This is a genomic window from Flavobacterium sp. NRK F7 (assembly GCF_024054195.1).
In the GTDB taxonomy this organism is placed as follows: Bacteria; Bacteroidota; Bacteroidia; order Flavobacteriales; family Flavobacteriaceae; genus Flavobacterium.
Genome location: NZ_JAMXLB010000001.1, coordinates 560,422 through 618,092, shown reverse-complemented (window position 1 = coordinate 618,092; position 57,671 = coordinate 560,422). Strand labels below are relative to the sequence as shown.

The following is a 57,671-nucleotide window of genomic DNA, read 5'->3' as shown; positions in this document are numbered from 1 at the left end:
TGTTTTAAAAGAATAAAAATCAGAATTAATAAAATCTCCAGTTTCTTTATTTATATCACACAGCATCAATACTTCATCTGGCTGTGTTGAAGCAAATAAAAATTGTAACTTACCTTCATTGTTGAATAATCTTACATAAGTATTGTTTAAATAAGCAACACCTATTTTTTCTAATTTATCTCCTGTTTCAAATTTTTTTTCCCAAATCAAACTTCCTTCTTTATTATATTTATAAATATAATATCCCACGATTCTATTATATAATAAATTTTTCTTTTCTTTTTTCCCTAGCATACCATAAACATATACATTGCCAGAATTATCAAAAAATAAATTATTAATTGATCCATCATCTCCAAAATCTGAATAGGTATTAGAACCTAAACTAACTGTAGTGGTAAAACCAGCATTGTTTGTAAACCTATTGGTAAAACCACCCACTGATTTTGTAACCATGTAACCACCACCAGTAACAGATAATATAAAACTGTAATCTTTTAAGGTTAAATTATATTGAATATCAGCTATTCTATCACCTAAAGGAGTATATTCTGTTCTATAAATTATAGATTCTTTACAATCTTTTGTCAAAGACTTATAAATTGCTTCTAAATTGCCTTTTTCATTTATAAAAACTTTACTTCCAGGAACCCTTTGGGATTCATAAAAATTTTCCCCCACAATTCTTTCAGTTCCTTCAAATTTTAAATTAGCTTTAGAAGATGTATTACCTTTATAAGGTATAACAACATTATATTTGTCTTTTTCTTTTCTTCTCATTATTGCTTGGTCATCAAATATATAAAATGGTTGGTATTTTTTTGGGTCTAATATTTTATCACCAAATTTACCTAAAATATGTATGTTGTCTCCTGAGACTTTCATTTTAGAAAAGTCTTCTGCAATTATCACATTCCCACTATAATTAAAATAAACATCCATAAGAGATTTATTGTCAAAACAAATGCTGTCCTTACCTTCAGAATTATAGGTGGTTACTTTATTGACTTCTCTATTGGTTGAAAAACCAAATACTTTCCCTTTTTTAATAGCTAACTTATTTTGTAAAGGAAGAAGCTCATAATTTAACGGTACATTATCTTTTTCAAATTTTTCTTCAACAATGACATTCTGAGATCTTGCAAAAATGGAAAGGCCTAAAAATAAGATGGTTAAAACTCGCATGGTTTTTTATTATTAATTATAAATATTTAAAACCATAAATAGCAAATATTTTTGATTTATGGTTTTCTTTCTTGAAACAAAGATAAACTTAAAATTAAAACCCCAGTAACTAATTACTGGGGTTTTGTCATTGTAATTTATTTGTTGAATTATAAATCGAATTTAATTCCTTGAGCTAATGGTAATTGATCGGAATAATTTACAGTGTTCGTTTGTCTTCTCATGTATACTTTCCATGCATCTGAACCTGACTCTCTTCCGCCACCAGTTTCTTTTTCTCCTCCAAAAGCACCACCAATCTCAGCTCCTGAAGTACCTATGTTCACATTTGCAATTCCACAATCTGAACCTGCAAATGACAAGAATTTTTCTGCTTCTTTCATACTATTCGTCATGATGGAAGAAGACAATCCTTGTGCCACACCATTTTGTAAATCGATGGCATTTTCTACGTCGCCACTGTATTTCATTAAGTATAAAACCGGTGCAAAGGTTTCGTGTTGAACAATTTCAAAATGATTTTCTGCTTCAATGATAGCCGGTTTTACATAACAACCACTTTCATAACCCTCACCAGAAAGCACACCGCCTTCAACTAAAACTTTACCACCTTCTGATTTTGCTTTTTCAATCGCAGCTAAATATGTGTTTACCGCATCTTTATCAATTAATGGACCCACATGATTTTTTTCATCTAATGGGTTACCAATTTTAATTTGTTTGTAAGCTCCTACAATGGCATCGCGAACCGTATCGTAAACCGATTCATGAATAATTAAACGTCTGGTTGAGGTACAACGTTGTCCACAAGTACCAACAGCTCCAAAAACAGCTCCAGGCACCACTACTTTTAAATCGGCAGTTGGAGTAATAATAATAGCATTGTTTCCGCCTAATTCTAATAAGGATTTACCAAAACGTTCCGCTACTTTTGCTCCTACAATTCTTCCCATTCTAGTAGAACCCGTTGCAGAAACTAAAGGAATACGAGTATCGGCAGTCATCATTTCACCCACTGTATAATCTCCGTTGATAATACATGAAATACCTTCCGGTAAATTATTTTCTTTTAAGATTCCTGCAATAATATTTTGACAAGCGATAGAACATAAAGGTGCCTTTTCAGAAGCTTTCCAAACACATACATCTCCACAAATCCAAGCTAAGGCCGTGTTCCAAGACCAAACGGCTACTGGAAAATTGAAAGCTGAAATAATACCCACAATTCCAATGGGATGCCATTGTTCACGCATCACGTGACCTGGTCTTTCCGATGGAATTACTTGTCCGTTTAACTGACGTGATAAACCTACTGCAAAGTCACAAATATCAATCATTTCTTGAACTTCTCCATAACCTTCTTGTAACGATTTACCCATTTCATAAGAAACCAATTTTCCAAGAGGTTCTTTTAATTCTCTTAATTTATTTCCAAATTGACGAACAATTTCCCCTCGTTGTGGAGCTGGCATGGCTCTGAAAGTTTTGAATGCTTCAGATGCTTTTTGCATGACACGTTCGTAATCTTCTTTTGTAGTAGTTTGTACTTTTCCAATTAATTGTCCGTCTACAGGTGAGTAACTTTCAATGATAGTTCCATTCGAAAACCATTCACTTCCTGTAGAAGTTCCTAAATTAGTCGCTTTAACGCCTAATATTTCCAATGCTTCTTGCATTCCAAACTGTTGTGCTATTGTTGACATTGTAACTTTTTTACGTGTTTTTGTTAAATTTTTACAAATGTATGAAATTGATTTGAATTTTTAGCCCTGATAGGAAGGATAGCTTTTTGAAGGCTATCTTTTCGGTTTTTTTACCATAAAAAAGCGACCATAGAAGCTCTTTTTAAGGTTTTAAAAACCAAAGCTAGCGAAGAAAGCTATACTGGATAGCAGGAATTAGCTTTTACTCTTCAGTAACAAATCGAGAATCGGTTTCCATAATGGTACCGCATTTAGAACAGGTGCGTAATGCTTCAGAATTGTAAAAATGATTGAAATGTTTTAAAAAATCAACTTCAATATTATTTAATTCAAAATAGACTTCATATAGTTTGTGGTTGCAAGTATCACAAAACCAAAGTAATCCATCTTTTACAGGTAAATGGTTGCGTTTTCTTTCGATAACTAAGCCAATAGATTCAGCTGATCGATTTGGAGAATGTGGCACTTTTGCAGGATGCAAATACATATCACCTGCTTTTAAGGTCATTGCTTTTTTTTGACCTTCGTCTTGTACATAGACCGTTATTTCTCCTTCTAATTGATAAAATAACTCTTCGGTTTCATTATAATGATAGTCTTTTCTTGCATTAGGCCCTGCTACAATCATTACAATATAATCTCCCGAATCCACATATAAATTTTTGTTCCCTACAGGAGGTTTTAGTAACGCTCTATTTTCTTTAATCCACTGATTTAAATTGAATGGTTTTTGTATGCTCATTTGGAATGTTTTATTAACGTAAAGTTACAAAAAAAGAAAAAGGTTAGTCTTTTTTGGACTAACCTTTTCTCAAATATTATAAGTTTTTTAATTCACTTGTTTAATTAAATATACATAAACAGGTAAGTGATCACTAAATCCAGGAACACCATTCGAGTTTCGTTTAGGATAGCCTTTCCATCTTCCTTCATTTTGAATAAGGTACGGTTTTTTAAACACATTGGCTTTCCAATAGGTCCATGTAGAATAATCTCCTTTTACTAAAGGTTCAGAAAGCATAATTTGATCAAAAATATTCCAAGAATCACGATACCCTAAAGTTCCTATACCTTGTTTGTGCATTTTTTCCATGGGGTTATAGATTCCAAAAGGTTTTAATTCTTCTTTAGTTCCTACTGCACCTACTCCTTTTTTAACACTTTTATTGGTTGGGTCATCATTCAAATCACCCATAGTAATTACCTTTGCTTTTGGATTAATTTTATAAAGAGAATCAATGATTTTTCTGTTTAATGCACCTGCGGCTTCTCTATTTGGACTACTTTTTTTCTCTCCCCCAGAACGAGATGGCCAGTGATTCACAATAAAACTAATTTCTTCACCTTCTAAATAGCCCGTAACTAATAATTGGTCACGCGTGTAAATTCGTTGGGTTGACTCATCTATTTGAACCGCATCATCCGTTTCCTCTTCTTTTTCTTTTTCTTCTTTTTTACCGTTACTTTTACCATCTTTATAGATGTATAATGGAATATTGGTATAACTTACAGGTGTAAAATATTTATCTTGATATAAAAGTGCTACATCAATACCTCTTCTATCAGGAGAGTCAAAGTGAATAATTTTATATCCTTTGTTAACCAATGTTGGATGCTTCACTAAATCTTCTAAAACACGTCGGTTTTCAATTTCACACGCACCAATTACTACTGGAGAGTTAGAAGGATTTTCATCTGTACCAAGTTCTATGATTACACGACTTAAATTATCTAACTTTTTTCTATAGTTTTTGTATGTCCAACCTTTGTTCGGCAAATATTCTTCATCTATAGTATTTGGGTCATTAATAGTATCGAAAAGATTTTCAAAATTATAGAATGCTACGGTATGAATTTTAAATTTCTTATCTTGTGAAAAAGCCTTGCTTATTGTGAATAACACAAAAAAAGCGATTAAAAATTGTTTAATTTTCATGAAATGTATGTTATATAATTATCAATTTTATTACAAAATCGGTGCCAAAGGTAAATAATATTATTAAAAGTTATACATTTGCAGGCTGTTAAGTTTAAACCGCTTAAAGTTTAAATTATTATTAATTTTTATTCTTTCTATGAAAAAACTTGTATTAAGCACATTATTAGTGCTACAAGCCGTTTTTGTTTTTGCACAACAAACGAGTACCTTAAAGGGTAAAGTTGTTGATTCAAAATCACAAAAGCCATTACAAAATGTAGTTGCAACAATTCAAAGTACAAATCAATCTGTTGTAACTGATGCTGAAGGTATTTTCACTTTTAAATCTATTCCAGATGGAGAACCTGTTCTTGTGGTTAGTTCAACTGGATATAGAACACAAACGTTTGTTTTAGAAGTTGCTCCTGGGCAAACAGTAGATTTAGGAACTATTGTTTTAGAAGAAGATATTACGACTGAATTACAATTAAGTTTGGTAACCATTACAGAAAATGATTTAGGAGATGACAATACAGGTTCTGAAAGCACCTCAGGATTGTTACAAGCTTCTAGAGATACGTATCAACAAGCAGCTGCTTTTAATTGGGGTCAAGCTCGTTTTAGAATTCGAGGTTTGGATAACCAATATGGAACGACAATGATTAATGGAATTACAATGAATAAGATTTATGATGGAAGACCACAATGGAGCAATTGGGGAGGTTTGAATGATGCTACTCGTAATCAAGAATTTACTATGGGATCATCGCCTTCTGAATATACTTTTGGAGGTATTCTTGGGACGCAAGAAATAGATACTAGAGCTTCTCATTATAGACCAGGAAGTAGAATTACAATGTCTGGAACAAATACCAATTACAGTTGGAGAGCAATGGGAACACATGCTTCAGGTTTAAATGATAAAGGATGGGCATTTGTAGTTTCTGGTTCAAGAAGATGGGCGGAAGAAGGTTACTTCGAAGGAACAGATTACAGTGCAAATTCATTATTTGCAAGTGTTGAGAAAAAATTTAATGACAATCACAGTATCAATTTTACTTCAATTTATGCTGAAAATAGCAGAGGTAAATCGTCTCCAAACACTCAAGAAGTTACCGATTTAATGGGCGTGAAATACAATTCGTATTGGGGATGGCAAGGTGACCAAAAAAGAAACTCAAGAGATAAAGATATTGCAGAGCCAATTAATATGTTATCTCATTATTGGAAAATAAACGAAAATACCACATTGAATACGAATGTGGCTTATCAAACAGGTTCAATAGGAAATACAAGATTAGACTATCAAAATGGAAATAATCCTGATCCTACTTACTATAAAAAATTACCTAGTTATTTCAATAACTTAGGAACGTATTCACAGGCTGAGATTGATGGAATAAGAAATGATTTTGTAAATAATTCGCAAATCAATTGGAATGCAATGTATTTAGCAAACCAAAACTCTGGTTTCCCTGGAAGAAGTATTTATGTGTTGTATGAAGATAGAACAGATGATACTCAATGGAGTGCCAACTCTATTTTAAATGCGAGTTTATCAGATCATATTTCATTGAATGCAGGCGTTAATTTTAAAAGATTAAAATCACATAATTTCCAAAATTTATTAGATTTAATGGGCGGAACGTATTTTGCTGATATTGATCCTTTCTATTCGGGAGATAGAAGTCAGTCAGACTTAAATAATCCAAATAGATACGTTGGCGAAAACGAAACCTATGGGTATAATTACAATCTTTTTGCTACTGTTTTTGACGGGTTTACCCAATTTAAATTCAATTATAATAAATTTGATTTTTATTTAGCGCAATCTTTTTCAAGAACAGAATACCAAAGAGAAGGATTGTACAGAAACGGAATCTATGCTAACAATTCTTATGGAAAGAGCCAAAAGACTACTTATGAAAACTTTGGTTTCAAAGGAGGTTTAACGTATAAAATCAATGGTCGTCATTTATTAGATTTCAATGGAGTATATATGACTAAAGCGCCAATTATGAGAAATGTGTTTTCAAATGCACGTTTAAATAATAACATTACGCCAAACTTAACAGATGAAAATATTGTTGCAGCTGATGCAAGTTATATTATTCGTTCTCCTAAATTAAAAGCTCGTTTAACAGGTTTCTATAATAAAATTTCTAACAGTTCTGAGATTTCTTTTTATTATGCAGAAAGTATCGGAGATGCTGATGGAGATGCAGATTCATTTGTAAGCGAAATCGTTACAGGTCTTGATAAACAAGCTATGGGTGCTGAATTAGGATTGGAATATAAAATTACTTCCACTATAACAGCTAATGCATCTGCTTCATTTGGTCAATATATCTATTCTGATAATGCTAAATTGATTACCAATGATGATGGTAGAGCTGCAGAAGGATTAAACCCAATTCGTAACTTTGGAACGGTATATTTAAAAGATTATCGCCAACCAGGTTTACCAGAACAAGCGTATTCTTTTGGATTAGAATATAGAGATCCCCATTATTGGTGGATTGGAGCAAATATTAACTACTTAACAGGTAGTTATGTTGATGTGTCTAGTATTTTGAGAACAGATAACTTTACAGTTGATCCTAGCACAGGAGATAACTATGATGGTGTTACTGAAACTTCAGTTAGAAATATCTTACAACAAGAAAAATTTGATAATTTCATGTTGTTGAATGTAATTGGTGGTAAATCTTGGAGAATCAGTTCTAAAAACAGAAATACATTTGGATTCTTTGCTTCCATCAATAACGTATTAGATGAGGTTTATAAAACAGGAGGATTTGAACAATCTAGAAAAGCAACATACCCAGATTTAGCTGCAGATAGAGCAAATGGAACTCCTTCTTTTGGTTCAAAATATTTCTACGGTTATGGAAGAACATATTTTGTTAACTTCTACATTAACTTCTAAAAAATTGTATGATGAAAAAAAATATTAAATCTTTGTTATTATGCACAGTTGCCTGTATATCTCTTGTAAGTTGTGTAAAAGATGACGATTATGCTATCCCAACGATATATGAATATTTATATAAAGATGGTTTTGAAACAAGTTGGACAGATTGGACCAAGGTAAGCCTAACAGGAGCTCAAGAATGGCAATTAGATACCCAATATGGAAATCCAGGAAATTGTGCAAAAATGTCTGGTTTTGCTTCTGGAAACAATGTGAATGAAGATTGGTTAATTTCTCCAGTTATTGATTTAAGTTCAGTGAATGCTGCAGTATTAACTTTTCAAACGGCTTCTAAATTTTCAGGAAACCCTTTGGAAGTTAAAATCTCAACTGATTATACTTCTGGAGATCCAACTAGTGCAACTTGGACAGATTTATCAGGTAATTTAGATTTAGATACTTCTAATTATGTTTGGACTAATTCTGGAAATATCGATATTTCTTCATTTACCGGAACAAATGTTCGTTTAGCTTTTAAATATACTTCAACAAGTTCAGCTTCTACAACTTGGGAAATTGACAATATTAAAATTCTTAAAAATTAATGGCTATGAAAAAGACAATATTAATTTTAACAACTGCTCTTTTCGCAACATTAACAAGTTGTGTTACAGGTGACGACTATAATGCACCTGATTTGTCGGGAGAATGCGTTACAAAAACAGCCGATATAGATATAGTACCAGTAGTAAACAATGCTACCACAACACCAACATTATGGGATTTAGCAAACGGAACAATTTTAGAAGCCTATGTTACTTCATCCGATGAAGGAGGAAACTTCTATAAAACAATTTCCATGGTTGCTTATGATGACAATGATAATGAATATGGTTTTACTGTACCTGTAGATGAGTATAATTTATTTAATGTTTATGAACCAGGACGTAAAGTTTATATCGATTTAACTGGTTTATATGTAATGGAAGATGATTACACGGATGATTTACAAATAGGGCAGTTATTCGGAAATGATATAGGCCGTATTGCTTTAGATAAATACAAAACAAAAATTTTTCGCTCTTGTGACAAAATGGACGAGGAGGATTTAGTTAATCATATAGAATTAAGCGAAGCTCGTAATTTAGAAAACCTTCATACTTTAGTTGAATTTGATAATGTTCAATTTGATGATGCCTCGTTAGGAACTACTTTCTTTAATCCTAATAATACTGCTGGATCAGGAACCAATCATACGATTAAAGATAAATTTGGCAACAACATTCTTTTGAGAGTAAGTGAGTTTGCTACTTTCGCAGGCGAAGCAATTCCTAGCGGAAATGGAAAAATTAGAGGTGTTTTGACTAAATTTGGTAGTGATTATCAATTAATGATTAGAACAATTAATGATGTAAAACTTACAAATGAAAGATATGTACCAAATCTATTATTTGAAGAGACATTTGTAAATAATTTCCCAACTTGGACCGCTTACAGCGTAGTAGGTGCTCAAGTTTGGACCAGTACTAACTTTGGAAATCCTACGCCTTCTGCTTATATGAATGGTTTTAGTAGTGGAAGTCAAGCAAATGAAGATTGGTTAATTTCTCCTGCTATTGATTTAACAAGTAATGTTTTTGCTGCGTTAACATTTGAAACCAGTACAAGATTTGCAGGACCAGCTTTACAAGTTTATATTTCAACGAACTATAGTGGTTCTGGTGCTCCTAGTGCTGCCACTTGGACGGAATTAACAGGCTTTAATTTACCGGTATGGACCTCTGGTTCCTACACTTCTTGGAGTGCTGGTGCTTCTGGTGGAATTGACATTTCTAATTATGTTGGAAATTCAAATGTTAGAGTTGCTTTTAAATATACTTCTACCACTGCAGCTGCAGCTGGTTGGGAAGTAGATAATGTTAGAGTAATCGGACAATAAATACAAATAGAATCACAAAAAACGCTCAGAAATTCTGAGCGTTTTTTGTTTTATTCTGAAGTTGGAGTAATCAAGAAGTTTTATATTTAATCCATGTTTCGGTTAATAATCGATTTAAGATAGATGGGTATAGATGAGATACCTATAAAAAAAAGCAAGACATTTATTATTAGGATACATTATACTAAATTATCTTTACCTTTGTTACGTTAATGAAAGACTATGTTAGAAAAAGAAAATCACGTTTTTGAAAAAACAATTGTTGTAGGTATTGTTACCCAAAATCAAGATGAAGAAAAGTTAAGAGAATACCTAGATGAATTAGAGTTTTTAACTTTTACAGCAGGTGGAGAAGTAGTCAAGCGTTTTTGGCAAAAAATGGACAAACCCAATCCTAAAACATTCGTCGGAACAGGTAAATTAGAGGAAATCAAATATTACGTAAAAGATAATGCAATTAGCACAGTCATTTTTGATGATGAATTAACTCCTTCACAGCAAAAGAATATCAATAGAGAGTTAGGTGATGAATGTAAAGTTTTGGATAGGACCAATCTAATCTTAGATATTTTTGCTCAACGTGCACAAACATCCTATGCGAGAACACAAGTGGAATTAGCGCAATATCAATATTTATTACCTAGATTAACAGGAATGTGGACGCACTTAGAACGACAACGAGGCGGTATTGGTATGCGTGGACCTGGTGAAACCGAAATCGAAACGGATAGACGTATTGTTCGCGATAGAATTTCGTTGCTGAAAGAAAAAATAAAAACCATTGATAAACAAATGGCTGTTCAAAGAAGTAATAGGGGAGCAATGGTAAGAGTAGCACTTGTGGGTTATACCAATGTTGGTAAATCCACTTTAATGAATGCTATTGGAAAAAGTGATGTGTTTGTAGAAAACAAACTTTTCGCTACTTTAGACACCACCGTTCGAAAAACAGTGATACGTAATTTGCCTTTTCTTTTAAGCGATACAGTTGGTTTTATTAGAAAATTGCCAACACAACTAGTAGAGTCTTTTAAAAGCACCTTAGATGAGGTGAGAGAGGCCGATTTATTGTTGCATGTGGTAGATATTTCACATCCTGATTTTGAAGATCATATTGCTTCTGTAAATGAAATCTTAAAAGATATTAAAAGCAATGATAAGCCCACCATTATGGTTTTTAATAAAATTGATGCTTTTCAACCGGTTTATTTTGACGAAAATGATTTAAGTGTTGAAAAAACTACAAAACATTTTACACTTGAGGATTGGAAACAAACCTGGATGAACAAAATGGGAGAGAGCAATACGTTATTCATTTCTGCTACCGACAAACTCAATTTTGAAGAATTCAGAGAAAAAGTGTATGAAGCGGTTCGTGAAATACATGTCACTCGCTTCCCTTACAATAAATTCCTTTATCCTGAGTATAAAGAAGCTATTGATAACGAATCGGATTCTTAAACGAAAAACAAAAAACTGGATTTTCCAGTTTTTTGTTTTTATAAACAGTATTAATTTAACTCAAAACTTCTCGAGCATAATAGTTTACCTTTTGCACTAAAAATATTTAAGAAATAAACTCCTTTATCTAAGTTTAAGCCTTCTGTAGAAAACTCTTGTGCTACTTGATTGACTTGTTCGGTATATTCCACTGAAGATTCAAAACTATAAATAAGCTCTTTATCATCGATAAGCAGTTTTTTTGTTTTTCCAACATTTTTATTATTGGTGTCAAAAAGCTGAATGTAAAAATTAGCTGTCTTTTTTTTGTTGCTTTTATCTACATACAAAGTAAAATGGAGTACTAAATGATTTACTTTAGAAGCTGTTGAGGTTTCCTTTTTAGTACCAGAATCTCTTTTGTGATAGGTTTGTATGCTAGAATTTAATAAACGTATATTTTCTTCATTATTTCGAATAATGTCTTTAACTGGTGAATCAGAATTTACAACTGTTGTTAATTTGGAGGGAGTTGAGGAAGTTACTTGTGGATTTTCATCATTTACAACAGTAGCTTTTTCTGAAACAGTTTCTTTAGTTTCACTTGATAGGGTTGTAGCCATTTGATACTGTTTTTTAGCATAGGCCAATTCACTTCTTAATGTCATTAATTTGGAAACATCTTCTTCTAGCGAATCGATTTTTTGAATCAAGGCTTCTATTTGTTGGTATTTCACATCCAATTCAAGCTGAAGGGAATCATTTTCAGCTTTTAGCAATTGTACTTTTTCTAATTGTAGTTTTAGTTCGTGCATTAAAAACTCCTTTTCATTAATCAGTTTATCAATTTCTAAATAGGATTTTTCTAAATCAGATTGTAATTCGGAAGCTTTAGGGAAAAATAATTTTTTACCAAAATCAGTATTAGGGATTAAAAAACTTACTGCAAGAACAATCAGGGTTAGAGACGACAATACTAATGACGACAAAGCCATTTTATATTTTTTTCGAATCATAATGGTTAATAGTTTTGGGTTAGCGGTAATTTAAATTTTAATCAAATACATTTCAGGTTACGATTATTAGCGATTGAATTTCATAGAAAGGTATTTGAGAATGGTCATCATATAAACAAAGGACGATTATTTTTGTAAGCCAATTGTTTACAGTAGTTGTTCAATTCTTACTCATAGTAAATCCATGATTATTAAACGGAGTACTTCATACTTTAAATTAGAAAAGAAGATGAAGTATCTAAATTTCAAATTCAAAGTGAAACCGAAAGAATGGTTGCTAAGGCAAATTAAAATTTTGAGAGCTGGAACAAATTCATTTTAAATTAGTACTTTTTTCTATATCAACCTAAACCAGCAGTATAATGGATGATAATGAAAAACATTAATCTTCGTTTAGATAGTTTTGAAGTTGTCCTGTTTTGAAATTTACTTTCTAATAAGAAAGATAAATACAAAGTTAGTTTTAGTTGTAAAGAGATTTTTTAAAGTATTAAATGATTTAGAAAACAGTTAACTTTTGCTTATTGAAGCATTTAATACACGAACTAAAGTACATAAAATTTTTAAATAACAATAAAAAAAACACAAAAAATTACAGTTTTTTGTGTTTTTTTGTCAAAAACAATGCTTTTGTTTAATTAAAAAAGTACTTTTTTAAACAAAAAACCGAATAATATTTATTTTTTTAACTAAACAAAATATAATTTTGTATTAATCCAATTTAAAGCTTCTAGAAGAAAGTAACTTTCCTGCTTCGCTAAAAATATTAAGAAAATAGACTCCTTTATCTAATTCTAGTCCTTCTGTAGAAAATTCTTCGTGAATTCGATTAACTTCCTCTTCATAGGTTACTGTTGAAATAAAACTATAAACCAATTCATTAGAGCCAACAAAAACACTTTTAGTCTTTCCCACATTTTTATTATTGGTGTCAAATATTTGAATATAGAAAGTATTGGATCTGCTAAGCTTATTTTTGTCTAAATAAATCGTATATTCTAAGACTAAACGATTTACTTTATCAACTTGAGTGGCTAATTTTTTTTCTCCAGAATTCTTTATATGATACGTTTGAACGGAAGAATTTAATAAACGCAATTCATCATAATCGTCTCTAATGATAGTACTAACAGGAGAGTTGTTTTTTTGATTTTCAGAAGGTAAAAAGCTAGCTTCTGCTACACTTGTTTTAGTTTCGTTATTTGAAACATTATCCAATGAGATTTTGTTGGGAGCTTTTTCATTTTTGACCCTTGTTACTTGGGTTTCATATTGGGTTTTCGCTTTAGCTAATTCGTCTTTTAAAGACATTAATTTTGAAACATCTTTTTCTAAGGAATCTATTTTCTGAATTAAGTCATTCATTTGTTGGTCTCTCAATTCCAATTCCGATTGAAGGTTTTCATTTTCTATTTCTAATGCTTTGTATTTTTCCAATTGGTCTTCCAATTGTAACATTAAAAGTTTTTTTTCACCTATTAATTTTTCTATTTCAAGATACGATTTTTCTAAATCGGATTGAAGCGTTTTATTAGTGAAAAAATTTACGTTTTTGCCTAAACTTGTATTGGCCAATAAAACGGTAGATGCCAAAATTAAAAGTGTTAGTATAGATAAGGCAAATGACCAAGAGGCCATTTTAAAGTTTTTCTTTACCATTTGATTGCTCTTTTAGCGCTTAAAAGCCATAATTAAAACCTAAACCAAACACTTCTCTAATTTGAAATGCACCAATAGCATTGTCATCATAAATGGCTTGAAAAGCGACATTAGTAGAAATGTATTTATTAATCTTCATAACCAAATTCATTTGGTAATCCATGTCTACGTTTTGAGGTTTTTCCAAATAGTTAGAGTATAAATTCAAAATATTTTCCATGGAAACATTTTCCATTATGTTGAATTTATAATACCCGTTTAAAGCTGCTCCAAATTCGAATCGAGAAGATTTTCCTTGTTCTACACCAAATGCAGAACCAAATTCTGTAAAATGCTTGTGTACAAAAATAACACGAGAAGTAGCTGGTGCAATATTCACTTTAAGATTATCACTTTTTTTCCACAACATACCAGGTCCAGCTTGTAAATAAGCAGGAGAGAAGAAATGCGAATTTTTAACTAATATTTCATCACTAGTAACAGGGTCTGTAACTTTAACGAAACCAGCATCCATTTGGGTTTTAAAATTTAAAAATCCAGAATAAAACCAATACCCCTTTGCCTTTTTTCCTAACAACGAAGTAAATTCTAAACGATCATCTGATTTTGTCATTTCTTGCCCTTTCTGTTTGGTAAGACCATAAGCAGCAATAAACTTATTGTCCCAAATCATATCTGGAGTTTTGTAATTAAAATCATAGTTCAATCCTGCATTTCCAGCAATATTAGAAGTTCCTCCACCTAACCATTCATTGTTAAAGGCAGATTGATTTAAAAGCAGCACGAAGTTTCCAGCTCTTTTCCATCCCATATTGGTCGTGTCTTTAGCTTTGGTCTCAGCCGCTGAAGTGGTGTTGATTAATTCTCCCTCTGTTTTTTGGGAAAAAACACTCAACGTAGTTAATGTTAGTACTAAAAAAAATTTTCTCATTTTGATGTTTGTTTGTTTTGATTTGTATGGCAAATTTAACCCAATTAAGCAAGTAAGGTATAAAAACTTACAAATAATAGCTGAAAATTTCGTTTAAGTGAAAATTTTTTAGACGTATTACTTTATTTTGACTTGTACAAAGGCACAGCGGAACAGGCTTCACCAAATAGGACACTTTTAGCTACGGGCATTAGTTTTTGTATGGCTAACGTATAAACAGATTGAGGAACCGCTTTTTTAGAACACCCTTTTAAAATAACAGGCTTATCTTTATAAATAGAATAATCTACTGTTTCTAAAACGCGTTGATAGTGAAGTAAAATATATTCCTGACTGTTTCCATGTACCACTTGTTTCGCAAAAGGCTGTAAATAGGTTGTAATTAAAATATAGGCCCAAGCCGGTAAAATAGCATCTGTGCTACAAAATAAAATAACTCCTTTATCTTTGTAGGTGGACCAATCTTCTTTATTCAAGTTATCACGGAATTCTTTTTCTTTTAAAATAAACCCTTCAAATAACCATTTGGAAATATCAAGGATTACGATTTCTTCTTTTGGAAAATAATCCTCAAGATCAAACACTTCCAATTTACTGTTGGCAACTTTATTTACGATTTCTTTTTCCATAATTTCTTTTTATTGATATCCTTCTGCCTGTAATAAGAACAATTCAGCGTATAATTGTTGGTTTTGCATTAATTCTTCATGTGTTCCCGCTTCTAAAATACTTCCTTCGTCTAGCACAATAATTCGATCGGCTTGTCTTACGGTGCTAAATCGATGCGAGATAATAATACTCGTTTTATTTTTAATCAGATGAATCAAACGTTCAAATACTTCGCTTTCTGCTTTAGCATCTAAAGCCGAAGTAGGTTCGTCTAAAATGATAACTTCTGCATTTTTCATATAGGCTCTTGCTAAGGCAATTTTCTGCCATTGACCACCCGATAATTCCTGACCTTTCACAAAACGTTTCCCCAATTGTTGTTCGTAACCATTTTCTAATTCCGAAACAACCTCTTCTGCTAAACTTAGTTTAGCTGCTTTTTCAATTTGAGTAAAGTTTTCAATTTCATCGATTTTACCAATGGCTATATTTTCTTTAACAGTAAATTCATATCGGAAAAAATCTTGAAAAAGTACCCCAAAAAAAGCTTGATATTCTTTTTTATTGTAACGATTAATGTTTACTCCATCTAGCAGTATTTCTCCTTGCGTAGGTTCGTAAAAACGTAAAATTAATTTAGTCAAGGTCGTTTTCCCAGCACCATTCTGACCTACAAAAGCTACTTTTTCACCCGCTTTAATAGTAAAATTTACATTTTTTAAAATCTGATGTTCCGATTCGGGATAGGCAAAATAAACGTTTTTAAATTCAAAACCTTGCTTTATTTCTTTTGGCAAAGGAATGTCTTCTTTGGTTTTAGGCTCCGAAGAAATATCGATAAAATCAAAGTAATCTTTTAGATATAAAGCGCTTTCAGAAATTCTTGTAAAACGAGAAAAGAAATCTTGTAAACTTTTCATCAACCGATTAAAACTTCCCGATAAAAAGGTAAGTTCTCCTAAAGTAATTACACCCGATAAAACTCTGTAAATGATAAATACATATGCTGCATAATAACTAATAGAACCTAATACATTGAACAAAAACCCATAACTCGAGCGTTTAATGACTAATTTTTTATTGAGGTGAAAATATTTTACCGCTAAGTTCTTAAATCGGTTTACCACAAATTGGGTTAACCCAAAAAGTTTAATTTCTTTGGCTGTCTTATCATTGGCTCCAATATATCTTAAATAATCCAATTCTCTTCGTTCTGAAGTCCAACTTCTAGCCAACGAATATTGTTGTTGACTAAAGCGTATTTCGTTTAAAAACGAAGGAATAATGCTTAAAACTAATAAGATAATCAGATAGGGTTCAAAATAGATTAAACCGGCGATTAAAGTAGCAATAGAAATGGTGGTTTGTGCCTGTCCTAAAACATTCGACATTAAATCAACGCGACCCATGGTTTGGGTTCGGGCCCTTTCTAATTTGTCATAAAACTCCGAATCTTCAAGTAAACTAATGTCTATTTCATTAGTCTTCTGGATAATTTGTACTGAGGTTTGAATATTATATTGGTCACCCAAAATACCATCGGTTAAGGCAATGGCTCTACTTACCAAGTCGGATAGTATCACGAGTGCAAACTCAATAACCACATATTTCCAAAGGGTAGTATAATCGGTTATTTTATGGGAAGTGATGTTGATAATTTCGTCAATGATAATTTTACCAATCCACAAAATAATTACGGGAAGTAAAGCAGCTACGATGCGGCAAAATGCAGATACTAGAAAGAGTTTTTTATTGGTTTTCCAAATTTCCTTGAAAAAACGCGGTATATAAGAAAGGGAATGAAAAGAAGCTTTCAAACCCATCTTTTTCTTGTCATTTAAGGATTTTGGTTGGAAACGTGCCATTTTTTTCTAGTTCACAAGTTCATGTTGCGTTATTTTTTGTAAGCGAATAACGGAACACTATGTGTTGAATTAAAGCATTCCTAATTCTAGTTTTGCTTCTTCACTCATTAGATCTTTACTCCATGGTGGGTCAAACGTAATTTCAACCTCAGCAGATTGAACTGCATCAATTGATTTTATTTTTTCTTCCACTTCCATGGGCAATGTTTCCGCTACAGGACAGTTGGGTGAGGTTAATGTCATTAAGATTTTTACATCATTCGCTTCATTAATCATCACATCATAAATTAATCCTAACTCGTAAATATCAACTGGAATTTCTGGGTCATAAATGGTTTTTAAAACCTTTACCACACTTTCACCTAAGTTGATTTCATCTTTATATTCTTCCATTTTTAATAATAGTTTTATTCGTTTACCAATTAACTTTTTGCATTAAAAGCCAAGGCATACATTTTTATTTGTTTTATCATCGAAACCAATCCATTGGCTCTAGTAGGAGACAAGTGCTCTTTTAAACCAATTTCATCAATAAAATTGGTATTAGCATCCAGAATAGCTTCTGGTGTTTGATTCGAAAAAGCACGGATTAAAATAGCGATGATTCCTTTTGTTAAAATAGCATCACTATCGGCAGTAAATACAATGGTTCCATTTTGTTCTTCTGCATGAACCCAAACTTTAGATTGGCAGCCTTTAATAATATTATCTTCCGTTTTGTATTTTTCATCAATTAATGGTAAGGTCTTTCCTAGTTCAATGATATATTCATATCGCTGCATCCAATCATCAAACATTGAAAATTCGTCTACAATTTCTTCCTGTATGGCTTGTATGGTCATTTTTTAATTTGTTTTATCCGCTATTTCTAAAATAGTGTTTATTAAATCTTCGATTTCTTTTGGAGGTGTACCACCATCAAAATCTGTAGAACGGTAAATATGGTCATCCATTCTAACTTCTAAATTGGTTATTGGAGCACCGTCATAAAAACGTTTTTCAGTAGGCGCTTTAATATTTGGTAACTCTTTTACATCGATACCTTTATACGCTTTTTCAATAGTAGCTAGTTCCTCTTCCGTTAATACCTTTGTTTTAGCCAGTTCCTCTCTTGCGTTTTGAACTATAACATTGTTATTTTCAATAGTTATTTTTTTATAATAACCCCTTGAAGTCGATTCATAAACCAAAACAGGGAAGTTCTGTGCTGTTTTACCTTCTTTAGTTTCTGAAATCATAGTTTCTGTTTTTTCAGTAGAAGTGGCCATTGCCGTTTCCGTTGCTTTTTTTTGACAATTACAACTACTCATAGTTATAATTAGGGTAGATAAAATAGTAAGTGCTTTCATAAATGTAATTTTTCGTTTGTTTTAGGATAACATTGTTTTAGCTTTTTTAACGGCTTCCACAAAGATATCAATTTCTTCTTTGGTATTGTAAAATGCAAAACTTGCTCTTATAGTACCTGGAATTTTAAAGAAATCCATGATGGGTTGTGCGCAGTGGTGTCCTGTACGCACCGCTATACCTAATTTATCTATAATCGTGCCAATATCATAAGGATGAATGTCTTCAATATTAAATGAAATAACTGATGCTTTTTTGGTTAAATCAGAAGGGCCATAAATGGTAACACCTTCAATCTCTTGTAGCTTTTGTGTTCCATACTCTAATAATTCTTGTTCTTGTTTTGCTATGGCATCAAACCCAATATGATTCATATAATCTACTGCCGCTCCAAAAGCAATGCCACCACAAATATTAGGCGTTCCTGCTTCAAATTTATGCGGTAAATCTGCATAGGTTGTTTTTTCAAAACTAACGGTTGCAATCATTTCTCCTCCACCTTTATACGGAGGTAATTTACGCAACCATTCTTCTTTACCATACAGCATACCTACTCCAGTTGGTCCGCACATCTTATGCGCAGATGCAACATAAAAATCAACATCCAAAGCTTGAACATCAGGCTTCAAATGTGGGCAAGCTTGTGCACCGTCAATTAAAACCGCAGCACCTACTTCGTGGGCTTTTTTTATTATAGATTCAATTGGATTAATAGTTCCTAAAGCATTCGAAATATGGTTACAGAAAACCAACTTTGTTTTATTGGAAAGTAAAGCATCGTAAGCTTCCATAAGTAACTCGCCTTCCATACTCATGGGAATAACTTTTAAGACAGCACCTGTGTGTTCGCAAAGCATCTGCCAAGGCACAATATTACTGTGGTGTTCTAAAGCAGAAACAATGATTTCATCACCTTTTTGTAAAATTGACGCAAAACCATTGGCCACTAAATTGATACTTTCCGTGGTTCCTGAAGTAAGGATAATTTCATAGCTGTGTTTGGCATTAAAATGATATTGAATTTTTGTTCTTGCTATTTCATAAGCATCTGTAGCCAACTGACTCAAAGTATGTACCCCACGATGAATGTTAGCATTATATCTAGAATAATAATCTACAATCGTATCAATTACTTGTTGAGGCGTTTGTGAGGTTGCTCCATTATCGAAATATACTAAAGGTTTTCCGTTTACTTCTTGTTTTAGAATGGGAAAATCGGCTCTTACTTTTTGAACATCAAACATCTTATATCTATTTGGTTACAAATTTACAACTTGATTATTTAAAATCGGAATAAATAAAGGTTAAAAATTTGCAATTGGTCATAATGAAATAAAAAAAGTGCTTCTAAAATTAGAAACACTTTATATGCATTTAAAAAATGAATTCTACAAATCAAATCCCATTTTTACGCCTAATTTGGTGGCTATAATTTTTGTAATACGCTGCTTTAATTCAGGTATTTTAATACTTTCAATTACTTCATTTGAGAAAGCATACATTAATAATGCACGTGCTTCTTTTTTCGGAATACCACGTTGTTGCATGTAAAACATGGCACTTTCATCTAACTGACCAATCGTACATCCGTGAGAACATTTTACATCATCAGCAAAAATTTCTAATTGCGGTTTCGCATTGATGGTTGCTTTTTCACTAATTAGGATGTTATTGTTTTGCTGAAAAGCATCGGTTTTTTGAGCTTCTTTTTCTACATATATTTTTCCATTGAAAACACCAGTTGCACTGTCTCCAAAGATACCTTTGTAATTTTGATGACTTTCACAATTGGGTTGGGCGTGGTGAACCAAAGTAAAATGATCCACATGTTGTTTGTCGCCAATAATCGTAATTCCTTTTAAAGTAGAATCAATACGTTCACCTTGATGATAGAAATTCAAGTTATTACGTGTCATATTACCTCCAAAAGAGAACGTATGAACTGCCACTCTGCTTTCTTGTTTTTGAGCAATATACGTGTTATCTATTAAATTCGCCGTTTGTACATCATTTTGAATTTTGTAATAATCTACATTGGCTCTTTTTTGTGCAAAAATTTCGGTTACACTATTGGTTAGTACTGGATTGCTATTCAAACTTTGATGACGCTCAATAATTTGTACGTGTGCATTTTCACCTACAATTATTAAGTTTCTTGGTTGTACCATTAAAGCAGCCTCAGTTCCTGTAGAAAAGTTAATAATTTCAATTGGTTTATCAGCTACTTTACTTTTGGGAATATTGATAAAAGCACCTTCTTGAGCAAAAGCAGTATTTAGTGAAGTTAAACTTTCGTCTTTTTGAGCCACTTGATTGAAATAGGTTTCTAAAACAGGCTTGTATTTTGGCTTTGTTAATACCGATGACAACAAACATACATCAATTCCTTCATGTGTAGTTGACGATAAAAAAGAACTGAATTTCCCGTCGATAAAAACTAATTTATAAGTATCTACTTCATGCAGGAAATATTTTTTAACTGCAGGAAATTCAATTGCATTATCATGTTTTGGGAAAACCGAAAAATCATGTTTTAATAGTGCATTCAATGAGGTATATTTCCAAGCTTCTTCTTTTTTAGTTGGAAAACCTTTGGTTTCAAAATTTTTTATAGCTTGATTTCGTACATCATGCAAATGAGAGTCCATATCAAACTTTTCTTCAAAAGCGATGTATGACGAAAGTAATTTATCTTTTAAATCCATTTTTGTTAGTCTTAAAGTCGAAAGTCTTAAAGTTGAAAGTGATTTTTACTTTAAGGCTTAGGACTTAAATATTTTATAAATCCACTTAATAATTTCGAAATTTCAGTAACTAATTCTATTAATTCTTGAAATTCACTTATTGTAATATATTCTAAATCTAAAGCTAAGTATAATTGAGATCTTACTTCTGCTGCCGATGCTTTGGCAACATACAAGAAATATATAAATTCTTTATCTGTATTTCTTTCAAAACCTTCAGCAATATTTGATGAAATTGAAATAGATGCTCTTTTAATTTGTCTATTTAGTTCAACGTCTTTGTTGAATTTTGGGCTTTCTGTAATTTCATAAATTCTTTTGTTAAATATTCTTGCTTTTTGCCAAGAATTGATTTCTTCAAAGGACTTGAATCTTCCCATCTTTTAACTTTAAGACATTAAGACTTTCGACTATACTAACTCTGCTTTAATCCAATCGTATCCTTTTTCTTCTAATTCTAGAGCCAAGGATGCATCTCCAGACTTTACAATTTTGCCGTCCATTAGTACGTGGACAAAATCGGGAACGATATAATCTAATAAACGTTGGTAATGTGTAATCACAACAACGGCATTGTCTTGACTTTTTAATTTATTGACACCATTCGCTACAATTCGTAAGGCATCAATATCCAAGCCTGAATCAGTTTCATCTAGAATGGCTAATTTTGGCTCTAACATTGCCATTTGAAAAATTTCATTACGTTTTTTTTCACCTCCTGAGAAACCTTCGTTAAGCGAGCGAGAAAGGAATTTTTTATCCATTTCTAATAATTCCGATTTTTCACGAATTTTTTTCAGCATTTCATTCGCTGGCATGTCTTCTAATCCTTTTGCTTTACGGCTTTCGTTGATGGCAGTTTTAATGAAATTGGTTACTGAAACACCAGGAATTTCTACAGGATATTGAAAAGAAAGAAAAACTCCTTTGTGCGCTCTTTCTTCTGGAGCTAATTCAGAAATTTCTTCTCCATCTAAAAAGATTTCTCCTTCATTCACTTCATAATTTTCGTTTCCTGCGATTATAGAAGATAGTGTCGATTTTCCGGCACCATTTGGTCCCATAATGGCATGAACTTCTCCTGCTTTAACCTCTAAGTTAATTCCTTTTAGTATTTCTTTGTCTTCAACGGAAGCGTGTAAATTTTTAATACTTAACATGGTCTCTATTTTATATAAATGCTAATTCTAAATTTTGTCTTTCTTCAGGCTTATCAGCATTAAAATGCTTGTGTCCTAAATAATTCATTCCTAAATAAGCGGCCGATTTTTGAAAGGGAAGGTAAAAATCATCTTCAATACTACTGTCGTGCGAATTGGAGATTACAGCCATGTTTTTACCTCTTAATTTTCTTCCTGTTTCTTTTTCTATACGAATCAAATCAGAAAAACGATCGAAAAACACTTTCATAATGCCACTCATGGTATACCAATATACAGGTGTAGCAAAAATTAAAGTATCGTATTTTTCGATAATTCCTTTTATCAATTCAAAAAAATCATCTGTTCTATTTTTACTCTCATAATCATAGTATGAGAAATCATAGTCACTTAAGTTGATTACATCTATCAAAAGTTGATTGTGTATTTCAGACACAATATTGGTTGTGTTTCCGTTTTTTCTAGATGAACCTACTATAATTACTGCTTTGCTCATAAAGTTGCATTCGTTTTGTGCTCCTCCAACTCTTCTTTTTTATTGGGTAAAATTTCTAGAAAATAATAAATGATTTCAGAAATAATTCCTGTAAAAACAAAAAGTAAAATCCAAATTAAAACTTTATTATTGGTGTCATTTCTATTGCTTTTTGTTAAGTGAAGGATATCAAAAATTTTAATTCCAATAGCTATTAGAGCTGTGAAAATGAGAACAATAAATAGCCCAATAAAACCTTTAAAAAACGCAATTGGTGGATGACTCTCTAAACTTTCAGGTTCTAATTCTGCTACATTTAAGAATAAAGAAAAAAATAAGATAAAATAGGTAACCATTCCAATAATGGGTAGGAAATGGAGAATGCCAACGAGTATTTTTTGATTTTTTGTTAAATGCATTGCTTGTGATTTATCCGACAGAACCTTCTAAAGAAATTTCTAATAATTTTTGAGCTTCAACAGCAAATTCCATGGGTAATTTATTTAAAACTTCTTTACTAAAACCGTTAACAATAAGTGCAATTGCTTTTTCGGTTGGAATCCCTCTTTGATTACAATAAAACACTTGATCTTCCCCAATTTTTGAGGTTGTTGCTTCGTGTTCAATTTTAGCGGTAGTATTTTTACTTTCAATGTATGGGAAGGTATGTGCGCCACATTCATTGCCCATTAATAAACTATCACATTGTGAAAAATTTCTAGCATTTGCCGCTCTTGAACTAATTTGAACCAAACCTCGGTAACTGTTTTGTGATTTTCCAGCAGAAATACCTTTTGAAATAATAGTTGATTTAGTATTTTTTCCTAGATGTATCATTTTAGTACCTGTATCTGCTTGTTGGAAATTATTGGTAACGGCTATGGAATAAAACTCACCAATTGAATTGTCTCCTTTTAAAATACAAGAAGGATATTTCCATGTAACTGCAGAGCCTGTTTCTACTTGAGTCCAAGATATTTTTGCTTTTTTCTCACACAAACCTCTCTTAGTAACAAAATTATAAACACCACCTTTACCTTCTTTGTTTCCAGGAAACCAGTTTTGAACGGTTGAATACTTAATTTCAGCATCATCTAAAGCAATTAATTCTACCACAGCAGCATGCAATTGATTTTCATCACGACTAGGTGCAGTACAGCCTTCTAAGTAAGATACATAACTACCTTCATCTGCTATAACTAAAGTTCTTTCAAATTGTCCCGTTCCTCCTTGATTAATTCTAAAATAGGTAGAAAGTTCCATCGGACAGCGTACCCCTTTTGGGATATAACAAAAACTTCCATCCGAAAAAACGGCAGAGTTTAAAGCTGCGTAAAAGTTGTCTTTTTGAGGAACAACTGTTCCTATATGTTTTTTTACTAATTCAGGATGTTCTTGAATCGCTTCGGAAATAGAACAAAAAATAATTCCTTTTTCAGCTAGTGTTTTCTTAAATGTAGTTGCTACAGAAACAGAATCCATAACGATATCCACAGCCACACCTGCTAATTTTTTTTGTTCATCTATAGAGATACCTAGCTTTTTAAATGTCTCTAGTAATTCAGGATCAACCTCATCTAAGCTTTCGTATTTATCTTTCTTTTTTGGTGCGGAATAATAAGAAATCGCTTGAAAATCGGGTTTTGCGTAATGCACATTTGCCCATTCAGGCTCTATCATTTCTTCCCAAGCTCGAAAAGCATCTAATCTCCAATTGGTCATCCATTCTGGTTCGTTTTTCTTCTTAGAAATGGCACGAACAATTTCTTCATTTAATCCAATAGGGAAAGTTTCAGATTCTATATCTGTATAAAATCCGTATTCGTATTCTTTGTTTTGTAATTCGACTTTTAAGTCGTCTTCAGTGTATTTACTCATATTTTTAACTATAAAGAAAAAGATTCTCCACATCCGCAAGTTCTTTGCGCATTTGGATTATTGAACACAAATCCTTTTCCATTTAATCCTCCTGAAAATTCTAAAGTGGTTCCAATCAAATAAAGAAAGCTTTTTTTCTCTACAGCAACTTTTACATTATTGTCTTCAAAAACCTTATCGTTTTCACTAATTTCATTATCAAACTTTAATTCGTAAGACAATCCTGAACAACCACCGCTTTTAACACCTACTCTTACATAGTCCTTTGTAGCATCAAAACCATCGTCTTTCATCATTTCGATGATTTTTTTACTAGCAGTATCAGATACTTTAATCATAGCCTATACTTATTTTGATTTTGTCTAAATTAACTGCAAATATAGTTCATATAATGCTTATAACAAGAATTCGTAACATTTTTATAACTTATAAACGTATAACTTTTTTTTATATACGGCTTTACCTTAGCATTTATAGGTAATTTTTGTAAATTGCAAGAAAAAATTAAAGATGAATTTATACCCTATAGAAGCTGGGAATTTTAAATTAGATGGAGGAGCCATGTTTGGTGTTGTACCCAAAACAATTTGGAATAAAACCAACCCTGCAGATAGTAATAATTTAATTGATATTGCGGCTCGTTGTTTATTAATTGAAGAAGGAAATCGTTTGATTTTGATTGATACAGGAATGGGTGACAAACAATCGGATAAATTTTTTGGGTACTATAATCTGTGGGGAAATCATTCCTTAGATAAATCCCTTAAAGAAAAAGGCTTTCATAGAGATGATATTACAGATGTTTTTATGACGCATCTTCACTTTGATCATTGTGGTGGAAGTGTAATTTGGAACAAAGATAGAACTGGTTATGAAGTTGCTTTTAAAAATGCTAAATTTTGGACCAATGAAAATCATTGGGAATGGGCGACACAACCAAATCCGCGAGAAAAAGCTTCTTTTTTAAAAGAAAATATCATTCCAATGGAAGAAAGTGGTCAGTTGCATTTTATTACAAGACCTGAAAATGGGTTTGTTGAAAAAAGCGAATTAAATTTTGGTATCTTTTTTGCAGATGGTCATACAGAAAAGCAAATGATTCCTATGATTACCTATAAAGACAAGACCATTTGTTTTATGGCAGATTTATTACCCACTGCTGGACATATTCCTTTGCCTTATGTAACGGGATATGATACAAGGCCTTTACTATCAATGGATGAAAAAGATGTTTTTTTAAAAAGAGCTGTGGCAGAAAATTTTTATTTATTTCTAGAGCATGATGCCCACAATCCAATAATAACATTGCAAAACACAGAGAAAGGAATTCGGTTAAATGAGGTGTTTTCTTGTGAAGAAATCTTAAAATAGTGTTAATACATTAGTAAAATGTAACTTTTAAAGCAGATTTTTGTCAAATACTAAATAAAATAAATATATAATTTAAAATAAATGAGAAATTTAAGACCAATTTATTTTTCTACTGCATTAGCTTTAGTTTTAGCTAGTTGTGGTGGTACCAAAGCAATAATTTCAACACCACCTGTTAATATTGATAACTTACCGCTAAAAGTAACTCCTTTAGCTGAAAATGATTTAAAAAGATGGAGTCACTTGGATTTAGTTAAAGATACGGTACCAGGAATGAGTGTGGATAAAGCGTATGCAGAATTATTAAAAGGTAAAAAAAGCACTACTGTTGTAGTAGGAATTGTTGATTCGGGAGTTGATATTCGTCACGAAGATTTAAAAGGTGTAATTTGGGTTAACCCTAAAGAAATTGCAAATAATGGTAAGGATGATGATAACAATGGTTATGTGGATGATATTAATGGATGGAACTTTTTAGGAGATAGTAATAACGAGCAATTAGAAATGACTCGTATTGTGAAGCAAGGACCTGGAACGCCAGATTATGATAAAGCAAAAGCAGAATTAGACGCAGAGGTTCAAACGGCTATGCAAAGAAAGCAGTTTTATGAAGGGCTTTTAAACGCTGCCAAAGAATTACAAGAGTATCTAAAAAAAGAAGATTTTACAGAAGCTGATTTAAAAGCCATGCAAACAGATAATGAGGCTTTAAATAATTACAAAGAGTTTTTCTTACAAAGAGTTTTTCCTGATGGAACTGTTGCTGAATTTAAAGAGCAAGTAAAAGGGGGAATTGATCATTTTGCGGACCAATTGAACTATAATTTTAACGTAGATTTTGATGGGCGTTCTATTGTGGGTGATAATCCTAATGACATTAATGATACTAAGTATGGAAACAACAATGTTATTGGTCCAGATCCAGAAGATGCCAAACACGGAACTCACGTATCGGGAATTGTAGCTCAAGTTCGTGGAAATAATAAAGGAGGTGACGGTGTTGCAAATAATGTAAAAATTATGGCAGTAAGAGCAGTTCCAAATGGAGACGAGTATGATAAAGATATTGCTTTAGGTATTCGTTATGCTGTAGATAATGGAGCAAAAGTAATTAATGGTTCTTTTGGTAAATACTATTCTCCTCATAAAGAATGGGTGCAAGATGCTTTAAAATATGCAGCATCAAAAGATGTTTTAGTAATTTTTGCTGCTGGAAACGATTCTAAAGACTTAGATGTGGAAAACAAGTATCCAAGTGACTCTTATGATGGTGCTCCAGAAATTTCAAATAATGTTTTAATTATTGGTGCATTAGCTCCAAGTTATAGTTCAAAAATGGTTGCTAGTTTCTCAAACTACGGTACAAAAAATGTTGATATTTTTGCACCTGGAGTTAAAATTTATGCAACTACACCAAATCAAACTTATGAATATTTACAAGGAACCTCAATGGCTTCTCCAAATGTTGCAGGTGTTGCTGCTTTAATACGTTCTTATTATCCAAAATTATCTGCAGCACAAGTAAAACAGATTATTATGGAAAGTGGTACACCTTTGAAAAATGAGGTTGCTGTAGGAGAAGATCAGCATAAAGCGAATTTTTCTACCATCTCAAAAACAGGTAAAATTGTAAATGCATATAATGCTTTATTAATGGCAGAACAAATGTCAAAATAATGCTCTAACTCTTATAATATCAATAAACCACAAAGAAAAACTCGCGTTTCCCTTTGTGGTTTTTAATTTTAAAAAATATGAAAAAACTAATTGCATTATGTTTATTCTCTTTTGTTGGATTTAGTCAAAATAACCCTAATCCAGGTTATTGGCAACAACATGTTGATTATAAAATGGAACTGGAAATGAATGTGAAAGATTTTAAGTATAAAGGCGTTCAAGAGTTGGTTTATAGTAATAATTCAAACGATACCCTTCAAAAAGTTTTTTATCATTTGTATCCTAATGCTTTTCAACCAGGAAGCGCTATGGATTCGAGACTGCAAACTATTTCTGATCCAGACGGTAGAATGGTGAGAACGTTCAAGCAAGCAGATAAAGAAGTTAAAGAAAGTAGAATTAGTACTTTAAAACCAAATGAAATTGGGTATTTAAATGTAGCTAATTTTATGCAAAATGGTGTCGTAGCGAAAACAAAAGTTGTGGGTACGGTATTAGAAGTCACTTTAAATCAACCCATTTTACCGAAACAAAAAAGTACTTTTACTTTAGACTTTGAGGGACAGGTTCCTTTACAAATTAGAAGGTCGGGAAGAAATTCTGAAGAAGGTGTAGCTTTATCCATGACACAATGGTATCCTAAAATGGCTGAATACGATTATGAAGGTTGGCATGCTGACCCCTATATCGGAAGAGAATTTCACGGAGTTTGGGGTAATTTTGATGTTAAAATTACCATTGATAAAGAATATATCATAGGTGGTTCTGGCTATTTACAGAATAAAAACGAAATTGGACATGGTTACCAAGATAAAGGAGTTGAGGTGAAATATCCAAAGAAAGCAAAAACACTAACATGGCATTTTATAGCGCCTAATGTACATGACTTTGCTTGGGGAGCTGATAAAGAGTATGTTCATGATATGATTTTAGGTCCAAACAATGTAGAATTGCATTTTTTCTACAAGAACAAACCCGAAAACTTAGAAAACTGGAAGAAACTACAGCCTAAAACAGCCGAGTTATTAGATTTTTACAATAAAAATGTGGGTCAATATCCTTACAAACAGTACTCGGTTGTACAAGGTGGTGATGGTGGAATGGAATATGCAATGTGTACGCTTATTACTGGTAATAGGAGCTATGGTAGTTTAGTAGGAGTTACAGCCCATGAGTTTGCACATTCTTGGTTCCAACATATTTTAGCCTCAAACGAATCGAAACATGAGTGGATGGATGAAGGATTTACTTCATTTATTTCAGATTTGGCTATGGAAAGTGTATTGCCTCCTGCAGAAGGAAAAGAAGAAAATCCATTTGAAGGGGCTTATAATAACTATCGTTTTTTAGTAAAAACAGGAACGGAACAACCTTTATCTACTCACGCAGATCGTTATGATTTTAATAGGAGTTATGGTATTGCAGCTTATAGTAAAGGAGAAATTTTCTTGTCTCAATTAGGGTATGTGATAGGTGTTGAAAATCTGATGAAAACTTTAAAAAGATATTACAGTGATTATAAATTAACGCATCCAACTCCTAATGATATTAAAAGAAGTGCCGAAAAAGTTTCAGGTGCTAATTTAGATTGGTACTTGTTAGATTGGACTCAAACAACAAACACTATTGATTACAGTATTAAAGAAGTTACAGATGAAAATGCTAAAACTAAAATTACATTGGAAAGAATTGGTAGAATGCCAATGCCCATTGACTTATTAGTAGTGTATGAAGATGGATCACAAGAAACATTTTACATTCCAAATACGTTAATGCGTTGGGAAAAACCAAATCCGTATTCTATAAACAGAACAGTTTTGAAAGGTTGGGATTGGGCGGCACCTACTTTTTCATTTACAATTGATAAAGTGAGTACTACCATTCAAGCAGTAGTGATAGATCCAAGCGGATTAATGGCTGATGTAGATTTGTCAAACAACGTTTATGAAAAAAAATAATGAAATTTAAACGTATTAAAAAGGGAATCACTTCCAAGTGATTCCCTTTTTAATTTTAATTCATAGAATTAATTCGAATACTGGCTTTAACTAATGCTAACGCCTTAATCTTTGTAAGTTCTACATCTTTATCTTGGTGGTGTTTGTTCTGACTAACTAAACGAACATGTCCTTGATGTTCAGATTTTTGAATATATTTTACGGTAATGTATTCTTCTCCACTCATGTCCATACTTAATAAATACATTTCACCCCAAAAAATTTCATTTTTGATATCATTAACTTCTTTGTATAAAACAATATCTCCACTTTTTAATAAAGGATACATACTGTCGCCCGTTACATAAACTGCACCATCACATTTAGGCAATCTTGGGATTGAAATATAATCTAAAGGTGTTTGTGTGGTTCGGTCTTGAAATAAAGGAACCAAACCAGCAACTGCTTCAATATCGTATAAGGGAATTTGTTGCGACTCTAAATTTTTGTCCGTTCGTAGTGGAAAAGTATCAATGCTCTTGTTAAGCAAAAAATCTTCGCCCTGTTTAAACATAGATCCTTGTCCAGTAACTAACCAAGTTGGGTTTAAATCTGAATATTGTGACAAAATATTTTCTATCACGTTGGAACCTATGCTTTTACCTTCTTTTACTGCTTTAGAAATGCTGCCTCTTCCAGCGCCCAAGCTGTTTTCAAAGGCATAATAACTTAATCCTTTTTGGTCAATATATTGACCTAATCTTTCTGAAACCATGGTAATAGCGTTTAAAGTTTATACAAACTTACGAAAATTTTCATTTTAAAATTGAATATAATAGATTTTTTTCATTTATAATTAGATAACAGTCAGATAAATATCAATTATTTTGAAAATTTTCTTACTTTTGTTTGTATATTAGATTATTTTCTTCTATATTTGCATTGTAATTGATTTTAAGCATCATTTACTTAGAATATATTCTTCATTTAAAAGGTTGCGCAGCCTTTTAAACCAAACTTTACCTTAATTATTTTATAAAAATGAGTACACAAATTAAAAACACGCTCTTCCGTTTTGTAACAATGAGAGCTCCACAATTAACAAAAGATGTCGAAAAAAATGAACGTTTTATTTTTAGAAATGAAGATGGAACACTTGGTTTTTTTGATGAAATTGTGCAAAATAAGCCAATCAGCCAAACGAAATGGCAAGCAATGAAAGAAGCTGCTACTAATTTTACTTTCTTGAAATTGGATGAAATTAAAGCAATTGATAGAAAATTATTTGATTTTAGTGACTGGCTAATTGCGAATAGAGATAAAGTAACCCAGCAGGAATTAGATACTCAAATTGTTGGTCTTACAGCTATAACAGACAAAGCTGCTTTAACGCAATTATGGGATAATTTATTTTATCAAACAGTAACACAGAATGATTTCTATTGTAAAGAAGCAAGTATGCAATTGCTTATTTCTAATCACTTGATTTCTAAATATGATAGAATTAATTTTGATCAAGCAAAAAGATTGATTAATGCTAAGATAGTTTTCCCTAAAAAATTATTTATTGAAGAAAAAGAAGTTGCTGAAAATTCTCCATCTAAATCTCTTAGTAAATTAACAGGTGACGAAGTGTTTGAAACGGTTGCTTCTGATGAAATGGTTAATCAACAAAGAAGAGCTGAAGCTATTTTAAAAAAAGAGCAACTAAAAAAATTAGAATTTGAACTTAAAGCTGTTCATAGAAAATATAAAAAAGAATATGAAGCAGCCTATGAAGTTGCAAAAGAAGAACATTTACTAATAATAAAGCCATTAAGAGAAGAATATGAAGCAAAATTAGAAGAGGCCAAAAGGGCATGGTGTGCAATTAAAGACCCTCAAGTTTCTTATGATCCTTTAGACCCTTGTCAACAACCAGAATATGTTAAACAACCAGAATATCCAAAATTCATTTTCAATTACAATGAGATTTTAGATACCAATTATTTATCTCAAAATTTATCTGAAGAAAGTTTTGAAGCCTTATTAGAACTTACAGGTAAAGACTTTAGTCCTGAAAAAAATTTGAGTAGAATGGATGCTTCAGCTTTTGAATTAACAGATGTTTTTGAAAACTTTGAAGATTTACAACAATACATTTCAATTGAAACAGGAAATAATCAGGAAATAATTAATCAAAATACTTTTATTAATGAAAATACGAGTGTATCCATTGGAGGTGTATTAATTCCAGCGATAACAGCTCCTGCAAACACTTTTGGTTTTGTAATTTGTCCAAAAACATTTTCTATAAGAAAGTATTTTAATTGTGATTTATCTATTCAAGTACCTGACCACTCTTGGAATTTATCTAAGTTTGAATATACTTTAGAGAAAACTACTGGTAATTATAATAATAACGGTTTAGTTTCTTATAGTATTTCAAGAGTTGGTAATACAATTTATATAAATAATATTCAAATTGGTAATCCAACAATAATCAATGAACCTGAGATTACCAGTTTTAGAGGAACTATCACATTTACTAATGGAAGAAAAGCTTTTGTAGAAGTTCCATCTTTTCATTTGCAAACCTGTTTTAAAGGTAAAATTATTCTTGAAAGTATCGAAGATGAAATTGGAAACTTAACCGATGAATATGAGGTATTTGTTCCAAGTGGTTTTGGAGTAAAACAATTGGGTATAACGGATTATAAAAAAGTAGAGCAAACCACACACAGTTATATTGAAGGAGAAGTTGCACATATTGAAAATATAATGGCTCGCGAGTACAAAGACAAAACTACTCGTAAACTTCGTAGAAATGAGTTAACAAGTTCAACTTCAAATGAGAATGAGCATGAAAAATTATCTGACACAAGTACAACTTCACGCTTTGAAATGCAAAATGAAGTAGCTACAGTTATTCAAAATAATAAAGACTTTTATGCTAATGCTAATGTGAGTTACCGACCTATCCAAGAATTAACATTAGGGGCCTCAGCAGGTTTTGCAACGAATAGTTCAAAAGAAAACAGTACCCGTCAAGCTATTACACAAGCAAAAGAAATTACTGATAAAGCTTTAGACAGAATTGTAACCAAGGTAAAACAAGAGCGTATTGAAAAAATAATGGAAGAGTTTGAAGAAACAAACTCTCATGGTTTTGATAATCGAAATGGTGATAAACATGTAGTAGGAGTTTACAGATGGGTAGATAAAATTTATAAAAATCAAATTGTGAACTATGGTAAGCGTTTGATGTTTGAATTTATGATTCCACAACCTGCTAAATTGCACACTTTAGGTTTAAAATCGGGTTTAGGTGGTAGTAAGTTAATTGAGCCAGTTGATCCTAGAGTTTATGATAAAGAAAATAAAGGTTCTAATTCGTTAAACCTTTCTGATTATTCAAAAATCAACGAAAGTACTATAAAATTTTGGGCAAGTAAATACAATGTGGAAATTCAATCAAATCCAGCCGAAACCATTCACATTGGAAAGTCGTTCTCAAATAATACAGTCTCTTCTGGTGGATATCAAGACGGACATGAAACTTTTCATGCCAAGGAAAATTTAAAAATTCCTGAAGGATATTATACTAAAAACGCTCAGGTTTCATGGGCGAGTATTGAAGATGGCGATTGGAGACAAGCACATGGAATGCATTTTGGAATTGGAAATTTACGATTTACAGATAAAGCACAAGCTTATCCATCACCAACATTTAGTCAACAACTAAAAAGGTTTGAAGGAGAAATTCCTTTATCAGTATATTATTTGAACAGTTTCGTTTTTAATGCTACTGCAACAATTGAATGTGGAGTAACTCCAGAGTTTAAACAAAAATGGCAACAAGAAACCTTCAAGGCAATTATCGATGGTTATGAAGAAGCTTTGGCTGTGTATAATGAAAAATTAGCTCAAGAAAAAGCGCTAGGCGTTCAAATAAAAGGAACAAACCCAGGCTTCTATCGTGAGTTTGAAAATAAAATTTTACGCAAAAACTGTATCTCTTATATTATTTCTCAAAATCCAAATTCCAAATTTACTTATGGAAGAAATGATTTAAGCAATAATGAAGATACTTTTGAAAAGTATGAAGTGAATGTTAATGAATCATTAGATAAATATACCTCTTTTGTAAAATTTATTGAGCAAGCTTTTGAATGGGACATTTTATCGTATCATTTATACCCTTATTATTGGGGTAATCGTTCCGATTGGTCAAGTTTATATCAATATGACGATACTAACGATCCTTTGTTTAGGAATTTTATGCAAGCGGGCATGGCAAGAGTAGTGATAACTGTTCGTCCAGGTTTTGAAGAAGCGGTTCGTTATTATATGCAAACAGGCCAAATTTGGAATGGAGGAGAAGTTCCAGTAATCGAAGATCCTATGTACTTATCCATTGTCGATGAATTAACTGAAATTAAATCAGAAAAAGAAGGAAAAGCTTGGTGGTCTCGTGTACCTACAGCTATGACGATTTTGCAAGCAGAAAGTATCGGTCTAAATGTAGAAAAAGCGTTACCTGAGAATGAAGATTTTGAGGATTTTGAAGACCCAACTAGTGTACCAAGATCACAAGGTATTTCGATTTCTCAAGCACAAATAGGAGGCGAAAACAGTAGTAAAACCGCAAGTTTAGCCGGAAAAATCATAGGAAATCAAGGTGTTGTATCTAAAATTCTTTTAAAGAAAATAGATGGTACAACACAAGATCTTACCTATTGTGATAGCAACGGAATTTGGAAGTTGAATCATTTACCAGCAGGAAGATATGAATTGTTACTTGATGCTGAAAACGACTTTCCAACAGATTCTTTCATTGTCACAGAAGGAACCAAAGAACTAGTTGTTGAACTTGTTAACGAGACAACCGTTGAAGTAAATCTAGTGGTTAAAAAGCTATAATTCCTTTATTGTTTAACTCAAAACACCCTGCAAATTCTATAGCAGGGTGTTTTTTTAATCAAATTACACTTATGTATGCATATGAATATGGATTAAAAAATTTCCATTTTGAATATAGAACAGGCTCTAGTATCGCTGTTTTTAATGACGATATTGAAATTCTAAAAGACCAAAATGAAGTTGAAAATGAAAATCAAATTGTAGAAGTATTGAAAGAAGTAGTATATGATGTTGAAAAGCAAAGAATCTACTTAAAAGATAACCCAGCTACGATTAATAGAATAGCAGTTGAATTTTATTTAGAGTATTTGGGAAATATCGATTTGTATTTCAATGAAAATTTTATTGTTAAAAAAGAAGTATTTAAATTTAATAACAAATATTACTACAGCGAGGCCATTGTATTAGACGAAATTGTTGTATCAGCACAAGCAAAACCAACTATAAAACCAGCCATAAAGAAAATAGATTTGTTTGAAAATTTCAATTCTTATCTTGAAAAAATCGAAACGAGAATGACTTTTTTTATTGCTAATGATGGTGCTAAACTAGAACTAGCGTACTTGAATATTGATGCAGTTTTAGAGAATGAAATTGTATTTTTTATCGAGCGAAATGATTTGTTTAATATCATTGGATCGACCATTAGAGTAAAAGTTGGTAGTAATATAACAAGCGCTACTAAAATAGATAAAAGAGAATTAAAACTATTTCTTCAAATGTTTCTTTTGCATTTTAATGAAGAAAAAATAATTACCGTTCTGAATGAACAATTCAAAGAAAAGGAAAAAGATATTTCTTATTATATAAAAAAAGGCCTGTTAAACACCTATAATCAGGTTGTTAAAATTGAGACCGAGTTTTTAAACCTAACTAGTGAAGCTTTAGAAAATGTAATTGAAGGTTGTGAAAAAGACTTAAAATTAAGTGATGACAGATATCTGTATTATAAAACATCTAAAGATCAAGAGGGAAATGAGAAAACAGTTAAAAATGAAAATTTTAAACCGCTTATTCCTATTGATTTTTTTGAAAAACTGGAAAAGAACAATGAAAAATTCGATTATGCCAAAGCCATTGCTCCTGCCATTCATTATCTAGAAGAAATTATTCAAGCAATACAAAATAAAGTTGCTCAAGTAAACATAAAGTCTATTAGAGACTACATCAATAAGAAAATGAACGGTTTTTTAGAGTTAATCCATAAAATTCCTAAATTTTTAAAAACGTTTATCGACAAAACTATCGCGCTATCCAAAGACTATTTGTTATTTGTTAATGGTTTAATTGTTGGGACCATTAATAGTTTAGTAGATACATTATCAGGTATTTTTTTTATTATAAAAATAGTAGTCGATTATAAACAATTTAAAAACACTCAGACAGATAGATTGGTTGCAACTCCTTCGTCTTTTTTTGGATTGTTAATAGAAATGGTGGAAAATTTATTTGAGTTTTATTTCAAATTATTCTCTTTTAAAAATTTAGAAGCATTTGTGAAATTTTCAAAAGATGTGATTGTTCTATTAGTTACAGCACCTTCTAGAATAAGTATAACGGCAGACAAAGTAGGCTATTTCTTAGGCTTTATTGTAGGATTTATTATTGAAGAAGTCATTTTAGCTTTTGCTACAGGTGGTGTAGGAGCGGTTGCTAATTTGTTTACCAAAATAGCAGCCACCACGAAGACTGTGATAAAAACAGGTTTAAAAGCGTCCAAACGATTTGTTGACGAACTAGGAAAAATTTCCAAAGGCATGTTGCACACCGTACTCGAAATTATTCATCATGTTAATGCAAAAGCAGCCAATTTTTCCAAACTTTTAGACGAACTCTATGCGATTTTAGAAGAAGTTGTTTTAGGCGCTATAGCCTTGCTAAAAGCTAAGTTTGATGCGCTTTTTTCGCCCAAAACCCAAAAAGCCTTACGAGAAGCGGGTTTTGGACCTACAAAATTTGCAGACAATTCGTTAACCATTTGTAAAATATAAATAAGATGCTCACAAGTATAAAAAAATATTTTTTTTCGTTATTTTTAGCGAAGAAAAACAACATACGTTCTTATCCTGGTATAAAAATTGTGGTACTCAAAGACCGAGGAATTATTTTAGGATGTTTTGTAACAAAACAAGTAGGAAATGAGTATCAAATTGTACATCAAAAAACAGGAGTTGCACTTTTTAAAGGTAAATCTGAAAAGGAACTCAATAAAATAGTTAACAAATGGACAGAGGAAGCTAAAAGAGCAGGAAAATCTCTTGATACTTATATTGATGAATTGGTTGATATTGAAAATGATATTATTAATAGAATTATTAAAGGAAGATTCACAAAAAAAACTTTAAAATCAAATATAGATTTATTAGATGAAGCTGGAAATACTCTTTTCAGATTAGCAAAGGAAGATTATGAAAGTTTTATAAATTTTGCAAAGAAAACTTCAAAAGAGAGAAAAAAGATTATTGATGAAGTAAATTTAAATCTTAAAAGTAGTGGAAAAAAATACAATCCTGAAAATGCTAAATTAAAAGGGTATGAAATTCCTAAAAGTAAAGTAGGTACTTCACCAGATTTTTCTACAACGCCACAGCATCTTTATAATAATAAAAGTATAGTAAAGATTAAGATAAAAGGCGAAAGAAATCTTGATTTTATTGAGTCTTTTAAAGTAATGGGCGTAACCGATAAAAAAATGATGAAAACAATTCTAAAAGATTATACTTGGCATCATTTAGATGATTTAACAGCTGAATTGGAATGTACAATGCAATTGGTTTTACGTGAAGCACATGAAGCCACTTATGGACATTTTGGTTCAGCTGGACAAGCAAAAAAAGTAATACCTTTAAAAAAATATTTATAATTATGAACAATTTTATACTGACAGAAATTTCAGTAACAACTTTAGATATTTCAAATTTGGAATTTGAGATAGGAATGATTTTACCTGAAAAATATAAAGAACATATTCTAAAATTTAATGGAGGATGCCCTGATGAGAAAGACTGTTATAAAGGAAAAGTAATTGCGCACTTTTACCCTATTAAATATGGAAAATCTCCTTTGGAAAAATCATACGATAGGATAAAAGATTTGTTACCAAACAAATTTTTAAATTTTGCATATGATGGAGGAGGAAACCCTTTTTGTTTCGATCTTAAGAATGGTAATAATTATGGTAAAGTATATTATTGTCCAATGGATATGGGAGAAGTAGAACCTGAGTTTTTAGCAAATTCATTTGAAGAATTTATGAATGGGTTAACTGAGGATTGTGATTATTAAAATGGATAATTTTAAAATCTAGTTTTTAAAAGTACAGTAAATTTACTGTACTTTTTTGTATAATTATTTTTTAAAATAGCACTTTTTAAAGGTAAATCTGAAAAGGAACTCAATAAAATAGTTAACAAATGGACAGAGGAAGCTAAAAAAGCAGGAAAATCTCTTGATAATTATATTGATGAGATAGCTGAATTAATACCAAGAATTGATGAAGGTTTTTGGAAAGTAAAAAATAAATACGGAACAGAATTAGTGTGGATGTATGAAACGAAAGAACAAATTATAAAAAAAGCTGATAATTTTATTGAAAAAGCAAAAAATGCTCATAAATTAATGCTTGAAAGAGGTTTGAATTTTACCCAAATGGGTACGAAACAACAAAATTTACTTTCATCAGGTTTAGAAGCTGAAGTTATTAAAGAGTTTGCTAAATATGATGAAATTTTAGAATTTTCTAATCCAGTATTGAAAGCTGGTGGTAAAGCTGGAGAGTTTGATGGTTTAGTTTCAGAATATTTAATAGAAGTAAAATATAATGTTTCTGGAGAAACAAAATCAGGTAAATTTTTAGAGCAATTTGAAAAATATATAAATCGTAATCATAAAGATTATATAAATGTAGAAAATAAGAAAGTTGTTTTATTCATTAAAGAATTTTCAAAGGGTGGAAATGTTAATCAATCAGTATTGAAACAATTACAAAAAAAAGGAGTAATTATTATAACAGAATTATCACAAATTAAAAAATTATACTAAGTATGTCACAAGAAATAAGATTAATAAATAAAAACTTTATTGAACCTAATGTTTTTTCTGAAAAAATATTAGGAATTATAAAAATGAGAGGATACGATATTGAAACAAGTAATGATGAGTTTGGAATTATTTATAAAGTTTATAATTCAAATAAGAGTGATTTTTTTAGTATTGATCTTCCTAATGTAAAGGATTTTAATAAATACTTGAACTATTCCGACAATAAATATGGTGTTTTGGTTCAGATTAGTTTTTCTAATCATGTTGAAGAAGAGGATTTAGACAATTTTATTTTTCCATTTATAAAAGACATAATTGATTTTTTTCCTACTATTTTAATTGAAACAGGTTCAGATGATTATTATACTTATGAAGAATTTATAAAGTTAAATGAAGAGTAATTTTAGGAAATAATTAATACAATGATTAATTAAAAGCTGTTTTATAATAAACAGCTTTTTTTGTAAATTACTTTTAAAATAGCACTTTTTAAAGGTATGTCTCAAAAGAAAATAGATAAAATAATCTACAAATGTACAAAGGAAGCTAAAAAAGCAGGAAAATCTCTTGATACTTATATTGATGAGATAGTAAGTCAATTTGAAAAATTTAATTTTGATAAAGTAAAAATTATACTTGGCAAAAACACTATTTCAAAAGCGTTAGATATAAATAAAGATTTAAATAGACATAAAGAATTTAAGAAAGCTTGTGATAGTTGTAATCCAATGTTGGAACACTTTAATATAATTGAAGATGTAACAGAACTAAAAATATAAAAAATGAGTTTTACAAAAGAAATGGAAAATCACCTAAAAACTATGGGATGGGATCCAAACAGAAAGATAACGACCTATGATGAATTTATGGAGAGATATAATTATCCAGAATTTATTAGAGAATTTATTAGAACGTATGGTGGTTTAAAAATTTTAGAATTGCTCGAAAAGGAAGATTCAAACGTTGTAAATAGAACGTCATTAAATCCATTAGATTCGGATGGAATGGGAGCAAATTCAGTTGCAGAAGACTGGGCAACAGATTTAGGAAGAAAACTTTATGTAATAGGTCTATATTCTCCTGAAAATTTTGATATTGCAGTTGATGCTAATGGTGCTGTGTATTTTTTAGGTCAAGATTGTTATTGTTTAGGAAAGAATATTTTTAAAGGATTGGAGAGTATTATTCGTATTGATCAATGGTCTTCAATACAGTTAGATGCTAAAGATCCAACTTCGGGTTTATGGTATATCTCCAAAGATAAAGCAGTAGACTTTGATACTTACGAATTTAAGTATAGAACTTTTTAAAATTTAAAGCTGTCTTCGGGCAGCTTTTTTTATGCCCAATAAAATAGCACTTACAATTATTATCTTTGAAAGCTGAGTTAACGGCAACCATCAAAGGAGGTTTACGCAAAAGTGCCAAAGAAGTTCTAGAACATACTGATGAGTTAAAGAAAAAGTTAGACAATCTCGTTATAGAAGAAAATAACTTAAAAAGAAAACTAACCAATGATGAGATTGATGATTTTTTTAAGCATTTGGATGAGGTTGCTGGTTTTAAAAAAGCAATAAATCAATACAGAAAAATAGTTTATTCTAAAGGACTTAGGGGTGAAGCAAATTTAACTCTAAAACAAAAAGATGAAATTTTAGAATATGCAAAAAAATATAATATTGATGAAAAAAATATTGATTTTAAGGATGGAATTTCTGATCATGAAACAGGTTATTCTTTAATGTTTGGGTTAGATAGATTAGTTATAAATACAGATGTTATGCCAGGTAAGTTTAATACAGCTAATTCAAGGTTAAGTTGGAGGGCAGCAATTGCTCATGAATTGGAAGGACACCGTTTAGCTGCCTTAAATAACAAAACTTTTTTTGATTCAAATTTATCAGGAAGTCAAAATAATTTATTAGAAGAAATGCAAGCAAGTATTAGAGCAAGTAAACATGGAAAAGATTTAAATAAGGTTGACCGTTTAGATTTATTAGATGACGCTTTAGAAAGATTTAAAAGTCATAAAGATATATTAAAAGGAAGTAAATATGAAAACTATAATTTCGAACAAATAACACAATTATTATGGATTACAAAAAATTAAAAATAATACAATTAGACAAATTAAATGATAATGTAATAGTAGGAGTAAATTTTAGAGATGAAAACACTAAACTAAAAGCTATTGATAAAGATAAATCATTTTTTTTAGACGAATTTAAAAATAAGAAAATTAGAATTGAAGGAAGTAATTATTCAAAAGAAGCTAATATTATTGATATAGAAGTGTCATCAAATATTGCTGAGATGAAAATGATACATTTTTTAACAGATTTAAAATCAATAGATGAGATAAAAGAAAACGATAATGTAGAAGTTTTATAAGCTTACAAAACCACCCGAAGGTGGTTTTTTTATGCCTAATAAAATAGCACTTACAATTATTATCTTTGAAAGCTGAGTTAACGGCAACCATCAAAGGAGGTTTACGCAAAAGTGCCAAAGAAGTTCTAGAACATGCTGATGATGTAAAGAAAACCGCAAAAAATGCAGATGAAGCTAAACAAATTGATGAGGTAATTGAACATCTATATCAATATTTTGATGTAATTAGTTCTTCAAAAATTATTTATAAAGAAACTAGAGGATTAGAAAAAATTTATCTTGAAGGTGGAAGATTATTTGAATTTGAGAAAAAAGTAAAATATCTTGATGAATTTGAAAGAAAAAAGTTTGAAATTTTTGTTCAACATGATAGAATCATAGATAAAAACGGTAAACTATTTGACACTAATGGGAGTATTGAAATTGGACTTGAAGGCGAAAATATTGTTTCAAACAAATCAATATATGTAATGTCGGAAACTGGGGAAATATATATTTCTAAGAGTAATGAAATTGGTAAATTTCACCATTCTAGTTTCTTATCTGGGAGTAAGATAGCAGCTGCAGGAGATATTATAATTGAAAATGGAATTATTAAACAAATCACTAATCATAGTGGTCATTACAGGCCTATTTTTGAAAATGTTAAAAAAAATATGTTAAAAGAACTATCGGAAAGAGGTTATTTTTCAACAGGAAATAATATAGTAGAAAATTTAATTTTTAAACAAGCATTTTAATTATGGAAGAAAAAAAGTTAGAGACAGCAATTCATAATGCAATATTTAATAAAGATGTTAAAGGTATTAAAAAAATAAAAGATTTTTATAAAGATGCCCTAGAAGATATCGATTTATCTAATTTAAAAATTGATTATATTGAAGATCAAAAAGTGGTTTTTGAATGGATATTGGAAAATCCTGATTATAATTTTAATGCTTTATTTGATGGATATTTTTCTCAATTTTATACCAATCAAGAATTATATGACTATTTTAAAGTTTATACCAAAAAACTAATTTTTATGTTAGAAAAATATAATAAAAAAGACTACTTAATTAAAGTATCAGAATTATAAAGTAGAAATCCGCCTTAGGGCGGATTTTTTTTATTCAAAAAAACGAACATTGACAATTATCTTTGACTGGAGAATTATCCGTTGCCATCAAAGGAGGTTTACGTAAAAGTGCCAAAGAAGTTCTAGAACATACTGATGTTGTAAATCCGTGTTATCGGGATTATGGTATGTTTCGAAAGATAAAACAATCCACTTTGATACTTATGAGTTTCAATATAAAAAGTTTTAAAGTTTTCTATTTGTAAGACAAAAGCTAAAATCTAAACCCGTTATGAGGCGATCGCTTTAAATTTTATATTATCAGTAAATCGTACAATTATCACAATGCGTATTATAAACAGAAAAGAAATTCTTATTGAAGAATTCCTTTTTTGTTGTGTATTGAAGTCAACATTATTTCGTTTTCTTCACATATTGTGTCAATATCACTATGTGTTGGTTTTCAACACGGCCTTCAATTTGCTCCGCATTATCCCAAACTAATTTAATATTGTGCACCGCAGCACCTCTTTTTGCTGTGAAATTCGCTCCTTTTACATCCAAATCTTTAATAAGTACTACCGAATCTCCATCTTCAAGGATATTCCCATTCGAATCTTTATGAATAATTTTACCTTCATCATCGTCACCTTCTCCTGTTGCTTTTGCCCATTCTAAAGCTTCTTCATCTAAATACATCATTTCAAGCATGTCAATATTTTTTAATCGAGCATGCATTCTCCAGGAAACAATTTGAACGGGTAGGTTTTCATTCCACATCGATTCATTCAAGCATCTCCAATGATTTAAATCGATTTCTTCTAGATTTTCTATTTGAGCAATACAGGTTTTGCAAGCTAAAATAGAATGTTCTAAACTTTCATCCGTATACGGTGCTACATTGAAAACGTGTAAATCATGTTCGTTACCACATAATTCACATTGTACGTTACTTCTGTCTTTTAGTTTCTTTTCAATTACACTCATTCTTATAAATTAAAGCTGGCTCCTATAGAAAAGTTGAATTGGTTGTTGTATTTCTCAAACCCTACAGGGTCATTATCATACATAGCAATTGGGAATTGCACTTCAGAGTAAATACCAAATCCTTCTGAAAAGAAATAACGAGCCCCTAAATGAGCTCCAAAGTTTTTTACCCCTATATTCAAACCAGGATAAATGTCAATTTTTTCTTCGATATTTAAGATGTCTGCAATATTAGCACTAAACCTTGCGCGAATATCAAAACGATCATCAAAGTTCGGTTTCTCTCCTAGAACCTCTTCGATACCTAATAAATAAGCAGCTGTAAAACCGAAAGACATATTTTTGCCTAATCCATTATCATAGGTAGCAATTATTCCAGTTCCTTTTTCTTGGAAATTGGCACCCACTTGAAATTTTTTGTCTCCTTTACCTGAGAAAACCTGCGCATTAGATAAAGCAAATGTACCTAAAGCCAATATAAGTAATACTTTTTTCATTGTGTTTTATTTTGGTACAAAGATAAAAATATTAGTTAATTTCTCCCTCTTTCATTTGGATAAAGCATATGTAGTGGGTCGCTTTGCCAATATTCTTTACTATCAATATCTAAAACAGTTAAAGGACCTTTAAAGGCAGCGCCAGTATCTAAGTTCCAAATGTTGGCAACATTATAAGGAACTGTTTTGCCTATTCTAGTAACTGGGGTATGCCCAATATAAATTTCATGATATAATTTTAAACGATTGGGATAATACACACTATCTCTATTTAAGTTTGGGTTTAATGCCAAAGCACATTCCCATAGTGTTCTGTCCCAATAAAACAAAGGTTTAAAATACTCAAATTCAACCCCTTTTAAATTGGTGAAACCAGCATGTATAAACAATCTGTCATCTTCATCTATATAGTAGTCTTGGAGAGTTTCTAAAAATAGGATATGTTTTTGTATGGTTTCAGGATTAATTTTATGATACGCTTCAATGGTCGATTCACCTCCATGATGAAACCATTCATTATTAAATTGTTTGGTTTTCAAGTAGTTTAACAACAAATCATCATGATTTCCCTTTAAAAAAACACAATTTTGATTGTTATTTAACGTTATAAGATAATCTATAACTTTATCAGATTCACTCCAGCCATCAACATAATCTCCTAAAAAAATTATTTTATCTTCTTTTTGAAGATGACAACGATTTAAAACTTGTTGTAACCCTTTTAAGCCTCCATGGATATCTCCAATAACAAATCTTTTCATTTTTAACTAAACAATTAATAAACAGAATACTACACACTAAAACTTTAACAAAATCGGCAGAAAACTTGTAAAATTAAAATTTTGTAACACCTTATTTTTGAATCAACAAAAATAAGGTGTTACAAAAATGTATTGATAATACTATAGTTTGTTAAAATAATTAAAAATAACTATATAATCAAATTTAAATTTTAGAAGTATGAAAAAATCAATCTTTACTCTAGTGCTTATTTTAATTGCATCTCTATTCGTTGTTTCTTGTACAACAGATTCTTACGATGCAGATATGGAAAACAATGCTGCAAATATTCATGCGGATGATACAGGAGAAACAACACAAACAGATCCTATCATTATCCCTAAAAAAGACTAATCACACCAAAATTTATTTTAAACTAAATTCTTATGAAAAAAATTATCCTTATGCTAGCTGTGGTTTTAATTGCTTCTTTATCAAGTGTTTCTTGTACAACAGATTCTTATGACGCAGATATGGAAAATAACACGACTAATATTCATGCGGACGACACAAATGAAACAGCTCAAACCGATCCAATTATCATTCCTAAAAAAGATTAATCCCCAAACCCCATTTTAATTTTTAAAGTTTAATACTTATGAAAAAAACAATCCTTACCCTAGTAGTTATTTTAACAATGTCTTTATCCATTGTTTCTTGTACAACAGATTCTTACGATGCAGATATGGAAAATAATGCGACTGATGTTCATGTAGGTGATACAAATGAAACTGTTCAAACCGATCCAATCATCATTCCTAAAAAAGATTAATCCCCAAACCCCATTTTAATTTTTAAAACTTAATACTTATGAAAAAAATAATCCTTACCCTAGTAGTTATTTTAACAATGTCTTTATCCATTGTTTCTTGTACAACAGATTCTTACGACGCAGATATGGAAAATAATGCTTCTAATGTTCATGCAGATGATACAGTAACAACTGTTGAAACCGATCCTATTATCATTCCTAAAAAAGACTAAGCTTGAATTTTTAATTTTTAAAACTTATTTTTATGAAAAAATCACTACTTGCTCTAGTACTTATTTTTATAGTTTGTTTATTAAGTGTTTCTTGTACAACGGATTCATATGATTCAGATTTAGAAAATAATGCAACAAATGTTCATGCTGACGATGCAACGGTAACTGTTGAAACTGATCCAATCATCATTCCAAAAAAAGATTAACCCCAAAACAAATTCTAATTATTTTAAAACTTAATACTTATGAAAAAAATATTTCTCCTTTTAGTAGTTGTTTTAGTAGTGTCTTTGTCTGCTATTTCTTGTACGACAGATTCTTATGATGCTGATATGGAAGAAAACACTACAAATATTCATGCTGATGATACCAATGAAACGACTCAGACGGATCCAATCATCATCCCTAAAAAAGACTAAAAAAGCTATCTATATATAATAATTTAAAAAGTATCTCATGAAAAAAGTAATCTATTCTTTAAGTATCCTTTTAGTAATATCTTCTTCAATAATATCTTATTTAACTGTAACTATTAATTCAAATAGTAATGAAGTTGCTCAGGAAAACAGAACCAATCAAATTGTACTTCTAGGAGAAGGAAATTCTTATAATCCAATACTAATTATTAAAAACGATTAATGCGTGTAAGAAAATCATTAAATTTGTGTGTGTACATAAATTAATATTCTAGTGCTTGAAAAAAATTATTTCAATACTTCTTTTTTTACAGTTTATATGTTGCTCTGATGGTAAAAATCAAGAGTTGATACTTGATGCTCAAAATCAAAAAATTAACAATTATCTTTCTTTGGCTCAAAAAGAGACTATATCAAAAGAAATGCGAATTCGATTTGGAGACCTAGCCTATCAAGCTATTAAAGGGCAAAAAAATGATTCTATTACGAGAAGGAATTACTTTAAAGTAGCCAATCGTTATTTTCCTCTTTATGAGCTTGAAAAATATAAAATGGTTACCAATGAAGTTTTAGCTTTAGGTAAAGCGAGTAACGATTCTGCAACTGTAGCAAAAGCGCTATACTATTTAGGGGACTATTTCTTCGAAAATGCAAAAAATGATAGTGCCTACTGGTATTATAACAACGCTGAAAAAATTTATAACAAAATTGATGATAAAGAGAATTTAGCCAATACAATTTTACACAAAGCCTATGTTTTACTTTATGAAAAAGATTTTTTAGGAAGCGAAACAGCGACGATTAAAGCGTTGGATATTTCGTTGAGTATTTCAGATAAATTACTTGTATATCAATGTTATGGAAATTTAGGTAGTGCTTTATCTGGATTAGGTAATTATGAAAAAGCCCTTTATTATCACGAAAAGGCCTTGTCACAAATTGAAAAATTAAAAGACAACTATTTGTACGAAGACTTTAAAGCGCAAACTTTTCACAACATTGGTTTAGTGTATCAGAATAACAATCAATATAAAAAAGCATTAGAAAATTTTTCTGAAGGGTTAAAAATTGAAAATTTACTTAAAAAACAACCTGTATTATATTCCGCATTACTTGATAATTATGCCTATTGTAAGTTTAAATTAAATAACAACGAGGGTTATGATGAGTTAAATCGCGCTTTATTTTTAAGAGATAGTATTAATAATATTGCTGGAATTATAAAAAGTAAAATTCATTTAACCGAATATTATCTGTTAAAAGCTAATAAAACGAAAGCATTACAGCTTAATAATGAAGCATACACCCTTGCCGATAAATCTAATTATAACAAAGAAATACTTAAAACCTTAGATTTATATACTAAAATAGATCCTTCTAATGGCCTAAAGTATGCCCAAAAATACATAAAACTCAGTGATAGTCTCTATGATTTAGAAAGAGCAACAAGAAATAAATTAGCCCGTATAGAATATGAAACGGACGAAATTATTCATGAAAACTTAGAAATTTCTAGTGAAAAGAAAACCATACTAACGGTATCCATCTTAGTCGCTTTCATTGGTGCTTTATTGTTTGTAATTCTCTTTCAAAGAGCCAAACAAAAAGAATTATTGTTTACACAAGAACAACAAAAAGCCAATGAAGAAATATACCAACTAATGCTCGATCAACAAACGAAGATTGATGAGGTAAAAAACATTGAGAAGAATAGAATTGCTAGAGAACTACATGATGGAATTATGAATAAACTAGCCAGTACGAGGTTAAATTTATTTGTTCTTACTAAAAGAAATGATGAAGAAACCATAAAAAAATGTATTGGCCATATTAATGAAATTCAAAATATTGAAAAAGAAGTTAGGGTAATTGCTCATGAATTAAGCAATGATACTTTTTCTGAAAAAGGAAATTTCAAAACCATTCTTACAGAATTATTAACGGAACAAAACGAACTTTATCCAGCAAATTGTATTTATGAAATTGACAAAGAGATTGTTTGGGAAAATATTGATATTGAAATTAAAATGAATCTATATCGAATATTACAAGAAGCATTAAATAATTGTAATAAATATGCCAATGCAGAAAATATTTACATAAACATAGATAAACAAGAAAAAATTGTAACTTTACAAATAATAGACGATGGAGAAGGTTTCAATACCAATAAAGCAAAGAAAGGAATAGGAATGAAAAACATGTTCCAAAGAACAGAATCTGTGAAAGGAGATTTTAATATTACTTCTGAAATCGGCAAAGGCACTAAAATAATAATCAAATTACCAATCAATTAAAATTATAAAATAATGAGTTCTAAGAAAGTAAACATTTTTATGATTGACGATCATCCATCCATGATTGAGGGTTATAAGAGCATTTTATCTTATAACGATTTAGGATATGAAATTAATGTTACTTCAGCATTTGACTGTGAATCCGCATACAAAAGAATGATGAAATCGGAGGATTTGTATGAATTTGACATGGTTTTCCTAGATTTAAGTCTTCCTCCTTATGAAGAAAAAAACATCAATTCTGGACAAGATTTAGCCATTCTTGCTAAGAAAAAATACCCTTTTGCAAAAATTGTAATTCTAACTTCTCATGCGGAAGCTTTTATTTTATATGATATACAAACAAACATTGAACCCGACGGGTTACTTGTAAAAAGTGATTTTACAGCTGAAGAATTTTTGAGAGCTTTTGAAGTAATCATCAATAAAGAAAAATACGTTAGTAAAACGGTAAAAGAGAGTATACAAGAAATGCTGGAAGTAAAAAACAATGTTTTTCTAGATGAAAACAATCGCACCATTATATCTTTACTTGCACAAGGTGTCTTATCGAAAAATCTCCCCAATTATATCAATTTAGCACAAAGTTCTATTGATAAAAGAAAGGCTCAAATTAAAGATTATTTTTGTGTTAAAGGAGGTACAGATGAAGACATTGTTAGAGAAGCAAAAAAACAAGGCTTCGTTTAAAAGTTAATTGTATTTCATTTTTCTAAGAACACGCATCACTTCTTTAAATTCATTGTAAACCTTTATGTTTTCAAATAGTTTAAAATAGATTTTGCTATCAATTATTTTTTGTTTGGCATCCTCAAAACCATTGAGATAGCAAATCATTAGCGTTGACGGAATGGATAAAACTTCTTTGTTTTCTCGTTCGGTTAAAGGAATTCCTTTTTCTAACTTTTTTAACAAGCTAATATTAGAATTATAAATATGATGTAGCATTTTTCTATTGTATTGAGGAGGTACAAATAACATCTCTGAATCCATCTTATAATAACCATTATCAAAAAAAGTAAGCGTCAACCTTTCCAAAGGATAGTAACTGGTTTTATCATTGATTCCTAAAGCAATGTGTTCGGTAATGATGAATGAAGAGGCATCATAGGTAATGGTCACATCATCTTGAGCAGAATAAAATAATTTGACTTGTTCGTTAATTAATTCAATATCTACTCTAGAATAAAAAGTAGTATTACGCACATTTTTTTTAACTCCGGCCCAGCAAACAACGAATAATTCTTTAAACACCTTATACTTACAATATAAATCTTTATGTCTTACATTTATAAAATCTTGAACACCATCTAAGGTATGTTCTATGCTGTTTCTAGAATTATTTTCAATACTAATTACAGTTTCAGTATTTGTTTTTGAAAAAGGTATTTTTTCATCAGTAGGAATAGAATTACTTCCTCTTCTTACAAAAACGGTATTCGCAAGTATAGTATGGATGCCTTTCTTAAAAGAAGAAATTTTACTTTTGGGTTTTATAGTAACTAAACCAACGACTTTGTCTTTGGCTAAATTTGGAAAAGGAACATTCTCATATTGAATTTTAGGAGGGTTGTCTATGTAAGCATTTACTAAATTTTGTATCTTACTATCATCAAAAAAATCATCTCCCACAATCTCATTGTTTTCGTCTTCTACACCTACAATGATATAAGAATTATTGGCTGGATTAGAGTTTGATAGCGCACAGATATGTTTTAAAAATTTAGCCTTACCCTCTTTTGTGTGTAAATTTAATTGTCTTTTCTTATCGTAAAAACTACTTTCATCATTATGAGCCAATAAATTTTTTATAAGCAATCTTTTATTTAGCATCTTCTGAAATAATTTGCCACTAATTTACTGTTTTATTTGAGTGGATTCAAAATGTTTTGCAATTAAATTAGTTTGTTGATAATCTGTTAAATATAAAGAAATATTTCAAGAAGAAACAGGACTAAATTTTAACATTAAAGGTAAAAAAGATGTAAGTATAAGCGATACATCTGTTGTAGTTTTACTTCGATAAAAAATCAAACAAACAGTACTATTTATTTAAAACATGAAAATTATGAAAACTAATTTCAGAAGAATCACTTCACTTTTTATTCTCTCTAGCTTGTTTTTTTCTTGTAGCTCCGACACTTCTCTTGAAGTCGAAAATCAAACGCTTACTTATGTTACTACTGACAAAATTGAATTAGCAAAACAAGTTGCTAATGCATTAAAAACAAACAATGGAGCAGAATTATTAAGCAGTAGTAAATTTAAAAGCCTTAATGAAATCCTTCTTTCTGAAGTTTTTAACGACTTAAAAATAACAAAAAGTAAAGAATTTATTACTCCAGAAATTGAAAAAGAAGGTGTTTTAGAATGTTTTATGTATAATCAAGAAGTCGTAAATGCTAAAACATTGAGTGATTTACAAATCCTTTTTGCTCCTATAGATGATAACACCAAAACACTAGAAGGAGTTGATATAAATGGAGAAGTAGTTTTTGTTGATGCCTCTCAACCCAGTAATAAACCGATTCTTTTTATCGATCAACATGGAAAATATGAATTTCAAAAAAGCATGAAATCGTTAAATGAAGAATTAATCAAAAGAGGTTTTGATGCTCAAATGACCACATCAGTTGTTTCAGGAAAAGCTACAGCGGTTGATTTTAATAAAATAGACGCTATAAAATTAGCAGATGTACAAGAACCTTGGTTTAAAGGGAATCCTGAAATTTATGCTATTGTATTCAATTTTGATCAAAACTTTAATGAGCCAAACGTACCGCCTTTAAGGGTCTTACAAATGCCTTACATTAAAAAGAAAAATGTTTTATATACACCAGAGCAACCTTTTGTTTTTTGGAATGAACATACTCGAAATGCGGCTACCATGATTATCATGGAAGAGGACTCAGGCTTTGATTATGCGGGTGTTATTAACATTGTTGTTCAAGCAATAGGAACGGGTGTAACTTTAGGAACTGGAGACGCAGTTTGGACACCTTTCGTAGTTAATACAATTACGGCTGTTCTAGATGAAATTAAAGGAAGTTGGTCTACCGATTCTGACGATGAAATTGATCAGTATTATATCATCAGAAAACAAAATGTAACACAATTGAGAAGTGGCGCTAGTAATAATGCTGCCATAACCTATTCTTTTGAAACATTATAAAAAGTAACTATAAATTTTTAAAAAAAGCACATTGTCAAATGTGCTTTTTTATTTCGTATTTATTTTGAAAAGACAGAAATTATTGATTTGGAACCTGTTATCGTATAAAAACACTTTTTTGATATAAATTCTTAAAACAATAAAAACAAAATCATAAATTAGGCTTAAATAATGCTTAAGCTTAATTTTTTTAACGGTATATTAACATCGTAGTCCTAAATAAATTTTCAATTTTGAATTGTTAAAATTTTTTTGAAAATTTGAACCAAAATAAATTGAAAATGGAAGAAAATACTGCGACACTAGATATTAGAGCAATTAATGAAAAAATAGAAAGAGAAAGTGCTTTTGTCGATTTGTTGACAATGGAAATGAACAAAGTCATTGTTGGACAAAAACACATGATTGAAAGACTTTTAATTGGACTTTTAGGACAAGGTCACATTTTATTAGAAGGTGTTCCTGGATTAGCAAAAACATTAGCAATTAATACGCTTTCTCAAGCGGTGCATGGTAGTTTTAGTAGAATTCAGTTTACACCCGATTTACTACCTGCGGATGTTGTTGGAACGATGATTTATAACATCAAAGAAAACGACTTTACGATTAAAAAAGGTCCTATTTTCGCCAATTTTGTGCTTGCTGATGAGATTAACCGTGCTCCAGCTAAAGTACAATCAGCGCTTTTAGAAGCGATGCAAGAGAAACAAGTTACAATTGGCGATACTACATTTAAATTAGATAAGCCTTTTTTAGTAATGGCAACTCAAAATCCGGTTGAGCAAGAAGGAACGTATCCTTTACCAGAAGCTCAAGTTGACCGTTTTATGCTAAAAACAGTTATCGATTATCCTAAAATGGAAGATGAAAGAATGGTCATTCGTCAAAATTTATCTGGGTCTTTTGAAAAAGTAAACCAAGTCGTTTCTTTGGAACAAATTTTGAGAGCACAGCAAGCGGTTCGAGAAGTATACATGGATGAAAAAATAGAAAAATATATACTAGATATTATTTTTGCTACTCGTTTTCCAGAAAAATACAAATTAGAAAGCTTAAAACCATTAATTAGTTTTGGTTCTTCGCCTCGTGGAAGTATTAATTTAGCTACTGCTGCAAAATGTTATGCTTTCATTAAAAGAAGAGGTTATGTAATTCCTGAAGACGTTAGAGCTGTGGTTCACGATGTATTACGTCATAGAATTGGAATCACGTACGAAGCTGAAGCTGAAAACATTACTTCAGTAGATATCATTAATAAAATTGTTAACGAAGTAGAAGTGCCTTAAAATTAGTAGGCAGTAAACAGTAACAGTAAGTCGTTTTAGAACGTTACTGAAAACTTTTAACTGATCACTGAATACTAAAAAAATGGAAACGAAAGAAATACTTAAAAAAGTAAGAAAAATTGAAATTAAAACCAGAAGATTGAGCGATCATATCTTTTCTGGTGAATATCATACATCTTTTAAAGGAAGAGGGATGACTTTTTCGGAAGTACGTCAATATCAATATGGAGATGATGTACGTGCGATAGATTGGAATGTTACGGCAAGATACAATGAACCTTTCGTTAAAGTTTTTGAAGAAGAAAGAGAATTAACCATGATGCTCATGGTGGATTGTAGTGGTTCTGAATCCTTTGGTTCTAAAAATCAATTTAAAAACGAAATTGTCACAGAGATTGCTGCTACATTAGCTTTTTCTTCAACTCAAAACAATGATAAAGTTGGCCTAATTCTTTTTTCAGACGAAATTGAATTGTTTATTCCTCCTAAAAAAGGGAAATCTCATGTTTTAAGAATCATCAGAGAATTAATTGAGTTCAAACCTAAAAGTAAAAAAACCGATTTGGCTCAAGCCTTAAAATTTTTATCGGGTGTAATGAACAAAAAAGCAATTGTGTTTCTAATTTCCGATTTTATGACAAAGGAATACGAACACACCTTAAAAATTGCTTCCAAAAAACATGATCTTACAGGAATACGAGTGTATGATAAAAGAGAAGAAACGATACCAAATTTGGGTATGGTGAATATGTTAGATGCAGAAACAGGTGAATCATTTTTGGTGGATACTAACTCAAAAAGTGTGCGAATGAACTATGAAAAGCATTATAAAGACAATGTAAAATATTTTACAGATACTTTTTCAAAATGTGGAGCGGGAACTGTTAGTGCTAGAGTTGATGAAAGTTATGTAACCAAATTACTGGGTTATTTTAAAGCAAGAAATTAAAATGATAAAGAATTTAAAAATAGTCCTTTGTTTTTTATTTACTTCAATCGTTTTTTCTCAAACGATTCAATCTACTATAGATTCTACACAGATTAAAATTGGTTCTCAATTTAATTTGACGATTAAAGCGAATGTTACTACAAAAGATAAAGTCGTTTTTCCAGAAGGACAGTTTTTCGGACCAGTAGAAGTTTTAGAATCCTATGCCGTAGATTCTATAAAAAACAACGACAAACTGGAATTAATTAAAAAATATGGGTTAACCCAATTTGATTCAGGACGATATGTAATTCCTCCTTTACAAGTTATTATCAACAATAAAACTGTCAAAACAGATTCTTTTGCAATAACGGTAAACCCAGTAATTGTAGACACGTTAAAACAACAAATGTATGATATTAAGTCAATCATTACCGTAGAACAACCCACCAATTATTTTTGGCTATATGTTCTATTAGGAATTGTTGGTATTCTTATTATAGGTTTTGTAGTGTATTATTTGATCAAAAAGAAACAAATTAAAAAGAATGAAGCGGACGAAATTCTTTTTGCATCACCAATTGAAAAAGCATTATCTCAATTACAAAATTTAGAAGGAAAAGAACTTTGGCAAAAAGGGGAAACCAAAGCCTATTATTCCGAATTAACAGATATTACGAGATATTATTTGGAAGAAGCAGTTGAAATTCCTGCTATGGAAAGTACATCAAATGAATTGTTTGAAACTTTAAAATCAACTATTAAAAAGAAAAAAATTAAACTAAGCCAAGATATTTTAGATAAATTCAAAAAAGTAATGGCGAATGCTGATTTAGTAAAATTTGCGAAATCAAAACCCTTGGATTTTGAAATTGAAAATGATAAAAAAATCATAGATTCGTTTTTAATTTCAATAGATAAAGCCATTCCTAGAACAGATGAAGAAAAGGAGAATTTGTTTACAGAAGAATTAAAACGCAAAAGAAATCGTTCTCAAAAGTTAAAACGAATTGGCATTCCAATAACATTGGTTCTTTTTTTATTATTAATTGGAGGTGTCTTCATTGGTGTTTCCAAAGGTACCGACTATATTAGAAATAATTGGATAGGACATAGTGCGAAATCTTTATTAAATGAAGAATGGATTACCTCTGAATATGGTGATCCCGCCATCATTATAGCAACTCCAAAAGTCTTAAAACGAGTTTCTGATGAGCGTATACAAAATAACTTACCAGCACACGTAAAAGCCAATGCAAAATTCATGTATGGAAGTTTATTGGATAATTTCTCAATTATCCTAAATACAACGGCCTTCAAAGATACCACAAATGTAGATTTGAATCAGGTAGTAGAATATGATTTGAAAAACATGGAATTATTGGGAGCCAAAAATATTACCGTTAAAGAAGAAGATTATGAAGATCCTAAAGGTTTAACAGGAAAAAAAGCATATGGTAGTTTTTCTGTTCAAAACCCACTGGAAAAAGAAAACCAACTCATGAATTACGAATTGTATGTGTTTTCTCAACCAGGAGGAGCACAAGAATTGTTCTTAATTTATAGAAATGAAGATGAATATGCGAAACAAATCATGGAACGCATAATTGCATCTGTCCAACTTAGAAAAACGGCTGAAAAATGAAAAACGTAACTTTTTTACATCCTGAGTTTTTCTGGTTATTTTTAACGTTGCCAATTGCAATTGCTTGGTATCTTTATTCTAGAAAAAAGCAATCGGCAAGCATCAAAATGAGTTCTTTAGCTCCATTTGCCAATAGTAGAACGTTGTTGTCTAGATTAAAACCACTACTTTTTGGATTACGGATTCTAGCTTTAGCTTCCATTATTGTAGCTTTAGCACGACCAAGAAGTGTAGATGTAACCCAAAAATCAAGAACTACTCGAGGTATTGATATTGTAATGGCAATAGATGTTTCAGGAAGTATGTTGGCTAAAGATTTAAAACCGAATCGTTTAGATGCACTGAAGCGAGTAGCTGCAAAATTTATCGAAGACAGAATAAATGATAGAATAGGTTTAGTAGTTTATGCGGGAGAAAGCTATACACGTACTCCTGTTACGTCTGATAAAACAGTCGTTTTACAATCTCTTAAAACGGTAAATTATGACGATTCCATAATTGCAGATGGAACAGGAATAGGAGTAGGATTGGCCACAGCAATTAATCGCTTAAAAGATAGTAAAGCAAAAAGTAGAATTATTATTCTTTTAACGGATGGTGTAAATAATGCTGGTACTATCGACCCAAGAATGGCAGCAGACATTGCAAAACAATATGGTATAAAAGTATATACTATTGGTATTGGCACCAATGGAATGGCTCCTTTTCCTTATGCAAAAACAGCCAACGGGCAATTTTTATTTCGTAACATGAAAGTAGAAATAGATGAGGATTTAATGAAAGAAATTGCCAAAACGACAGATGGAAAATATTTTAGAGCCACTAATAATAAAAAATTAGAAGAAATCTATGCTGAAATCAATAAGCTAGAAACCACTGAAATTGAAGAAAAAAAATATTTCAATTATGATGAAAAATTTAAACCTTTAGTTTGGTTGGCTTTTGCACTTGTTTTACTAGAAATCGGTTTGAGAAATACTGTTTTTAAAGGTTTTGTTTAAAAAAATAAATAATGTATCATAAATTAGAAGAACCAATATTGTTATATTTATTACTAATACTTCCGCTATTAGTAGTGTTATTCTTATTTCAGATATATTGGAAAAAGAGAAAGCAAAGAGAATTTGGTGATTTGGAATTGGTAAAAAAACTAAGTCCTGAAAAATCTACTTTTAAACCCATTTTAAAATTCACCACTGTTTTAGTCGCTTTAACAGGTTTGATTTTGGCTTTGGTAAACCCCAAAATTGGCACCAAAATGGAAACAGTTAAAAGACAAGGTATTGATATTGTTTTTGCTTTAGATATTTCAAAAAGTATGTTGGCTGAAGATATTGCTCCCAGTCGTCTCGAAAAATCAAAACAATTGATTAATCAGATAATCAATAGCTTAGGAAATGATCGAATTGGTATAGTAGGTTATGCGGGAAGTGCTTATCCTGTTTTGCCTATGACCACCGATTACAGTATTGCTAAAATGTACTTGCAAAATATGAATACAAACATGGTTTCTTCTCAAGGTACAGCTCTTAATGACGCCATTAATTTAGCAACTACCTATTTTGATGCTGTGGATACTAGTAAATTAATAATTTTAGTTTCAGATGGAGAAGATCATGGTGATGGAGCAGTAGAAGCAAGCGAAATAGCTAAAGAAAAAGGCATTAAAATTGCTACAATAGGTGTAGGTACATTAGATGGCGGACCTATTCCAATCAAGGGTGATAATGGTGTAATTGCAGAATATAAAAAAGATAATGAAGGTCAGGTTGTGATTACAAAACTTAATACAGAGACGCTTCAAAGCATTGCTCAAAACACCAAATCTACTTACATTGAAGGTAAGAATACAAAACAAGTATTAGAAGAGATAAAACAAGTATTGGACACCATCGAGAAAACAGAATTTGAATCACAAGAAATAGCTGAATATCAAACACAATACCAATGGTTTTTAGGAGTTGCCTTTTTTCTATTGTTAGTTGATGTTTTCTTTTTAGAGCGAAAAACAGCTTGGTTACAAAAGTTGAACTTATTTAATGAAAGATAGTATGCAAAGGATAATTATAGGAATCGCATTATGTATTACGTCGCTACTTTTTAGTCAAAACAAAGACAGAAATTTATACGAAGGAACTGAACTTTTTAGTAATAAGAATTTTATTGCCGCAGAAAGTGATTTTAGAGTTTCGCAAGCGACAAATGAAGAAAAAAAAGCAGTAGCAAATTATAATCTTGGAAATAGTATTTATAGACAAAATCAGCCAAGTGAAGCAAAATATAAGTTTTTAAATGCCATTGAAAGTGCGAAAACTAAAGAAGAAAAACACAAGGCTTTCCATAATTTAGGAAATGCATTCATGTTAGAGGAAAACTATTCTGCTGCTGCGGAAGCCTATAAAAATGCTTTAAGAAACAATCCTTATGATGAAGAGACACGATATAATTATGCTTTAGCAAAGAAAAAACAAAAAGAAAACCCGCCTAAAAAAGATAAAGACAAAGATAAGGACAAGGATA

At 30.8% G+C, this 57,671-nt stretch carries 60 protein-coding genes (2 of these 60 only partly in view); 35 read left to right on the top strand and 25 right to left on the bottom strand.

Going from position 1 to position 57,671, the window contains the following annotated elements:
* From NHF47_RS02590 to NHF47_RS02575, 4 genes are all read right to left on the bottom strand, one after another.
* Window positions 1-1,185: the 5' portion of a hypothetical protein gene (locus tag NHF47_RS02590; protein ID WP_252763459.1), read on the bottom strand. 243 nt of this gene lie to the left of the window's left edge; 1,185 of the gene's 1,428 nt are visible here — the first part of the coding sequence; its start codon is at window positions 1,183-1,185; its stop codon lies beyond the left edge, outside the window.
* A gap of 149 nt (window positions 1,186-1,334) precedes the next feature.
* A complete protein-coding gene (locus NHF47_RS02585; RefSeq protein WP_252763458.1) occupies window positions 1,335-2,888 on the bottom strand; it encodes an aldehyde dehydrogenase family protein in 1,554 nt (517 codons plus the stop codon).
* 202 nt (window positions 2,889-3,090) lie between these two features.
* Window positions 3,091-3,630 (bottom strand): 3-hydroxyanthranilate 3,4-dioxygenase, encoded by a 540-nt coding sequence (locus tag NHF47_RS02580; protein ID WP_252763457.1) that lies wholly within the window; start codon window positions 3,628-3,630, stop codon window positions 3,091-3,093.
* 87 nt (window positions 3,631-3,717) lie between these two features.
* Window positions 3,718-4,824, bottom strand: coding sequence for an endonuclease/exonuclease/phosphatase family protein (locus tag NHF47_RS02575; RefSeq protein WP_252763456.1), 1,107 nt, complete (start codon window positions 4,822-4,824; stop codon window positions 3,718-3,720).
* Between the two features lie 139 nt (window positions 4,825-4,963).
* Here NHF47_RS02575 and NHF47_RS02570 point away from each other — a divergent pair, with 139 nt between their 5' ends.
* The 4 genes from NHF47_RS02570 (at window position 4,964) to hflX (ending at window position 11,120) form a co-directional block, all read left to right on the top strand.
* On the top strand, window positions 4,964-7,735 hold the full coding sequence (locus NHF47_RS02570; RefSeq protein ID WP_252763455.1) for a TonB-dependent receptor: 2,772 nt from the start codon (window positions 4,964-4,966) through the stop codon (window positions 7,733-7,735).
* Between the two features lie 11 nt (window positions 7,736-7,746).
* Window positions 7,747-8,325 carry a choice-of-anchor J domain-containing protein gene (locus NHF47_RS02565; RefSeq protein WP_252763454.1) on the top strand — a complete coding sequence of 193 codons (579 nt, stop codon included), beginning with the start codon at window positions 7,747-7,749 and terminating at the stop codon, window positions 8,323-8,325.
* Between the two features lie 5 nt (window positions 8,326-8,330).
* On the top strand, window positions 8,331-9,659 hold the full coding sequence (locus tag NHF47_RS02560; protein WP_252763453.1) for a DUF5689 domain-containing protein: 1,329 nt from the start codon (window positions 8,331-8,333) through the stop codon (window positions 9,657-9,659).
* Window positions 9,660-9,881: 222 nt separating this feature from the next.
* Window positions 9,882-11,120, top strand: a complete 1,239-nt coding sequence (gene hflX, locus NHF47_RS02555) for a GTPase HflX (protein ID WP_252763452.1) — start codon at window positions 9,882-9,884, stop codon at window positions 11,118-11,120.
* Between the two features lie 50 nt (window positions 11,121-11,170).
* Here hflX and NHF47_RS02550 read toward each other — a convergent pair whose 3' ends face one another.
* From NHF47_RS02550 to NHF47_RS02475, 16 genes are all read right to left on the bottom strand, one after another.
* Entirely contained in the window at window positions 11,171-12,115 is a 945-nt protein-coding gene (locus NHF47_RS02550) for a hypothetical protein (protein WP_252763451.1), read from the bottom strand.
* Between the two features lie 711 nt (window positions 12,116-12,826).
* Entirely contained in the window at window positions 12,827-13,774 is a 948-nt protein-coding gene (locus NHF47_RS02545) for a hypothetical protein (protein WP_252763450.1), read from the bottom strand.
* 19 nt (window positions 13,775-13,793) lie between these two features.
* On the bottom strand, window positions 13,794-14,705 hold the full coding sequence (locus NHF47_RS02540) for a DUF3078 domain-containing protein (protein WP_252763449.1): 912 nt from the start codon (window positions 14,703-14,705) through the stop codon (window positions 13,794-13,796).
* A 122-nt stretch (window positions 14,706-14,827) separates the two neighbouring features.
* Window positions 14,828-15,334: a DUF2480 family protein gene (locus tag NHF47_RS02535; RefSeq protein ID WP_140998965.1), complete on the bottom strand. Its 507-nt coding sequence runs from the start codon at window positions 15,332-15,334 to the stop codon at window positions 14,828-14,830.
* Between the two features lie 9 nt (window positions 15,335-15,343).
* Complete coding sequence (locus tag NHF47_RS02530; RefSeq protein WP_252763448.1) at window positions 15,344-17,179, bottom strand: ABC transporter ATP-binding protein; 1,836 nt, start codon at window positions 17,177-17,179, stop codon at window positions 15,344-15,346.
* A 69-nt stretch (window positions 17,180-17,248) separates the two neighbouring features.
* Complete coding sequence (locus tag NHF47_RS02525; RefSeq protein WP_130734880.1) at window positions 17,249-17,572, bottom strand: SUF system Fe-S cluster assembly protein; 324 nt, start codon at window positions 17,570-17,572, stop codon at window positions 17,249-17,251.
* A gap of 29 nt (window positions 17,573-17,601) precedes the next feature.
* Window positions 17,602-18,021 (bottom strand): SufE family protein, encoded by a 420-nt coding sequence (locus tag NHF47_RS02520; RefSeq protein WP_252763447.1) that lies wholly within the window; start codon window positions 18,019-18,021, stop codon window positions 17,602-17,604.
* A 3-nt stretch (window positions 18,022-18,024) separates the two neighbouring features.
* Window positions 18,025-18,528 (bottom strand): hypothetical protein, encoded by a 504-nt coding sequence (locus NHF47_RS02515; protein WP_252763446.1) that lies wholly within the window; start codon window positions 18,526-18,528, stop codon window positions 18,025-18,027.
* Window positions 18,529-18,549: 21 nt separating this feature from the next.
* The gene (locus NHF47_RS02510) at window positions 18,550-19,770 is read right to left on the bottom strand and encodes an aminotransferase class V-fold PLP-dependent enzyme (RefSeq protein ID WP_252763445.1); all 1,221 of its coding nucleotides are present in this window, start codon (window positions 19,768-19,770) and stop codon (window positions 18,550-18,552) included.
* Between the two features lie 144 nt (window positions 19,771-19,914).
* On the bottom strand, window positions 19,915-21,231 hold the full coding sequence (sufD, locus tag NHF47_RS02505; protein WP_252763444.1) for a Fe-S cluster assembly protein SufD: 1,317 nt from the start codon (window positions 21,229-21,231) through the stop codon (window positions 19,915-19,917).
* Window positions 21,232-21,281: 50 nt separating this feature from the next.
* Window positions 21,282-21,650 carry a four helix bundle protein gene (locus NHF47_RS02500; RefSeq protein WP_252763443.1) on the bottom strand — a complete coding sequence of 123 codons (369 nt, stop codon included), beginning with the start codon at window positions 21,648-21,650 and terminating at the stop codon, window positions 21,282-21,284.
* Between the two features lie 30 nt (window positions 21,651-21,680).
* On the bottom strand, window positions 21,681-22,430 hold the full coding sequence (sufC, locus tag NHF47_RS02495; protein WP_252763442.1) for a Fe-S cluster assembly ATPase SufC: 750 nt from the start codon (window positions 22,428-22,430) through the stop codon (window positions 21,681-21,683).
* Between the two features lie 10 nt (window positions 22,431-22,440).
* Window positions 22,441-22,926: a flavodoxin family protein gene (locus NHF47_RS02490; RefSeq protein WP_252763441.1), complete on the bottom strand. Its 486-nt coding sequence runs from the start codon at window positions 22,924-22,926 to the stop codon at window positions 22,441-22,443.
* Entirely contained in the window at window positions 22,923-23,324 is a 402-nt protein-coding gene (locus tag NHF47_RS02485) for a hypothetical protein (RefSeq protein ID WP_252763440.1), read from the bottom strand. The genes NHF47_RS02490 and NHF47_RS02485 overlap by 4 nt, the downstream gene beginning before the upstream one ends.
* A 10-nt stretch (window positions 23,325-23,334) precedes the next feature.
* Window positions 23,335-24,783 carry a Fe-S cluster assembly protein SufB gene (gene sufB / locus NHF47_RS02480; RefSeq protein ID WP_252763439.1) on the bottom strand — a complete coding sequence of 483 codons (1,449 nt, stop codon included), beginning with the start codon at window positions 24,781-24,783 and terminating at the stop codon, window positions 23,335-23,337.
* A gap of 8 nt (window positions 24,784-24,791) precedes the next feature.
* Window positions 24,792-25,121, bottom strand: a complete 330-nt coding sequence (locus NHF47_RS02475; protein ID WP_252763438.1) for an iron-sulfur cluster assembly accessory protein — start codon at window positions 25,119-25,121, stop codon at window positions 24,792-24,794.
* A gap of 172 nt (window positions 25,122-25,293) precedes the next feature.
* On the opposite strand from NHF47_RS02475, the gene NHF47_RS02470 reads away from it, so the two are divergent.
* The 3 genes from NHF47_RS02470 (at window position 25,294) to NHF47_RS02460 (ending at window position 29,789) form a co-directional block, all read left to right on the top strand.
* Entirely contained in the window at window positions 25,294-26,154 is an 861-nt protein-coding gene (locus tag NHF47_RS02470) for an MBL fold metallo-hydrolase (RefSeq protein WP_252763437.1), read from the top strand.
* A gap of 81 nt (window positions 26,155-26,235) precedes the next feature.
* Window positions 26,236-27,831 (top strand): S8 family peptidase, encoded by a 1,596-nt coding sequence (locus NHF47_RS02465; RefSeq protein ID WP_252763436.1) that lies wholly within the window; start codon window positions 26,236-26,238, stop codon window positions 27,829-27,831.
* 77 nt (window positions 27,832-27,908) lie between these two features.
* Window positions 27,909-29,789 (top strand): M1 family metallopeptidase, encoded by a 1,881-nt coding sequence (locus NHF47_RS02460; RefSeq protein ID WP_252763435.1) that lies wholly within the window; start codon window positions 27,909-27,911, stop codon window positions 29,787-29,789.
* 55 nt (window positions 29,790-29,844) lie between these two features.
* On the opposite strand, the gene NHF47_RS02455 is transcribed toward NHF47_RS02460, so the two are convergent.
* On the bottom strand, window positions 29,845-30,543 hold the full coding sequence (locus NHF47_RS02455) for a helix-turn-helix transcriptional regulator (protein WP_252763434.1): 699 nt from the start codon (window positions 30,541-30,543) through the stop codon (window positions 29,845-29,847).
* A gap of 266 nt (window positions 30,544-30,809) precedes the next feature.
* On the opposite strand from NHF47_RS02455, the gene NHF47_RS02450 reads away from it, so the two are divergent.
* The 12 genes from NHF47_RS02450 to NHF47_RS02395 all read left to right on the top strand — a co-directional run bounded on the left by NHF47_RS02450 (window position 30,810) and on the right by NHF47_RS02395 (window position 42,180).
* Window positions 30,810-34,670, top strand: coding sequence for a hypothetical protein (locus NHF47_RS02450; protein ID WP_252763433.1), 3,861 nt, complete (start codon window positions 30,810-30,812; stop codon window positions 34,668-34,670).
* Window positions 34,671-34,741: 71 nt separating this feature from the next.
* On the top strand, window positions 34,742-36,661 hold the full coding sequence (locus NHF47_RS02445; RefSeq protein ID WP_252763432.1) for a hypothetical protein: 1,920 nt from the start codon (window positions 34,742-34,744) through the stop codon (window positions 36,659-36,661).
* A 5-nt stretch (window positions 36,662-36,666) separates the two neighbouring features.
* Window positions 36,667-37,533 (top strand): HNH endonuclease, encoded by an 867-nt coding sequence (locus NHF47_RS02440; RefSeq protein WP_252763431.1) that lies wholly within the window; start codon window positions 36,667-36,669, stop codon window positions 37,531-37,533.
* Between the two features lie 2 nt (window positions 37,534-37,535).
* Window positions 37,536-37,955: an SMI1/KNR4 family protein gene (locus tag NHF47_RS02435; protein ID WP_252763430.1), complete on the top strand. Its 420-nt coding sequence runs from the start codon at window positions 37,536-37,538 to the stop codon at window positions 37,953-37,955.
* Window positions 37,956-38,213: 258 nt separating this feature from the next.
* On the top strand, window positions 38,214-38,711 hold the full coding sequence (locus tag NHF47_RS02430) for a hypothetical protein (protein WP_252763429.1): 498 nt from the start codon (window positions 38,214-38,216) through the stop codon (window positions 38,709-38,711).
* A 2-nt stretch (window positions 38,712-38,713) separates the two neighbouring features.
* Window positions 38,714-39,112, top strand: coding sequence for a hypothetical protein (locus tag NHF47_RS02425; RefSeq protein WP_252763428.1), 399 nt, complete (start codon window positions 38,714-38,716; stop codon window positions 39,110-39,112).
* A 96-nt stretch (window positions 39,113-39,208) separates the two neighbouring features.
* A complete protein-coding gene (locus tag NHF47_RS02420) occupies window positions 39,209-39,490 on the top strand; it encodes a hypothetical protein (RefSeq protein WP_252763427.1) in 282 nt (93 codons plus the stop codon).
* A gap of 3 nt (window positions 39,491-39,493) precedes the next feature.
* Window positions 39,494-40,021, top strand: coding sequence for an SUKH-3 domain-containing protein (locus NHF47_RS02415; RefSeq protein ID WP_252763426.1), 528 nt, complete (start codon window positions 39,494-39,496; stop codon window positions 40,019-40,021).
* A gap of 65 nt (window positions 40,022-40,086) precedes the next feature.
* A complete protein-coding gene (locus tag NHF47_RS02410; RefSeq protein ID WP_252763425.1) occupies window positions 40,087-40,821 on the top strand; it encodes a hypothetical protein in 735 nt (244 codons plus the stop codon).
* Window positions 40,803-41,102 (top strand): hypothetical protein, encoded by a 300-nt coding sequence (locus NHF47_RS02405; RefSeq protein WP_159779758.1) that lies wholly within the window; start codon window positions 40,803-40,805, stop codon window positions 41,100-41,102. Before NHF47_RS02410 ends, NHF47_RS02405 begins: the two co-directional genes overlap by 19 nt.
* A 65-nt stretch (window positions 41,103-41,167) precedes the next feature.
* Entirely contained in the window at window positions 41,168-41,842 is a 675-nt protein-coding gene (locus NHF47_RS02400; RefSeq protein ID WP_252763424.1) for a hypothetical protein, read from the top strand.
* A gap of 2 nt (window positions 41,843-41,844) precedes the next feature.
* Window positions 41,845-42,180 (top strand): hypothetical protein, encoded by a 336-nt coding sequence (locus NHF47_RS02395; RefSeq protein WP_252763423.1) that lies wholly within the window; start codon window positions 41,845-41,847, stop codon window positions 42,178-42,180.
* A 393-nt stretch (window positions 42,181-42,573) separates the two neighbouring features.
* Here the strand turns inward: NHF47_RS02395 and NHF47_RS02390 are convergent, their stop codons facing one another.
* From NHF47_RS02390 to NHF47_RS02380, 3 genes are read right to left on the bottom strand one after another with little or no spacing between them, the layout of a single operon-like run.
* Window positions 42,574-43,146 (bottom strand): alkylphosphonate utilization protein, encoded by a 573-nt coding sequence (locus NHF47_RS02390; RefSeq protein WP_252763422.1) that lies wholly within the window; start codon window positions 43,144-43,146, stop codon window positions 42,574-42,576.
* Between the two features lie 2 nt (window positions 43,147-43,148).
* The gene (locus tag NHF47_RS02385; RefSeq protein WP_252763421.1) at window positions 43,149-43,643 is read right to left on the bottom strand and encodes a DUF6646 family protein; all 495 of its coding nucleotides are present in this window, start codon (window positions 43,641-43,643) and stop codon (window positions 43,149-43,151) included.
* A gap of 35 nt (window positions 43,644-43,678) precedes the next feature.
* Complete coding sequence (locus NHF47_RS02380) at window positions 43,679-44,404, bottom strand: metallophosphoesterase (protein ID WP_252763420.1); 726 nt, start codon at window positions 44,402-44,404, stop codon at window positions 43,679-43,681.
* Window positions 44,405-44,603: 199 nt separating this feature from the next.
* Between NHF47_RS02380 and NHF47_RS02375 the strand changes: the two genes are divergently transcribed.
* From NHF47_RS02375 to NHF47_RS02335, 9 genes are read left to right on the top strand one after another with little or no spacing between them, the layout of a single operon-like run.
* A complete protein-coding gene (locus tag NHF47_RS02375; RefSeq protein WP_252763419.1) occupies window positions 44,604-44,777 on the top strand; it encodes a hypothetical protein in 174 nt (57 codons plus the stop codon).
* A 32-nt stretch (window positions 44,778-44,809) separates the two neighbouring features.
* Window positions 44,810-44,983: a hypothetical protein gene (locus NHF47_RS02370; RefSeq protein ID WP_252763418.1), complete on the top strand. Its 174-nt coding sequence runs from the start codon at window positions 44,810-44,812 to the stop codon at window positions 44,981-44,983.
* Window positions 44,984-45,021: 38 nt separating this feature from the next.
* A complete protein-coding gene (locus tag NHF47_RS02365) occupies window positions 45,022-45,195 on the top strand; it encodes a hypothetical protein (protein WP_252763417.1) in 174 nt (57 codons plus the stop codon).
* Window positions 45,196-45,233: 38 nt separating this feature from the next.
* The gene (locus NHF47_RS02360; protein ID WP_252763416.1) at window positions 45,234-45,407 is read left to right on the top strand and encodes a hypothetical protein; all 174 of its coding nucleotides are present in this window, start codon (window positions 45,234-45,236) and stop codon (window positions 45,405-45,407) included.
* A gap of 32 nt (window positions 45,408-45,439) precedes the next feature.
* Window positions 45,440-45,613: a hypothetical protein gene (locus tag NHF47_RS02355; RefSeq protein ID WP_252763415.1), complete on the top strand. Its 174-nt coding sequence runs from the start codon at window positions 45,440-45,442 to the stop codon at window positions 45,611-45,613.
* Window positions 45,614-45,652: 39 nt separating this feature from the next.
* Window positions 45,653-45,826, top strand: coding sequence for a hypothetical protein (locus NHF47_RS02350; protein ID WP_252763414.1), 174 nt, complete (start codon window positions 45,653-45,655; stop codon window positions 45,824-45,826).
* A 37-nt stretch (window positions 45,827-45,863) separates the two neighbouring features.
* Window positions 45,864-46,046: a hypothetical protein gene (locus NHF47_RS02345; RefSeq protein WP_252763413.1), complete on the top strand. Its 183-nt coding sequence runs from the start codon at window positions 45,864-45,866 to the stop codon at window positions 46,044-46,046.
* A gap of 55 nt (window positions 46,047-46,101) precedes the next feature.
* Window positions 46,102-48,120, top strand: coding sequence for a tetratricopeptide repeat protein (locus tag NHF47_RS02340; RefSeq protein ID WP_252763412.1), 2,019 nt, complete (start codon window positions 46,102-46,104; stop codon window positions 48,118-48,120).
* 12 nt (window positions 48,121-48,132) lie between these two features.
* A complete protein-coding gene (locus NHF47_RS02335; protein WP_252763411.1) occupies window positions 48,133-48,810 on the top strand; it encodes a response regulator in 678 nt (225 codons plus the stop codon).
* 3 nt (window positions 48,811-48,813) lie between these two features.
* Here NHF47_RS02335 and NHF47_RS02330 read toward each other — a convergent pair whose 3' ends face one another.
* The gene (locus tag NHF47_RS02330; RefSeq protein WP_252763410.1) at window positions 48,814-49,953 is read right to left on the bottom strand and encodes an ATP-binding protein; all 1,140 of its coding nucleotides are present in this window, start codon (window positions 49,951-49,953) and stop codon (window positions 48,814-48,816) included.
* A 235-nt stretch (window positions 49,954-50,188) separates the two neighbouring features.
* Between NHF47_RS02330 and NHF47_RS02325 the strand changes: the two genes are divergently transcribed.
* From NHF47_RS02325 to NHF47_RS02295, 7 genes are all read left to right on the top strand, one after another.
* Window positions 50,189-51,292, top strand: a complete 1,104-nt coding sequence (locus tag NHF47_RS02325; RefSeq protein WP_252763409.1) for a DUF3103 family protein — start codon at window positions 50,189-50,191, stop codon at window positions 51,290-51,292.
* 281 nt (window positions 51,293-51,573) lie between these two features.
* Window positions 51,574-52,578: a MoxR family ATPase gene (locus NHF47_RS02320; RefSeq protein WP_252763408.1), complete on the top strand. Its 1,005-nt coding sequence runs from the start codon at window positions 51,574-51,576 to the stop codon at window positions 52,576-52,578.
* Window positions 52,579-52,660: 82 nt separating this feature from the next.
* Window positions 52,661-53,527: a DUF58 domain-containing protein gene (locus tag NHF47_RS02315; protein ID WP_252763407.1), complete on the top strand. Its 867-nt coding sequence runs from the start codon at window positions 52,661-52,663 to the stop codon at window positions 53,525-53,527.
* A 1-nt stretch (window position 53,528) separates the two neighbouring features.
* On the top strand, window positions 53,529-55,151 hold the full coding sequence (locus NHF47_RS02310) for a BatD family protein (protein ID WP_252763406.1): 1,623 nt from the start codon (window positions 53,529-53,531) through the stop codon (window positions 55,149-55,151).
* Window positions 55,148-56,152, top strand: coding sequence for a VWA domain-containing protein (locus NHF47_RS02305; protein WP_252763405.1), 1,005 nt, complete (start codon window positions 55,148-55,150; stop codon window positions 56,150-56,152). Before NHF47_RS02310 ends, NHF47_RS02305 begins: the two co-directional genes overlap by 4 nt.
* Before the next feature lie 11 nt (window positions 56,153-56,163).
* Window positions 56,164-57,201, top strand: a complete 1,038-nt coding sequence (locus NHF47_RS02300; RefSeq protein WP_252763404.1) for a VWA domain-containing protein — start codon at window positions 56,164-56,166, stop codon at window positions 57,199-57,201.
* Window positions 57,191-57,671, top strand: partial view of a tetratricopeptide repeat protein gene (locus tag NHF47_RS02295; RefSeq protein ID WP_252763403.1) — the 5' portion only. The gene runs 317 nt beyond the window's last position; only the first 481 of its 798 coding nucleotides appear in the window; it begins with the start codon at window positions 57,191-57,193; its stop codon lies beyond the right edge, outside the window. Before NHF47_RS02300 ends, NHF47_RS02295 begins: the two co-directional genes overlap by 11 nt.

What these genes read in the sequence shown, in the direction of transcription:
- NHF47_RS02585 (WP_252763458.1), bottom strand. Translation starts at nt 2,888, where the DNA reads ATGTCAACAATAGCACAACAGTTTGGAATGCAAGAAGCATTGGAAATA.
- NHF47_RS02580 (WP_252763457.1), bottom strand. Translation starts at nt 3,630, where the DNA reads ATGAGCATACAAAAACCATTCAATTTAAATCAGTGGATTAAAGAAAAT.
- NHF47_RS02575 (WP_252763456.1), bottom strand. Translation starts at nt 4,824, where the DNA reads ATGAAAATTAAACAATTTTTAATCGCTTTTTTTGTGTTATTCACAATA.
- NHF47_RS02570 (WP_252763455.1), top strand. Translation starts at nt 4,964, where the DNA reads ATGAAAAAACTTGTATTAAGCACATTATTAGTGCTACAAGCCGTTTTT.
- NHF47_RS02565 (WP_252763454.1), top strand. Translation starts at nt 7,747, where the DNA reads ATGAAAAAAAATATTAAATCTTTGTTATTATGCACAGTTGCCTGTATA.
- NHF47_RS02560 (WP_252763453.1), top strand. Translation starts at nt 8,331, where the DNA reads ATGAAAAAGACAATATTAATTTTAACAACTGCTCTTTTCGCAACATTA.
- hflX (WP_252763452.1), top strand. Translation starts at nt 9,882, where the DNA reads ATGTTAGAAAAAGAAAATCACGTTTTTGAAAAAACAATTGTTGTAGGT.
- NHF47_RS02550 (WP_252763451.1), bottom strand. Translation starts at nt 12,115, where the DNA reads ATGATTCGAAAAAAATATAAAATGGCTTTGTCGTCATTAGTATTGTCG.
- NHF47_RS02545 (WP_252763450.1), bottom strand. Translation starts at nt 13,774, where the DNA reads ATGGTAAAGAAAAACTTTAAAATGGCCTCTTGGTCATTTGCCTTATCT.
- NHF47_RS02540 (WP_252763449.1), bottom strand. Translation starts at nt 14,705, where the DNA reads ATGAGAAAATTTTTTTTAGTACTAACATTAACTACGTTGAGTGTTTTT.
- NHF47_RS02535 (WP_140998965.1), bottom strand. Translation starts at nt 15,334, where the DNA reads ATGGAAAAAGAAATCGTAAATAAAGTTGCCAACAGTAAATTGGAAGTG.
- NHF47_RS02530 (WP_252763448.1), bottom strand. Translation starts at nt 17,179, where the DNA reads ATGGCACGTTTCCAACCAAAATCCTTAAATGACAAGAAAAAGATGGGT.
- NHF47_RS02525 (WP_130734880.1), bottom strand. Translation starts at nt 17,572, where the DNA reads ATGGAAGAATATAAAGATGAAATCAACTTAGGTGAAAGTGTGGTAAAG.
- NHF47_RS02520 (WP_252763447.1), bottom strand. Translation starts at nt 18,021, where the DNA reads ATGACCATACAAGCCATACAGGAAGAAATTGTAGACGAATTTTCAATG.
- NHF47_RS02515 (WP_252763446.1), bottom strand. Translation starts at nt 18,528, where the DNA reads ATGAAAGCACTTACTATTTTATCTACCCTAATTATAACTATGAGTAGT.
- NHF47_RS02510 (WP_252763445.1), bottom strand. Translation starts at nt 19,770, where the DNA reads ATGTTTGATGTTCAAAAAGTAAGAGCCGATTTTCCCATTCTAAAACAA.
- sufD (WP_252763444.1), bottom strand. Translation starts at nt 21,231, where the DNA reads ATGGATTTAAAAGATAAATTACTTTCGTCATACATCGCTTTTGAAGAA.
- NHF47_RS02500 (WP_252763443.1), bottom strand. Translation starts at nt 21,650, where the DNA reads ATGGGAAGATTCAAGTCCTTTGAAGAAATCAATTCTTGGCAAAAAGCA.
- sufC (WP_252763442.1), bottom strand. Translation starts at nt 22,430, where the DNA reads ATGTTAAGTATTAAAAATTTACACGCTTCCGTTGAAGACAAAGAAATA.
- NHF47_RS02490 (WP_252763441.1), bottom strand. Translation starts at nt 22,926, where the DNA reads ATGAGCAAAGCAGTAATTATAGTAGGTTCATCTAGAAAAAACGGAAAC.
- NHF47_RS02485 (WP_252763440.1), bottom strand. Translation starts at nt 23,324, where the DNA reads ATGCATTTAACAAAAAATCAAAAAATACTCGTTGGCATTCTCCATTTC.
- sufB (WP_252763439.1), bottom strand. Translation starts at nt 24,783, where the DNA reads ATGAGTAAATACACTGAAGACGACTTAAAAGTCGAATTACAAAACAAA.
- NHF47_RS02475 (WP_252763438.1), bottom strand. Translation starts at nt 25,121, where the DNA reads ATGATTAAAGTATCTGATACTGCTAGTAAAAAAATCATCGAAATGATG.
- NHF47_RS02470 (WP_252763437.1), top strand. Translation starts at nt 25,294, where the DNA reads ATGAATTTATACCCTATAGAAGCTGGGAATTTTAAATTAGATGGAGGA.
- NHF47_RS02465 (WP_252763436.1), top strand. Translation starts at nt 26,236, where the DNA reads ATGAGAAATTTAAGACCAATTTATTTTTCTACTGCATTAGCTTTAGTT.
- NHF47_RS02460 (WP_252763435.1), top strand. Translation starts at nt 27,909, where the DNA reads ATGAAAAAACTAATTGCATTATGTTTATTCTCTTTTGTTGGATTTAGT.
- NHF47_RS02455 (WP_252763434.1), bottom strand. Translation starts at nt 30,543, where the DNA reads ATGGTTTCAGAAAGATTAGGTCAATATATTGACCAAAAAGGATTAAGT.
- NHF47_RS02450 (WP_252763433.1), top strand. Translation starts at nt 30,810, where the DNA reads ATGAGTACACAAATTAAAAACACGCTCTTCCGTTTTGTAACAATGAGA.
- NHF47_RS02445 (WP_252763432.1), top strand. Translation starts at nt 34,742, where the DNA reads ATGTATGCATATGAATATGGATTAAAAAATTTCCATTTTGAATATAGA.
- NHF47_RS02440 (WP_252763431.1), top strand. Translation starts at nt 36,667, where the DNA reads ATGCTCACAAGTATAAAAAAATATTTTTTTTCGTTATTTTTAGCGAAG.
- NHF47_RS02435 (WP_252763430.1), top strand. Translation starts at nt 37,536, where the DNA reads ATGAACAATTTTATACTGACAGAAATTTCAGTAACAACTTTAGATATT.
- NHF47_RS02430 (WP_252763429.1), top strand. Translation starts at nt 38,214, where the DNA reads ATGTATGAAACGAAAGAACAAATTATAAAAAAAGCTGATAATTTTATT.
- NHF47_RS02425 (WP_252763428.1), top strand. Translation starts at nt 38,714, where the DNA reads ATGTCACAAGAAATAAGATTAATAAATAAAAACTTTATTGAACCTAAT.
- NHF47_RS02420 (WP_252763427.1), top strand. Translation starts at nt 39,209, where the DNA reads ATGTCTCAAAAGAAAATAGATAAAATAATCTACAAATGTACAAAGGAA.
- NHF47_RS02415 (WP_252763426.1), top strand. Translation starts at nt 39,494, where the DNA reads ATGAGTTTTACAAAAGAAATGGAAAATCACCTAAAAACTATGGGATGG.
- NHF47_RS02405 (WP_159779758.1), top strand. Translation starts at nt 40,803, where the DNA reads ATGGATTACAAAAAATTAAAAATAATACAATTAGACAAATTAAATGAT.
- NHF47_RS02395 (WP_252763423.1), top strand. Translation starts at nt 41,845, where the DNA reads ATGGAAGAAAAAAAGTTAGAGACAGCAATTCATAATGCAATATTTAAT.
- NHF47_RS02390 (WP_252763422.1), bottom strand. Translation starts at nt 43,146, where the DNA reads ATGAGTGTAATTGAAAAGAAACTAAAAGACAGAAGTAACGTACAATGT.
- NHF47_RS02385 (WP_252763421.1), bottom strand. Translation starts at nt 43,643, where the DNA reads ATGAAAAAAGTATTACTTATATTGGCTTTAGGTACATTTGCTTTATCT.
- NHF47_RS02380 (WP_252763420.1), bottom strand. Translation starts at nt 44,404, where the DNA reads ATGAAAAGATTTGTTATTGGAGATATCCATGGAGGCTTAAAAGGGTTA.
- NHF47_RS02375 (WP_252763419.1), top strand. Translation starts at nt 44,604, where the DNA reads ATGAAAAAATCAATCTTTACTCTAGTGCTTATTTTAATTGCATCTCTA.
- NHF47_RS02370 (WP_252763418.1), top strand. Translation starts at nt 44,810, where the DNA reads ATGAAAAAAATTATCCTTATGCTAGCTGTGGTTTTAATTGCTTCTTTA.
- NHF47_RS02365 (WP_252763417.1), top strand. Translation starts at nt 45,022, where the DNA reads ATGAAAAAAACAATCCTTACCCTAGTAGTTATTTTAACAATGTCTTTA.
- NHF47_RS02360 (WP_252763416.1), top strand. Translation starts at nt 45,234, where the DNA reads ATGAAAAAAATAATCCTTACCCTAGTAGTTATTTTAACAATGTCTTTA.
- NHF47_RS02355 (WP_252763415.1), top strand. Translation starts at nt 45,440, where the DNA reads ATGAAAAAATCACTACTTGCTCTAGTACTTATTTTTATAGTTTGTTTA.
- NHF47_RS02350 (WP_252763414.1), top strand. Translation starts at nt 45,653, where the DNA reads ATGAAAAAAATATTTCTCCTTTTAGTAGTTGTTTTAGTAGTGTCTTTG.
- NHF47_RS02345 (WP_252763413.1), top strand. Translation starts at nt 45,864, where the DNA reads ATGAAAAAAGTAATCTATTCTTTAAGTATCCTTTTAGTAATATCTTCT.
- NHF47_RS02335 (WP_252763411.1), top strand. Translation starts at nt 48,133, where the DNA reads ATGAGTTCTAAGAAAGTAAACATTTTTATGATTGACGATCATCCATCC.
- NHF47_RS02330 (WP_252763410.1), bottom strand. Translation starts at nt 49,953, where the DNA reads ATGCTAAATAAAAGATTGCTTATAAAAAATTTATTGGCTCATAATGAT.
- NHF47_RS02325 (WP_252763409.1), top strand. Translation starts at nt 50,189, where the DNA reads ATGAAAACTAATTTCAGAAGAATCACTTCACTTTTTATTCTCTCTAGC.
- NHF47_RS02320 (WP_252763408.1), top strand. Translation starts at nt 51,574, where the DNA reads ATGGAAGAAAATACTGCGACACTAGATATTAGAGCAATTAATGAAAAA.
- NHF47_RS02315 (WP_252763407.1), top strand. Translation starts at nt 52,661, where the DNA reads ATGGAAACGAAAGAAATACTTAAAAAAGTAAGAAAAATTGAAATTAAA.
- NHF47_RS02310 (WP_252763406.1), top strand. Translation starts at nt 53,529, where the DNA reads ATGATAAAGAATTTAAAAATAGTCCTTTGTTTTTTATTTACTTCAATC.
- NHF47_RS02305 (WP_252763405.1), top strand. Translation starts at nt 55,148, where the DNA reads ATGAAAAACGTAACTTTTTTACATCCTGAGTTTTTCTGGTTATTTTTA.
- NHF47_RS02300 (WP_252763404.1), top strand. Translation starts at nt 56,164, where the DNA reads ATGTATCATAAATTAGAAGAACCAATATTGTTATATTTATTACTAATA.